General features: G+C 66.1%; 50 protein-coding genes and 1 pseudogene (1 of these 51 running past the window's edge). 23 read left to right on the forward strand and 28 right to left on the reverse strand.

All coding sequences use genetic code 11. The features are described from left to right. Positions 1–97, forward strand: a 97-nt coding sequence (locus tag C7402_RS36355) for a 4Fe-4S dicluster domain-containing protein (RefSeq protein WP_133254623.1), incomplete at its 5' end; no start/stop codon positions are given. A gap of 54 nt (positions 98–151) precedes the next feature. On the opposite strand, the gene bla is transcribed toward C7402_RS36355, so the two are convergent. Then, positions 152–1,039: a class A beta-lactamase gene (gene bla / locus C7402_RS36360; protein WP_116614018.1), complete on the reverse strand. Its 888-nt coding sequence runs from the start codon at positions 1,037–1,039 to the stop codon at positions 152–154. Between the two features lie 237 nt (positions 1,040–1,276). Between bla and C7402_RS36365 the strand changes: the two genes are divergently transcribed. Then, on the forward strand, positions 1,277–1,597 hold the full coding sequence (locus tag C7402_RS36365) for a hypothetical protein (RefSeq protein ID WP_112176005.1): 321 nt from the start codon (positions 1,277–1,279) through the stop codon (positions 1,595–1,597). A 140-nt stretch (positions 1,598–1,737) separates the two neighbouring features. Here the strand turns inward: C7402_RS36365 and C7402_RS36370 are convergent, their stop codons facing one another. From C7402_RS36370 to C7402_RS36385, 5 genes and pseudogenes are all read right to left on the reverse strand, one after another. Continuing rightward, positions 1,738–2,961, reverse strand: a complete 1,224-nt coding sequence (locus C7402_RS36370; RefSeq protein ID WP_116614019.1) for an MFS transporter — start codon at positions 2,959–2,961, stop codon at positions 1,738–1,740. A gap of 37 nt (positions 2,962–2,998) precedes the next feature. After that, positions 2,999–3,997, reverse strand: a complete 999-nt coding sequence (locus C7402_RS36375) for a SphA family protein (protein ID WP_116614020.1) — start codon at positions 3,995–3,997, stop codon at positions 2,999–3,001. Positions 3,998–4,402: 405 nt separating this feature from the next. After that, positions 4,403–5,230, reverse strand: coding sequence for a class I adenylate-forming enzyme family protein (locus C7402_RS48070; RefSeq protein WP_279635593.1), 828 nt, complete (start codon positions 5,228–5,230; stop codon positions 4,403–4,405). Positions 5,231–5,303: 73 nt separating this feature from the next. Next, positions 5,304–6,068: pseudogene (locus C7402_RS48075) on the reverse strand (AMP-binding protein); the annotation flags it as partial. 10 nt (positions 6,069–6,078) lie between these two features. After that, entirely contained in the window at positions 6,079–7,398 is a 1,320-nt protein-coding gene (locus C7402_RS36385; RefSeq protein ID WP_116614021.1) for an MFS transporter, read from the reverse strand. Between the two features lie 378 nt (positions 7,399–7,776). On the opposite strand from C7402_RS36385, the gene C7402_RS36390 reads away from it, so the two are divergent. Then, a complete protein-coding gene (locus tag C7402_RS36390; protein WP_116614022.1) occupies positions 7,777–8,352 on the forward strand; it encodes a DUF4142 domain-containing protein in 576 nt (191 codons plus the stop codon). A 54-nt stretch (positions 8,353–8,406) separates the two neighbouring features. Here the strand turns inward: C7402_RS36390 and C7402_RS36395 are convergent, their stop codons facing one another. Beyond that, positions 8,407–9,006, reverse strand: a complete 600-nt coding sequence (locus tag C7402_RS36395; RefSeq protein ID WP_116614023.1) for a TMEM175 family protein — start codon at positions 9,004–9,006, stop codon at positions 8,407–8,409. A 159-nt stretch (positions 9,007–9,165) separates the two neighbouring features. Between C7402_RS36395 and C7402_RS36400 the strand changes: the two genes are divergently transcribed. Beyond that, on the forward strand, positions 9,166–9,873 hold the full coding sequence (locus C7402_RS36400; RefSeq protein WP_116614024.1) for a cytochrome b/b6 domain-containing protein: 708 nt from the start codon (positions 9,166–9,168) through the stop codon (positions 9,871–9,873). A gap of 79 nt (positions 9,874–9,952) precedes the next feature. Beyond that, positions 9,953–10,237 carry an H-NS family nucleoid-associated regulatory protein gene (locus C7402_RS36405; RefSeq protein ID WP_116614025.1) on the forward strand — a complete coding sequence of 95 codons (285 nt, stop codon included), beginning with the start codon at positions 9,953–9,955 and terminating at the stop codon, positions 10,235–10,237. Positions 10,238–10,300: 63 nt separating this feature from the next. On the opposite strand, the gene kdgD is transcribed toward C7402_RS36405, so the two are convergent. The 5 genes from kdgD to C7402_RS36430 form a co-directional block, all read right to left on the reverse strand. Next, positions 10,301–11,218, reverse strand: a complete 918-nt coding sequence (gene kdgD / locus C7402_RS36410) for a 5-dehydro-4-deoxyglucarate dehydratase (protein WP_116614026.1) — start codon at positions 11,216–11,218, stop codon at positions 10,301–10,303. A gap of 51 nt (positions 11,219–11,269) precedes the next feature. After that, positions 11,270–12,619, reverse strand: a complete 1,350-nt coding sequence (gene gudD, locus C7402_RS36415; RefSeq protein ID WP_116614027.1) for a glucarate dehydratase — start codon at positions 12,617–12,619, stop codon at positions 11,270–11,272. Between the two features lie 103 nt (positions 12,620–12,722). Beyond that, entirely contained in the window at positions 12,723–13,811 is a 1,089-nt protein-coding gene (locus C7402_RS36420; RefSeq protein WP_116614028.1) for a lactonase family protein, read from the reverse strand. Between the two features lie 30 nt (positions 13,812–13,841). Next, positions 13,842–15,173: an MFS transporter gene (locus C7402_RS36425; protein ID WP_116614029.1), complete on the reverse strand. Its 1,332-nt coding sequence runs from the start codon at positions 15,171–15,173 to the stop codon at positions 13,842–13,844. A gap of 375 nt (positions 15,174–15,548) precedes the next feature. Further along, positions 15,549–16,289 (reverse strand): FadR/GntR family transcriptional regulator, encoded by a 741-nt coding sequence (locus C7402_RS36430; protein ID WP_112175972.1) that lies wholly within the window; start codon positions 16,287–16,289, stop codon positions 15,549–15,551. 410 nt (positions 16,290–16,699) lie between these two features. Between C7402_RS36430 and C7402_RS36435 the strand changes: the two genes are divergently transcribed. The 8 genes from C7402_RS36435 (at position 16,700) to C7402_RS36470 (ending at position 22,874) form a co-directional block, all read left to right on the forward strand. Then, positions 16,700–17,428 carry a c-type cytochrome gene (locus tag C7402_RS36435; protein WP_373864474.1) on the forward strand — a complete coding sequence of 243 codons (729 nt, stop codon included), beginning with the start codon at positions 16,700–16,702 and terminating at the stop codon, positions 17,426–17,428. 22 nt (positions 17,429–17,450) lie between these two features. After that, positions 17,451–18,809 carry a c-type cytochrome gene (locus C7402_RS36440; RefSeq protein ID WP_165842088.1) on the forward strand — a complete coding sequence of 453 codons (1,359 nt, stop codon included), beginning with the start codon at positions 17,451–17,453 and terminating at the stop codon, positions 18,807–18,809. 7 nt (positions 18,810–18,816) lie between these two features. Beyond that, a complete protein-coding gene (locus tag C7402_RS36445) occupies positions 18,817–18,999 on the forward strand; it encodes a hypothetical protein (protein WP_112175968.1) in 183 nt (60 codons plus the stop codon). Between the two features lie 28 nt (positions 19,000–19,027). Next, complete coding sequence (locus tag C7402_RS36450) at positions 19,028–19,603, forward strand: cupredoxin domain-containing protein (protein ID WP_112175966.1); 576 nt, start codon at positions 19,028–19,030, stop codon at positions 19,601–19,603. Further along, positions 19,593–21,218: a b(o/a)3-type cytochrome-c oxidase subunit 1 gene (locus C7402_RS36455; RefSeq protein WP_116614030.1), complete on the forward strand. Its 1,626-nt coding sequence runs from the start codon at positions 19,593–19,595 to the stop codon at positions 21,216–21,218. Before C7402_RS36450 ends, C7402_RS36455 begins: the two co-directional genes overlap by 11 nt. Further along, positions 21,215–22,012 carry a c-type cytochrome gene (locus C7402_RS36460; protein ID WP_112175963.1) on the forward strand — a complete coding sequence of 266 codons (798 nt, stop codon included), beginning with the start codon at positions 21,215–21,217 and terminating at the stop codon, positions 22,010–22,012. The genes C7402_RS36455 and C7402_RS36460 overlap by 4 nt, the downstream gene beginning before the upstream one ends. Positions 22,013–22,097: 85 nt before the next feature. Continuing rightward, a complete protein-coding gene (locus C7402_RS36465) occupies positions 22,098–22,526 on the forward strand; it encodes an OsmC family protein (protein WP_042260258.1) in 429 nt (142 codons plus the stop codon). Between the two features lie 9 nt (positions 22,527–22,535). Continuing rightward, positions 22,536–22,874: a cupin domain-containing protein gene (locus tag C7402_RS36470; RefSeq protein ID WP_112175961.1), complete on the forward strand. Its 339-nt coding sequence runs from the start codon at positions 22,536–22,538 to the stop codon at positions 22,872–22,874. A 62-nt stretch (positions 22,875–22,936) separates the two neighbouring features. Here C7402_RS36470 and C7402_RS36475 read toward each other — a convergent pair whose 3' ends face one another. Beyond that, entirely contained in the window at positions 22,937–24,376 is a 1,440-nt protein-coding gene (locus tag C7402_RS36475; protein ID WP_116614031.1) for a cytochrome-c peroxidase, read from the reverse strand. A gap of 195 nt (positions 24,377–24,571) precedes the next feature. Continuing rightward, a complete protein-coding gene (locus C7402_RS36480; RefSeq protein WP_116614081.1) occupies positions 24,572–26,266 on the reverse strand; it encodes a phospholipase C in 1,695 nt (564 codons plus the stop codon). Between the two features lie 568 nt (positions 26,267–26,834). On the opposite strand from C7402_RS36480, the gene C7402_RS36485 reads away from it, so the two are divergent. After that, positions 26,835–27,092 (forward strand): hypothetical protein, encoded by a 258-nt coding sequence (locus C7402_RS36485; RefSeq protein ID WP_116614032.1) that lies wholly within the window; start codon positions 26,835–26,837, stop codon positions 27,090–27,092. Between the two features lie 138 nt (positions 27,093–27,230). Here the strand turns inward: C7402_RS36485 and C7402_RS36490 are convergent, their stop codons facing one another. From C7402_RS36490 to C7402_RS36500, 3 genes are all read right to left on the reverse strand, one after another. After that, a complete protein-coding gene (locus tag C7402_RS36490; protein ID WP_116614033.1) occupies positions 27,231–28,514 on the reverse strand; it encodes a multidrug efflux MFS transporter in 1,284 nt (427 codons plus the stop codon). A gap of 158 nt (positions 28,515–28,672) precedes the next feature. Then, positions 28,673–29,077 carry a DUF302 domain-containing protein gene (locus C7402_RS36495; protein ID WP_112175954.1) on the reverse strand — a complete coding sequence of 135 codons (405 nt, stop codon included), beginning with the start codon at positions 29,075–29,077 and terminating at the stop codon, positions 28,673–28,675. Between the two features lie 132 nt (positions 29,078–29,209). Beyond that, complete coding sequence (locus C7402_RS36500; protein ID WP_116614034.1) at positions 29,210–30,607, reverse strand: MFS transporter; 1,398 nt, start codon at positions 30,605–30,607, stop codon at positions 29,210–29,212. Between the two features lie 138 nt (positions 30,608–30,745). Between C7402_RS36500 and C7402_RS36505 the strand changes: the two genes are divergently transcribed. Next, on the forward strand, positions 30,746–31,498 hold the full coding sequence (locus C7402_RS36505; RefSeq protein WP_341869267.1) for an ArsR/SmtB family transcription factor: 753 nt from the start codon (positions 30,746–30,748) through the stop codon (positions 31,496–31,498). Between the two features lie 14 nt (positions 31,499–31,512). Here C7402_RS36505 and C7402_RS36510 read toward each other — a convergent pair whose 3' ends face one another. Together C7402_RS36510 and C7402_RS36515 are read right to left on the reverse strand one after the other, a co-directional pair. After that, positions 31,513–32,724: a M20 aminoacylase family protein gene (locus tag C7402_RS36510; protein ID WP_116614035.1), complete on the reverse strand. Its 1,212-nt coding sequence runs from the start codon at positions 32,722–32,724 to the stop codon at positions 31,513–31,515. Between the two features lie 43 nt (positions 32,725–32,767). Then, entirely contained in the window at positions 32,768–34,069 is a 1,302-nt protein-coding gene (locus C7402_RS36515) for an MFS transporter (protein WP_116614036.1), read from the reverse strand. Between the two features lie 200 nt (positions 34,070–34,269). Here C7402_RS36515 and C7402_RS36520 point away from each other — a divergent pair, with 200 nt between their 5' ends. After that, positions 34,270–35,238, forward strand: coding sequence for a LysR family transcriptional regulator (locus C7402_RS36520; protein WP_116614037.1), 969 nt, complete (start codon positions 34,270–34,272; stop codon positions 35,236–35,238). A 47-nt stretch (positions 35,239–35,285) separates the two neighbouring features. Here C7402_RS36520 and C7402_RS36525 read toward each other — a convergent pair whose 3' ends face one another. After that, positions 35,286–36,395: a 4-hydroxyphenylpyruvate dioxygenase family protein gene (locus tag C7402_RS36525; RefSeq protein WP_112175946.1), complete on the reverse strand. Its 1,110-nt coding sequence runs from the start codon at positions 36,393–36,395 to the stop codon at positions 35,286–35,288. 300 nt (positions 36,396–36,695) lie between these two features. On the opposite strand from C7402_RS36525, the gene shiA reads away from it, so the two are divergent. Together shiA and C7402_RS36535 are read left to right on the forward strand one after the other, a co-directional pair. Then, on the forward strand, positions 36,696–38,012 hold the full coding sequence (shiA, locus tag C7402_RS36530) for a shikimate transporter (RefSeq protein WP_112175944.1): 1,317 nt from the start codon (positions 36,696–36,698) through the stop codon (positions 38,010–38,012). Between the two features lie 124 nt (positions 38,013–38,136). After that, the gene (locus tag C7402_RS36535; RefSeq protein ID WP_116614038.1) at positions 38,137–38,907 is read left to right on the forward strand and encodes an IclR family transcriptional regulator domain-containing protein; all 771 of its coding nucleotides are present in this window, start codon (positions 38,137–38,139) and stop codon (positions 38,905–38,907) included. A 43-nt stretch (positions 38,908–38,950) separates the two neighbouring features. Here the strand turns inward: C7402_RS36535 and C7402_RS36540 are convergent, their stop codons facing one another. The 4 genes from C7402_RS36540 to C7402_RS36555 form a co-directional block, all read right to left on the reverse strand. Continuing rightward, the gene (locus tag C7402_RS36540; protein WP_112175941.1) at positions 38,951–39,805 is read right to left on the reverse strand and encodes a mechanosensitive ion channel family protein; all 855 of its coding nucleotides are present in this window, start codon (positions 39,803–39,805) and stop codon (positions 38,951–38,953) included. 129 nt (positions 39,806–39,934) lie between these two features. Beyond that, positions 39,935–41,125 carry an arginine deiminase gene (locus C7402_RS36545; RefSeq protein WP_244315023.1) on the reverse strand — a complete coding sequence of 397 codons (1,191 nt, stop codon included), beginning with the start codon at positions 41,123–41,125 and terminating at the stop codon, positions 39,935–39,937. A 145-nt stretch (positions 41,126–41,270) separates the two neighbouring features. Then, positions 41,271–42,695, reverse strand: a complete 1,425-nt coding sequence (locus C7402_RS36550; RefSeq protein ID WP_112175938.1) for a basic amino acid/polyamine antiporter — start codon at positions 42,693–42,695, stop codon at positions 41,271–41,273. A 114-nt stretch (positions 42,696–42,809) separates the two neighbouring features. After that, a complete protein-coding gene (locus tag C7402_RS36555) occupies positions 42,810–43,271 on the reverse strand; it encodes an outer membrane lipoprotein (protein ID WP_112175936.1) in 462 nt (153 codons plus the stop codon). 272 nt (positions 43,272–43,543) lie between these two features. Between C7402_RS36555 and C7402_RS36560 the strand changes: the two genes are divergently transcribed. Further along, entirely contained in the window at positions 43,544–44,965 is a 1,422-nt protein-coding gene (locus C7402_RS36560) for a basic amino acid/polyamine antiporter (protein ID WP_116614039.1), read from the forward strand. Between the two features lie 75 nt (positions 44,966–45,040). After that, on the forward strand, positions 45,041–45,997 hold the full coding sequence (locus C7402_RS36565; protein ID WP_116614040.1) for a cation diffusion facilitator family transporter: 957 nt from the start codon (positions 45,041–45,043) through the stop codon (positions 45,995–45,997). A gap of 49 nt (positions 45,998–46,046) precedes the next feature. Here C7402_RS36565 and C7402_RS36570 read toward each other — a convergent pair whose 3' ends face one another. The 3 genes from C7402_RS36570 to C7402_RS36580 are packed head-to-tail and all read right to left on the reverse strand — an operon-like array spanning position 46,047 to position 51,731. After that, on the reverse strand, positions 46,047–47,558 hold the full coding sequence (locus C7402_RS36570) for an efflux transporter outer membrane subunit (RefSeq protein ID WP_165842085.1): 1,512 nt from the start codon (positions 47,556–47,558) through the stop codon (positions 46,047–46,049). Continuing rightward, positions 47,545–50,625 carry an efflux RND transporter permease subunit gene (locus C7402_RS36575; protein WP_116614042.1) on the reverse strand — a complete coding sequence of 1,027 codons (3,081 nt, stop codon included), beginning with the start codon at positions 50,623–50,625 and terminating at the stop codon, positions 47,545–47,547. Before C7402_RS36575 ends, C7402_RS36570 begins: the two co-directional genes overlap by 14 nt. Beyond that, positions 50,622–51,731, reverse strand: a complete 1,110-nt coding sequence (locus C7402_RS36580) for an efflux RND transporter periplasmic adaptor subunit (protein WP_116614043.1) — start codon at positions 51,729–51,731, stop codon at positions 50,622–50,624. The genes C7402_RS36575 and C7402_RS36580 overlap by 4 nt, the downstream gene beginning before the upstream one ends. A 287-nt stretch (positions 51,732–52,018) precedes the next feature. On the opposite strand from C7402_RS36580, the gene C7402_RS36585 reads away from it, so the two are divergent. Next, positions 52,019–52,636 (forward strand): LysE family translocator, encoded by a 618-nt coding sequence (locus tag C7402_RS36585; RefSeq protein ID WP_116614044.1) that lies wholly within the window; start codon positions 52,019–52,021, stop codon positions 52,634–52,636. A 120-nt stretch (positions 52,637–52,756) separates the two neighbouring features. Further along, entirely contained in the window at positions 52,757–55,135 is a 2,379-nt protein-coding gene (locus C7402_RS36590; protein WP_116614045.1) for a DNA polymerase II, read from the forward strand. Positions 55,136–55,156: 21 nt separating this feature from the next. Here the strand turns inward: C7402_RS36590 and C7402_RS36595 are convergent, their stop codons facing one another. Then, positions 55,157–56,560, reverse strand: a complete 1,404-nt coding sequence (locus C7402_RS36595) for an aminotransferase-like domain-containing protein (protein WP_112175922.1) — start codon at positions 56,558–56,560, stop codon at positions 55,157–55,159. A 168-nt stretch (positions 56,561–56,728) separates the two neighbouring features. On the opposite strand from C7402_RS36595, the gene aptA reads away from it, so the two are divergent. Further along, positions 56,729–57,671, forward strand: partial view of an omega-aminotransferase AptA gene (aptA, locus tag C7402_RS36600; protein WP_112175920.1) — the 5' portion only. 386 nt of this gene lie beyond the right edge of the window; the window shows 943 of its 1,329 coding nt (coding positions 1–943); its start codon is at positions 56,729–56,731; the stop codon falls past the right edge of the window.

Genomic DNA, 57,671 nt, shown 5'->3' on the forward strand with positions numbered 1-57,671 from the left:
CGTGCACTGCAAGACCTGCGACATCAAGGACCCGACGCAGAACATCGTGTGGGTCACGCCGGAAGGCGGCGGCGGTCCGAACTATCCGAACATGTGATGCCGGAAGCGCATACACATCGCCCGGCGCGGCGCACAGGCAAACACGGGCGGTTCACGCACGCGCCCTCGCCCACGTGACGAACGCCGCGCCCGCTTCGCGCAGGACGGCTTCGCGCCGCGCCATGTCGAGCCCCGGCGCATCGTAATACGTGGCGACGACCAGCGGCGCGCGGCCCGGCGGTCGCACGATCACGTAGTCGTTGGTTTCCCCTTCGACGCTCGTGCCGGGCCGGTCGCCCGCGCGCCAGTCCGGCGGCAGGGACGCGCGAATCCGGTTGCGTCCCGGCGTGGACGCGATCATCCAGTCTTCGAGTTGCTGGCGTGACTGCGCGCCCAGCACATCGCCCAGCAAGATCTTCCTAGCCGATCCGACGATCGCGCGCGGCGTCGTGGTATCGCGCTCGCCGTCGCGCTGGTTCGAAGCGGGCTCGTAGCGATCGGAACGCGTCACGTCGTCGCCGATGTCGCGCATGAAACGCGTGAGCGCCGCCGGGCCGCCTGCGCCGCGCATCAGCAGGATCGCCGCCGTGTTGTCGCTCACTTCGACCGCGGCCTTGCAAAGCGCGCCAACCGTCATCGCGCCTTGCGCGAGATTTGCCTTCGTCACTGGCGACGTGAAGATGAGGTCGCGCTCCGTATAGCGCACTTCGCGATCGAGCCGCTCATGCCCCGCATCGACGCGCGCAAGTATCTGCGCGGCCAGCATGCCCTTGAACGTGCTGCACATGAGAAAGCGCTCGTCGGCGCGCCAGGCGAGCGTGGCGCCCGAGCCGGTATCGACGGCAAACACGCCGAGCCGCCCGCCACTGCGGCGCTCGATCGCGGCGAATGGCGACTCGGCGGCGAACAGCGCGCGCGACGCGCCGCCCATGCCGAGAAGTAACGGAAATCCGATAGCCAGCTTGCGGCGTTTTCGCGAGATCGTCGCGGCGTTGCTCATCGTTCACCTCGAAATGGTTGTCGGGCGACCGCGTGCAGCGAGCGCGGCCGAGCCGAAACCTTACCAAAATCCCGTCACGGGAAGGGCTCGATTCGAGGTGCTCGAATCTCCACGAAGGAATCGCGCTAACTCGTTGTTACCAAACTCGCAGCACCGTTGCACCTGTGTCAGGACGCGCCGCCTAGACTCCGAACCGTGCACATCAACAACGCACGACCTGTGCGGAGGAGTGACGATATGAAGAAGATGATTCTCGGCGTGGTCCTGGGTGCCGCCACGTTGGCCGCGTCGGCCGCGGCAAGTGCGCATGTGGATGTCGCGTTGGGCATTGGCGTGCCGGTCGCGACGTATGCTCCGGTGCAACCGGTTTATGCCGCTCCGCCGCCTGTGCAATACGGCCCGGCTCCGGTCGCGGTGGACTGGCGCGGCGACGACGACTGGCGCGCGCGCCAATGGCGTGAACAGCAATGGCGCCGGCACGAATGGCGTGAGCACCAGTGGCGCGAGCGCGAGTGGCGTGAGCGGCAGTGGCGCGATCGTGACCGCGGCGGCTATTGAGTCGATGGCGGCGTATCACGCCGATACAAGGGGCTAGCCAGCTAGCCCAGGCGATGAACGGCCGCGTCGTTCGCGGCCGTCATCAACCCGCTGTGTGAAGGTATGCCCTCGTTACCTTCGTCACCTTCTTTACGTATGGCTCAACCGTGCGCCGCGACCACGTTCGCGTCGCCCTGCCCGGCTGCCCAGCGCGGGCGTGTGCCGCGCGCGAGAATCGGCAGTCGCACCGAGCAGGCAAGCACACCCGCCACGATGGTGATGACCATCGGCAACGGTGTCGGCGCGGCCTGCGCCGCGAAACACACCGGACCGCTCAACAGCACGCCCAGCAGCGTGATTTGCGTAACGAGGCCGCTGGTCGCGCCAATGCTCTCGGGCGAAGGCGCCACGCTCGGCGTATAAGCCCACATGCCCGTGAGCACGCCGCTTGCGAACAGCAGGAGCCACGAGAGCGCGATCGAAGCCGGCACGCCGAGCGGCAGCGCGTAGATCGCTACGGCGGGCACGCCCGTCACGAGAATCGCGAGGATACCGGTACGCACGGGCGGCGCGCCCCAGTCGAGCAGCTTGCCGAACAGCAGGCAGCCGAGCGCGTTCATGGCCATCGCGCCCACGTTCCACATGTTCACCGTCATCGGGTCCGTGCCGTAGTGCGCGTGCAGATACGGCGCGAGCGTCGCGATGATGCCTACGTGCAGGAACGCGTCGCCACCAATCGAAATGCCGAGCAGATACGGCCACGGCGAGCGCAGCACCGCGCCAATGCCGGCCGTGCGCGAAAGCTGACGCGAGCTCTTGTCGCGCGCGGGAATGCTGGCGATGAGCACGAGCGTGGCCAGCACCGTGATCGCGGCATGGCCGATGAAGGCCGTGCGCCAGTTGCCGGTGGCGAACACCAGGCCCGCGGTGAGGAACGGAATGATCATGCTCACGGGCACGAAGGTCGACCAGACCGCGATCGCCATGTTGCGTCGCTTCTCGTCCACCACGCGAATGAGCAGCGTGATGGCCGAAACCGCCATCAGCACATAGCCGAGGCCGCACACGCCGCGACCGATGAGCAGCGCCTGCATGGTGGGCGCGGCGACTACGATCGCGTCGCCCACGATCATGGCGACGCTGCCGGCCACGAGCACCTGCTTGTCGCCGAAGCGGTCGACGAAATAGCCGGCGCCGAGCGCGCCGAGCGCCACCATCACCGACGGCAGCGACATGACGAGGCCGATGAGCGAAGGGTCGCGCGGATGGAATTCGGCGGCGATGGCGTCGAGCACGGGTATCGCCCCGCCCACCGTCATGGCGGCGAGCACGCCGAGGCTGTAGATGACCGCGATCCGGAATGCGGACGAACGAGTGAAGCTCATGAGGGTCTCCTGGTGGGTCCTTTTTTGGGTCCTGGGCTCAGAACGCGTGAATCCAGCGCAGATTCAGATGGAAGCCTGAAAAGGTGTTGCGCTCCACGACCGGCAGATAGATGTTGGCGAACACGACGTTCTTCGGATTGATGGTCCACATCGCGCCCGGCCCCAGCGAAAGATTCGTGGTGCGCGAGCCTGCCATCGGCTGGCCGTTCACGTGGTCGTCGCTCAACTGGCGAAACCAGAAGCCGTTCAGACCCACCGCCACGCTCGGCAGCACCTTGTACGAGGCCGCGAAGTTGACCCAGACCGCCTGTCCCGCGCGAAACGAGTCGACCGGGCCGGGGAAGCCGTCCGAGTTGTTGACGCCGGGGTTGCCGTTCGTGAAGTTGTAGAGGTAATGCAGCCGCATCGAAACTTCGGTCTTCGGCGTGGGCAGGAAAGTCATCGACCAGTACGGGTTGATCGACCAGAAGTTGCTGCCCTGGTTGACGAGTTTCGTCGGGTCATAGGCGCCCGTGGGCGCGATCACGTCGAATTCGAAGCGCTGCACGAAGACCGGGCGGCCCCCGGCGATGACGGGCGCGAACTGCCAGAACGGGCCGAACGTGGTGTCGCCGGCATTCACGCCCGTGTTCGAGGTGAGCGGAACAAAGCTGTTCGCGTCGTCGTGCGCATTCAGATAAACGACCGGTTGCAGCACGGTGAAGCCGAGCGCGCCGCCGAGCAGCTTGAACGGCGAGGTGTAGATGATCTGCGGCAGCCACACGAGCGACTGCGACTGGCCGTTCTTGAAGAGGCCGTTGGGGTCGCCGGTGTTGGTATAGAACTTGTCGTTGTTCTCGTATTGCAGAAGCTGGATCGTGGCCCAGCCCGGGTCGGTGCTGCCAAATGCGTCGTAGAACGTCGTCGCGCCGAGATCGATGCCGGCAGGCTGATAAGTCGAAGCCTGAGCAGCGTGATACGGCAGCGTGCCGCACGCCAGCATGGCCGCGCAACGGATCGCGCGCAGGCAGCCCTTCGCGATGGATTTCGCCTTCATAATGTCTCCACGTGTATTTCTTCTGGTCAAAACTGGTCTCGCGCCGCATGCCCGTTCTGCATCACATGCTTAGGTATCCTTTGAAACTGTCCTGGCATCGCGCGTGAACAGCCTCGATTGCGCGACGCTCGCCTCGCGCGTTCATTCCGCGCGACGGAAAGACGGGTGAGTTCGATGCAAAAGGAATTTACGCCGCGCCGTGGAGAACCAAGGCGGGATTTCCGTCAAGTGAACACGCGATCCGCAATGGGGAGCGTGGCGCCCGCTTGCGAGCGCGAGGGGCTACGGGTTAGCCCTGATGCGGTGTGCGATGGACGCGAAGGCGCATGACGCGACCGGAATCCGGCAGCGTCATGGGGAGTGAAAACGGGAATACGGTTTGAAAGCGCGAATGCCGCGCCCTCGCTACCTCAACTCGCGCCGCAAAATCTTCCCCGTTGCCGTTTTCGGCAATTCGTCGCGAAACTCGACCACGCGCGGGTACTTGTACGCGGCCATGCGGGCCTTGCAGAACGCGATCAACTCCGCGGCGTCCGCCGTCGCGCCCGCGCGCAGACTCACGACGGCCTTCACGGTCTCGCCGCGCCTTGGATGGGGCACGCCCACCACGGCGGCTTCGCGCACGGCGGGATGGCTGTACAGCACGTCCTCGACTTCGCGCGGCCATACCTTGAAACCGGCCGCATTGATCATGTCCTTCTTGCGATCGACCAGATAGAACCAGCCCGCCTCGTCCATGAAGCCCACGTCGCCCGTGTGGAACCAGCCGTCGCGGAACGCGTTGGCCGTCTCCGCCGCGTTGTTCCAGTAGCCGGGCACGACCATCGGCCCACGGCAGACGATCTCGCCTGTCGCGCCCGGTGCGAGCATCTGGCCCGCCTCGTCCACGATCGCCGCCTGTGCGCCCGGAACCGGCACGCCTATGGCCAGCGCGCCGCTGTGCGGATCGACAGGCGCCCGCCTGAGCAACGGCACCATATGCGTGGGCGAGTTCGTTTCGGTGAGCCCATAAGCGCCGTGAATGTCGTGGCCGAACTTCGCGCGAAACGCTTCGACCACGCTGGGCGCAATGGGTGCGCCGCCCGAATAGATCTTCGTGAGCGTCGCCAGTTTTTCCGGTGCGGCATCGGCGTGATGCAGCAGCGCGATGAACACGGTGATCGCGCCGATCGTGAACTCCGCGCGATGTTCCGCTACGGCGTCGAGCGTCGCGCCGGGATCGAAGCGATGCATGAGGATGAGCGGCGCGCGCGATCAATGCCGCGCCGATATGGCCGACCAGTCCGGTAATGTGAAAGAGCGGCGCCACGCCGAGAATCGGGCCGCCCTCGCGCAGGCCGACGAAATCGCGGTACGTCTGCGCGTTGAACGCGAAATTGCCGTGCGTGCAGATCGCGCCTTTGGGGCGGCCGCTCGTTCCCGAGGTGTAGACGAGCATGGCGGGATCGTCGGCCGTGAAGGTGACAGGTGCGGGCTTGCGACCCTGCGCGGCCCGCGCCGCCCTCAGGAGATCGCGAGCGCCCTCGCCTGTTCCGGCTGCATCCCGTTGCGCGACGAACACGCGCGGGTCGTCGCGCGTTTGCATGGCGCGCGCGCCGGTGGTGAGCACGTGTGGCGCGGTCTTGCCGTCGGCCTCGATGCACTCGATCACTTCGCGCACCACTTCGCCTTCGAGCGCGTCGTCGCAGATCAGCACGCGCGTTTGCGAATCGTCGAGCAGCAGCCGCAATTCGCGCGCGCGGTTCATCGGGTTGATCGGCACCATCACCGCGCCCGCTTTCCAGATGCCGAGCAACGCGATCACAAACTGCGGCACGTTCTGCAAATAGAGCGCGACGCGATCGCCGCGTCGCACCTCGTGGTCGTGCAGCACGCAGGCTACGGCGTCGCTCCACGTATCGAGCGCTTGCCAGTCGAGCCTGCCGTCGAAGTAGAGCAGCGCGCTGGCGTGTGGCGCATGCGCGAGCGCCGCTGCGAAGATGTCGAGGCCGTTGCTGTATTCAGGCTTCGGGTTCGCGTCGATGCCGGGGTCATACAGCTTGCGCCATGGGTCGCTTTCGTAGGCGTTCACGTTCGTCTCCTCACGCCGCGCGCGCCGGTTGCGCGGGCTGCCCCACCGTGTCGCGCGCCATGAACCAGTAAAAGAGCGCGGCGCACCCGGCAATCACGCCGCCCATCACGAAGGCGAGCGAGTACGAACCCGTGCGGTCGACGATCAAACCGGCCACGACCGGCGAGAATGCGCCGCCGAAATAGCCGCCGAAGTTCTGGATCGAACTCACGGAGGCGACCATCGAAGACGGTGCGATGTCGGCCGCGAGCGCCCACGCATTGCCGATGGTGGCCGCGATGCACGCCAGCCCGAGCGTCATCAACGTGACCGTCGCGCCTATCGTGCTCACGAACGGCAGCGCCACCGCGCACACGGCCGCGCCAAGCGAGCCCGCCACGATCAGCATGCGCTTGGCGACCATCGGCGAGGCCACGTGGCGATCGACGAGCTTCTTCGCGACCCAGCCCGCCGCAATCTCGCCCGCCGCGCCGCCAAACCACGGAATGCTCGCATAGACGCCAAGTTGTGCGAACGAAATATGGAAGCGATCGAGCAGATAGAGCGGCAGGAACACGAGAAAGAGATTCCACAGCCAGATCGCGCAGAAATAGCCGAAGATCATGCCCCACACGCTGCGCGAGGCGAACAGCGCGCGCCAGCGAATGGGCGCGCTTTTGAGCGAGCGCTCGTGGCCGCCGCCGCCCGCTTCGATATAGGCGAACTCCTCGCGCGTGAGCCGCTTGCTTTGCGCGGGGTTGCGATAGAGAAGCAGAAACAGCACGGCAAAGACGATGCCGATGGCGCCCGTCACGTGAAACAGCGAGCGCCAGCCGAACGCGATCATCAGCGCGACCAGCACGGCGGGCGCGAGCGCGGGCCCCCACTTCGACGACGAATCCCAGATGCCGGTCGCGAAACCACGCTCCTTGGCCGGAAACCAGGCGGCCGTGATCTTCGCGGAAGTCGGCCAGCACGGCGCCTCGCCCACGGCGAGCAGCACGCGCATGACGATGAGCCCCGAGATCGAACCGACCACGCCCGTGAGCCAGGTCGCCACACTCCACCAGATCATGCCCACCGCATAGGCGCGCTTCGCGCCGAAGCGGTCGATGATCCAGCCCGCCGGCAGTTGCATGACCGCGTAAGTCCACGCGAACACGGTGCCGAGCAGCCCGATTTGCGTGCGCGTGAGGCCAAGGTCCTGAATCATGCCAGGCGCTGCAATCGCGAGATTCGCGCGATCGAGGTAATTGATGATGCCGCCGATCAGCAGCCAGATGAGCACACGCCAGCGGAAGTTCGTGAGCGTGGTCGTGGTGGATGCGCTTGCAACCAGTTTGTCGTCCATCCTGTCTCCTTCCTCGTTGGTCTGCTTTTTTGCACGCACGAGTGCGTGCCCAGATCGTGGGATGTTTCGCAGCGCGCCGCTTGCCGCGCCGAGGGACATTGTGCGCCGGTTGGCGCGAATGGAAAACGCCGTATCCGCATAAACGCATGACATGGCGGCGTGCTTGACAACGAACATGACAGTCGATCGTTCGCACCGGGCCTCTTACCAACCGTTACACAAGCGACGCGATCGTTTCACCTGTAGCGCGGCCGAGTTCCTAGAATTCCTCAGACCGTTGAGCAGCAAAGCGCTTCACGCAAGACGGTCCCGCGCAAAGCCGCACTGCCCACGGCGTTGCGCGTGCATTCGATACCAATCACGCAGAAAGGAGTTCACATGACCCGCCTCTCGCTTGCTTCTCTCATCACGGCTTCGGCCGCCAGCCTCTGCGCCGTCACGTTGAGCGCCCATGCGCAAACCCCCGCGCCCGCCGCGGCTTCCGCCACGACCGCGGCCACGGCCGGCGCGCACGAGTTGCACGCGGCCGACAAGGCCTTCGTCGCCGACGGCACGCAAACGGTCGCGACGCAGCGCGATGCCGCGCGCATTGCCGACTCGCGCTCGACTGACCGCGAAGTGAAGGCCTTCGCGGAGAAACTGGTCGCCGACTACACGAAGCTTTCGGATTCGATGCGCGCGGCGAGCCCGCGCGGCGTGGACGTGCCGCGCGACGATCCCGACACCGCCGTGCTGGCCGGTGTGAAGGACTTGCGCGGCGCGGACTTCGACAAGGCGTATATCGAGCAGGTTGCGCTGGCCGGTCAGCAGAAAACGCTTTCGGCGTTCCAGGCGGAGATCGCCTCGGGTCGCGACGCGGGCCTCAAGAAGGCCGCGACGGAAGGTCTGCCCGTGATCCAGGCCGACTACGCGAAGGCGCAGGAACTTGCCAAGCGCAAGCACCTGGCAGGCTGATGATGAAGTGATGTCGCAGGGGCCTGGCGTGCAAGCGCGGGCCCTTGCCCCGGGCTACTCGTCCTTCTGTTCGCTCGTCGTCATGGCGAGCCGCTCCATGCGCTTGTCGGGCACGAGCCAGAGCAGCGCGACGATGAAGTAGAAAATCGCGCCAATATGCGGGTAATCGAGCGCCGCGAGCGCGAAGCCCGCGAGATAGAGCACCGGCGAAATCTTGCCCTTTACATCGTTGCCCAACGCGATGGCGAGCGCGCTGTGCGTGCCGTGATAGCGCACGAGTGCGAATTGCAGCACCACATAGGCAACGGCGCACAGCAGCAGGTTGACGCCGTAAAGCGCGGTAGGCCAGCGGCCGAAGTGGTTCTCGCCCATCCAGCCCGTGGTGAACGGCAGGAGCGAAAGCCAGAACAGCAGATGCAGGTTGGCCCACAGCACCGCGCCGTTCACACGCCGCGCCGCGTGCAGCATGTGGTGATGGTTGTTCCAGTAGATCCCCACGTAGATGAAGCTCAGCACATAGCTCAGGTACACCGGCCAGAGCGGCACGAGCTCGGCGAGGTCGTCGCCGTGCGGCACCTTGAGTTCCAGCACCATGATGGTGATGATGATGGCGAGCACGCCGTCGCTGAAGGCTTCGAGTCGGTTTTTTTCCATCTGCCAGGTCGGCTTGCAAGGAGTGTAAGGTCAGCGGCAAGTATCGCCGAAGTCGTGGCGCGACGCCATGCATGCCGGGCGCCTGCGCGTTGCGCCCGGCCGAAGCGGGCGTTCCTGGCCTATGATGTCCAGGAGCGCCGCGCCCGCCCGCACCCGATCATGAGATCCCGCCCTCCTGCCACGACATCCGTCACGCCCGCAACCGACGACCGCCCTGCGCGCAGCGTGCGGGTGTGGGATCTGCCCAGGCGGCTTTTTCACTGGCTGACCGTCGTGCTGGTGGCGGCCGCGTACGTCACGCAACGCCTGAACTGGATGCAGACCCACGTGCGCCTGGGCGAGACGCTGCTCGCGCTCGTGCTGTTTCGCATCCTGTGGGGGTGTTTCGGCAGCGAGACCGCGCGCTTCTCGCGCTTCGTCGCCTCGCCGCACAAGGCGGTCGAGCACCTGCGGCATCTGTTGCGGCGCGAGCCCGACGTGCAGGTGGGCCACAACGCGGCGGGCGGCTGGATGGTCCTCTTGCTGCTGGCACTGCTGCTCGTCGTCACGCTCACCGGCCTCTACGACAACAACGACATCGCCGACGAAGGCCCGCTCAGCGAAATCGTGCCCGCGAAAATCGCCAATGCGATCGGCAGCCTGCACGCGCTGGGCTGGGACGTGCTCGCGGGCGCGGTCGTGCTGCACGTGTGCGCGATCGCCGTCTATGCGCTCGCGAAAGGCCACAATCTGGTCGGCCCGATGCTCACCGGCAAAAAGCGCCTGCCCGCCTCGGTGCGTGCGCCCGCACGCGGATCGTTGTGGCTCGCGGCCTTGCTGATGGGCGTATCGGGCGTCGTGGTCGCGCTGCTCGCCGCGTATCTTTGAAGCTTGAAGCGCAAATTCCGCGCAAACCTCGCGCAGCGCGTAAAATCAGCGGCTCGTTTTCACTCGACACGATTTACCCATGGCAACCTACCGCGAACTGCTCGCCCAGAAGCGCGAGCTCGACGAGCGCATCGAAGCGGCGCGCGCCGAAGCGGCGAACCAGGCCCTCGCCAGCGTGCGCGCGACGATCGCCGAATACGGCTTCACCCCTGACGAGGTGTTCGGCAAGCCGCGCCGCGAAAAAGCGGACAAGGCGGACAAGGCCGCAGACAACGAGGGCAAGGCCGGCAAAGGACGCAAAGGTAACAGCAAGCGCGAGCGCGCCAACCTGGACCTGTTCGGCGACACGGCCGAGAACGCCTGAGCCGTACGCGCGCCTTTATCGCGCCTTTAATCGGCAAACAGGGCCGCGAGGGCCCTGGCGGTGTTACTGCGCGCCGAGTTTCTTGATCAGCACGTCGAGCTGCGCCACTTCCTCTTCCGTGAGGTCGGTGAGCGGCGCGCGCACCGGGCCCGCGTCGCGGCCCACGAGCTTCGCGCCCGCCTTCACGATGCTCACGGCGTAGCCCGCGCGGCGATTGCGGATCGCGAGGTACGGCAGGAAGAACTCGTCGATGAGCTTGCCGACCGTCGCGTGGTCGTCGGCGGCAATCGCACGGTAGAACGCCATGGCCGTCTTCGGGATGAAGTTGAACACCGCCGACGAATACACGGGCACGCCCAGCGCCTTGTAAGCCGCCGCGTAGACTTCGGCCGTGGGCAGGCCGCCCAGGTACGAGAAGCGGTCGCCCAGACGGCGGCGAATCGTCACCATCGCCTCGATCTCGCCTACGCCGTCCTTGAAGCCGATCAGGTTCTCGCAGCGGTCCGCGAGCTGTTCGAGCATGTCGGCGTTGAGCTTGGAGTTGGCGCGGTTATAAACGATCACGCCCATTTTCGGCACGGCCTTGCAAACCTGCTCCACGTGCGCGGCAATGCCTTCCTGCGACGCTTCCGTGAGGTAGTGCGGCATCAGCAGAATGCCCTGCGCGCCATTGCGCTCGGCTTCCTGCGCGTATTCGATGGCCACGCGCGTCGCGCCGCCCGCGCCCGCGAGAATCGGCACCTTGCCCTTGCAGGTTTCAGTGGCCGTCTTGATGACCTGCGAGTATTCGCTTTTCGTGAGCGAGAAGAATTCGCCCGTGCCGCCCGCCGCGAACAGCGCGCTCGCGCCATACGGGGCCAGCCATTCCAGGCGCTCGGCATAGGTGTTCGCGCGGAAGTTGCCTTGCGCGTCGAAGTCGGTCACGGGAAACGAAAGCAGGCCTTCGGAGACGATTTGCTTGAGTTCTTGCGGCGTGGTCATGGTGTGGATCCTGTCGCTGAGTCGGTAAAAATGTTCGGTTGAAGACGGCGTTCAGCGCACGAGGCACGGACGCTTGTTGTCGAATTTCCAGTTGGGAATCAGGTATTGCATGGCGATGGCGTCGTCGCGCGCGCCGAGGCCGTGTTGCTGGTAGAGCGCGTGCGCCCTCTCCAGCTCGTCCATGTCGATCTCGATGCCGAGGCCCGGCTTTTGCGGCACCTGCACCTTGCCGCCCACGATTTGCAGCGGCTCGCGCGTGAGGCGCTGGCCGTCCTGCCAGATCCAGTGCGTGTCGATGGCCGTGATCTTGCCGGGCGCCGCCGCGGCGGCATGCGTGAACATCGCAAGCGAGATATCGAAGTGGTTGTTCGAATGCGAGCCCCACGTGAGGCCCCAGTCGTTGCACATCTGCGCCACGCGCACCGAGCCCTGCATGGTCCAGAAGTGCGGGTCGGCGAGCGGAATGTCCACGGATTGGAGCTGGATGGCGTGACCCATCTGCCGCCAGTCGGTCGCGATCATGTTGGTGGCCGTGGGCAGGCCCGTGGCGCGACGGAATTCGGCCATCACCTCGCGGCCCGAATAGCCGTTCTCCGCCCCGCACGGGTCTTCCGCGTAGGCGAGCACGTCGTGTTTGTCGCGGCACAGGCGCACGGCTTCGGCCAGCGACCACGCGCCGTTCGGGTCGAGCGTCACGCGCGCTTCGGGAAAGCGCTCGGCCAGCGCCGTGACCGCTTCCATTTCCGCATCGCCCGCCAGCACGCCGCCCTTGAGCTTGAAATCGTTGAAGCCGTAGCGCGCTTTGGCGGCTTCGGCCAGACGCACGACCGCTTCCGGCGTCATCGCCTCTTCGGTGCGCAGGCGCTCCCAGTCGTCGCGGCCGTCGGCCCCGCTCGCGTACGCGAGGTCGGTCTTGTTGCGATCGCCGATGTAGAACAGATAGCCGAGCATCTCCACTTCGCTGCGCTGCTGGCCTTCGCCCAGCAGCGCGGCAACGGGCACGTTCAGATGCTGGCCGAGCAGGTCGAGCAGCGCGGCTTCGAGGGCCGTGACCGCGTGGATCGTGGTGCGCAGGTCGAACGTTTGCAGGCCGCGGCCGCCCGAATCGCGGTCGGCGAACTGCTTGCGCACGGTGTTGAGCACGGCCTGCATGTTGCCGATGGACTGACCGACCACGAACGCGCGCGCATCGTCCAGCGTCTTGCGGATCGCCTCGCCGCCCGGCACTTCGCCGATGCCGGTGTTGCCCGCGCTGTCGCGCAGCAGCACGACGTTGCGGGTGAAGAACGGGCCGTGCGCGCCGGAGAGGTTCAGCAGCATGCTGTCGCGGCCCGCCACGGGCACGACGCGCAGCTCGGTCACGACGGGCGTGGCGTTCGGTTGGACGGTTTGTGTGGACATGAACGGATTACCTGTAAAAATGCGGCGCGCGGCGCCCTCAAAATCAAACGTTTCAATTGTCTAAATTCGTGCCGTTAAAGCACTTTAGAAGACGCTAAAGCCGTTACGAACTCGCGGCGACGATTTCCACCCAGTTCGCGCCGTTGCCGCCCTCGCAGCGCGAGACGGGCGTGAGCGCGCCGCTGACCGTATCGATCGCATAAACCGAGACGTGCTGCGACTTCTCTCCGCACGCCACCAGAAAGCGCCCGGTGGGATCGATGCGAAAGCCGCGCGGCTGCGTTTCGGTCGCGCTCGCGCCCACGTATTCGAGCGCGCCGTCCTGCGCCACGCGCAGCGTGAGGATCTGGCTCGTGGTGCGCTCCGACACGTAGACGAAGCGGCCATCGGGCGAAACGTGGATATCGGCGGCCCAAACGAGCTTCGCCAGTTCGGCCGGATCGGGCTGCACGGGGTCCGTGGGGCTGGGGCGCGCGAAGCCGTCATTCAGATGCGCAAGCGCGGCGGCGCGCGGCGAAACGTGCCGCGCCGTGAGCTTGCCCGTGGCGGCGTCGCGCGCGAACGCCGCCACCGTGGCGCGGAATTCGCTCAGCACGTACAGCACATCGCCGTCCGGCGAGAAGCGCAGATGCCGCGGGCCGAAACCCGCGCCAAGGTCGACCGTGCCGATCTCGACGAGCCGGCCGGCCTCCTCCAGCGCGAAGCAGAACACGCGATCGCTGCCCAGCGACGACGCGTAGGCGAAACGCCCATCGGCGGAAACGATCACGGCATGCGCATGCTCGATACCCTCGATCACCTGGAGCGGTTCGCCCTTGCCGCTTTCCACATCGGTCACGCGGTACAGGCAAAGGCGGTGCTCGCCATACGATGCGCCCAGCAGGAAGCGCCCGAGCGGCTCCGCGCACAGATAGGCGAAGCTCGAATCGATCGGTGTTTGCACACGCGGCGCGAGGCCGCCGGATTGCGCGTCGATGGCGTAGTCGTTGATGCGCTTGTCCGCACCGCGCGTGGCCGCGTACAGGCGCTTGCGCTCGGGCGTGAGCGCCATCGGCATCACGTTGTCCTGCGCGCGCACGCGGGCATGCGGCGCGAGCGTGCCGCGAGTGGCGTCGAGATGCAGTACGCTGATGTCGCCATCTTTCGAGTTCGCGACGTAGACGAAAAAGCGGTCGGGGTTGGGCGGATTCATGTCGAAGGTTCTCCGTGAAGGCGGCCGGGCTCAATGCGCGCCGCTATGCACCGAATCTTGCGCGAAGGCGCGGCGCGACGGCTTGTTGCGTGCCAGGAACGCGGCGGCGGCGGCGATCAGCGAGGTCACGCCGAGTCCGTAGAGGCCGCCCGTGATCGAGCCCGTGTGCTGTTGCAGGTAGCCGAACGTGGCCGGCGCGAAGAAGCCGCCCAGGTTGCCGAGCGAATTGATCAGCGCGATCACGGCGGCGGCCACGCGGGTGTCGAGATAGCCTTGCGGCATCGGCCAGAACAGCGACGAAGCCGCCTTGAAGCCGATGGCCGAGAAACAGATCGCCACGAACGAGAACACCGCGTTGGCCGAAGTCGAAGCGAACAGGCCGCATGCGGCGATCACGAGGGCGAGGGCGAGCCACGCCTGCTGAAAGCGGTACCTGGCCGAGAGCAGCGCGAAGCAGTACATCGCGACGATGGCGATCAACCAGGGAATGGCGTTGTAGAGGCCCACCTGGAAGTCGGTGAGGTCGCCCATCTTGCGGATGATGGTGGGCAGCCAGAACGTGGCCGCGTAAATAGTGAGCTGGATGGCGAAATACAGGAAGCAGAACAGCACGATCTGCGGGTCTTTCAAAAGACGCAGCACCGGCACGTGCGCGCCCGTGGCGGCTTCGCGTTCGGCCTGCTCACGCGCCAGATACGTTTCGAGCGCGCCCTGCTCGTCGCTCGTGAGCCAGTGGGCGTCGCGAATGCGCGACTTCAGGAGCAGCCAGCTCACGCCGCACAGCAGAATCGAAAAGCCGCCTTCGATCAGGAACATCCATTGCCAGCCCGCGAGGCCTAAGCCGCGCACCGAAAGCAGCGCGCCCGTGATGGGGCCGGAGAGCACGGAGGCGAACGCCGAGCCCGCGAGGAATACCGCCGCCGCCTTGCCGCGCTCCTTTTGCGGCAGCCACTGCGCGAAGTAATAGATCACGCCGGGAAAGAAGCCCGCTTCGGCAATGCCCAGCAGAAAGCGCAGCACGTAGAACGAGGTGTCGTTATGCACGAACGCCATCGCCGCGGCCACCACGCCCCACGTGCCCATGATGCGCGTGAGCCAGGCGCGCGCGCCGAACTTCTGCATGAGCATGTTCGACGGCACTTCGAAGAGCGCGTAGCCGATGAAGAACAGACCCGCGCCGAACCCATACGCCGCCGCCGAAAGGCCGATGTCGGCCTTCATGTGCGCACCGGCGAAACCGACGTTCACGCGGTCGATGTAGTTCGCGATGAACATGATGAGAAAGAGCGGCAGCACGTGCCGCATGACCTTGGCGCTGGCCGACTCCAGCAGGTCTTCATAGGCGTTGGCAGGGGCGGACATCCGGGTTGTCTCCTTCAGGCGCACCGGTGGTGCACGGATGAGATGCTTCGTGGTACGTTGTCTGATGACATTGTATTCGCGCAGGCCGGACCGGCCAATGTGGTGTTTACCCCTGCGCCCCGCTACTGCCTTGGCATTGGGCGTGTGCCGTATGTTCACATATCGCGGACGAGTTCGGGAAGGCTTCCCCGGTTCAATTATGTTGTACGATGACTTAGCGCATACCCGCGCCGACCCCACAAGACCGGCGAGCCTGTGCGCACCTGATCCCGCAGCACAAAAACAAACAGCGGCCACGCGGGCCGCTGTTTGTTTTTGCGTGCAGGTCATTGATCTGGTTTGAACTGCGCCTGTTTGAACTGCGCCGGCTTCGAACTACGCCTTTTCCCCCGCCTCCACCGCCGCACGGCGCAAGCGCTCGCGGCTGCTCGACAGATGCATGCGCATGGCCGCGCGCGCGCCTTCGGGATCGTGGCGGGCGATGGCGTCGAAAATGCTTTCGTGTTCGCGGTTCACGAGTTCGGCATAGGCCTGGGGATCGCGATGCGCGATGCCCGCCGAATCGACGCGACGGCGCGGGATCAATGCCGCGCCCATCTGCGTGAGGATGTCGACGAAATAGCGGTTGCCGGTGGCGCGCGCCACCGAGACGTGGAACTCCAGGTCCGCGCCCGAGCTGTCGCCGCCCGTGCGGATGACGACGTCGAGCGCGTCGAGCGCCGCGCGCATGCCGGCGAGGTCGCGCTCGCTCGCACGCTGGGCGGCAAGACCCGCGGCCTCCGTTTCGAGGCTGATGCGCAACTCCAGCACGCACAGCACGTCGCCCAGCGTGCTGGCCGGCACGACGTCGAGATCGAGCGGCTCGCGGCGCGGCTCCAGCACGAAGCTGCCGATGCCGTGACGCGTTTCGATCACCCCCATGGCCTGCAAGCGCGAGATGGCCTCGCGCACCACCGTGCGGCTCACGCCCAGTTGCGTCATGAGACTGCTTTCAGTGGACAGCTTGTCGCCGGGCTTGAGCGTGCGCGAAGCGATCTGCTCATTGATGTAGTGGACGACCTGCTCGGCGAGATTGCGGCTACGCGCGGCAATGGGCGTGGCAAGCGACTCCGCCATGTGGTTCTCCTTGGCTCGATAGGTACGTTTATCGTTCCATTATACGTTGTCGGACAACCACACAACAGGGCCGAAACGGTCGTGGCAGCGGGCGTAATGGCGCGATGCGCGGGACGGAGGACATCGGATGACCAGCCGTTCGCGCCGGCGCACACGCTATTTCTCCATTCGAAACGGCTCTCATTTTATTTCGCATTCCGATCTAATTTGCCTCGCGCGCAAAACCCGATGTCGTTGTGTTAGCAAACATTTATCGCGCGGCTGTCGGTCGCAGATTTTTTTGCACAGCCTCGTGGCACGAATTTGGTTTTTTCTCCCATAATCTGTTCCGGAAGGTGCGCCCCGGCCGTCATTGAAAACGAGAATCCCCACGGACGGCGCTTCCACTGATATCGAATCGCAACGCGTTTGTGCCGTCACAATCCGCCACGAGGGAATCATTGAGAAACCGCATCGTCTTCCTCATCCTTGCGCTCGCGTTGCCGCTGGCACCGCTCTACGCGGCGCCGCCCGCCGAGCCCGCGCCTGACACGATGCAGGCCCGCGTGATGGGTTGCGCGGCCTGTCACGGCGCGCACGGCGAAGGCACCGACAACGACTACTTCCCGCGTCTCGCGGGCAAGCCGGCGGGCTATCTGTACAACCAGCTCATCGCGTTTCGCGACGGCGGCCGCAGCTATCCGCCGATGAACTATCTGCTCGCGTATCTGCCCGACGCGTACCTCAAACAGATTGCGGAATTCTTCGCGCACGAGCGTCCGCCCTATCCGCCGCCCGTCACGCCCACCGTGGACGCCGCCACGCTCGCGCTCGGCAAGTCGCTCGTCATGAACGGCGACGCTGCCCGCAAGGTGCCCGCGTGCGCGAGCTGCCACGGCGCGGCGCTCACGGGCATGCAGCCGGCCATTCCGGGGCTCGTGGGCCTGCATGCGAACTACATCAGCGCGCAGCTCGGGGCGTTCCGCTACGGCACGCGCCGCGCCGCCGCCCCGGACTGCATGCACGACATCGCCACGCATCTCGCCGATCGCGACATCACCGCGATCGCGGCCTGGCTCTCGTCGCAACCCGCGCCCGCCGACACGACGCCAGCCGCGCCCTCGCCGCTGCCGCTCGCGTGCGGCAGCGTCCATAACTAGCCGGGGCCCCGACGTGCGCAGAATCCGATCCTTTCTCCGTTCATCGCTCAAGCCATCGTTCAAGCCTTGCCGCGCGGCGCTCGCCGCAGCCACGCTCTGCGTCGCCGCCAGCGCGCTCGCGCAGACGGGCGCGCCCAGCGCCAACTCCGCCGACGCGGCGCGCGCGGCCGCGGCGGCGGCCACGGCCAACGCCAAGCCGGTGGCGAGCAACGCCGAACTGATCGCGCGCGGCGAGTACCTCGCGCGCGCGGGCGACTGCATTGCGTGCCACACGGTGCCCTCCGAGCAGATGTTCGGCGGCGGCCGTCCGATGGAAACGCCGTTCGGCACGCTCTATACGCCCAACATTTCGTCGGACAAGATGTACGGCATCGGCTCGTGGACCGCCGACGAGTTCTACCGCATGCTGCACGAAGGCAAGTCGCGCGACGGCACGCTGCTCTACCCGGCCATGCCGTTCGCGTCGTACACCAAGGTCACACGCGCCGACTCCGACGCCATCTTCGCGTACCTCCTCTCCACGCAGGCCGTGCACAAGGAGAACCGCCCGCACGATCTGCGCTTCCCGTATAACCAGCGCGCGCTGCTGCTCGGCTGGCGCACGCTGTTCTTCCGCCAGGGCGAGTTCAAGCCCGACCCCAAGCAGTCCGCCGAATGGAATCGCGGCGCGTATCTCGTGGAAGGTCTCGGACACTGCACCATGTGCCACACGGCCATCAACGCGCTGGGCGGCAACTCGGCCTCGAAGGAATTCCAGGGCGGCCTGATTCCCGTGCAGAACTGGTACGCGCCCTCGCTCACCTCGAACAAGGAAGCGGGCCTTGGCGACTGGAGCATCGAGGACATCGTCGACCTGCTGCACGCGGGCGTGTCCAAACGCGGCGCCGTGTACGGGCCGATGGCCGAAGTGGTCTACGACAGCTTCCAGTACCTCACCGAAGACGACGTGCGCGCCGTGGCCGTCTACCTGAAGTCGCTGCCCGGCCACAACAGCGAAGTCGACAAGTCGCCCAAGAGCACTTTCGTGACGGAAGAAGCCGCCCGTCTCGTGCCGCTCGGCAAGAAGATTTACGACTCGCAATGCGCGGTGTGCCATGCGGCCGAAGGCCAGGGCAAGCCCCCGCACTTCCCGCCGCTCGCCGACAACCAGTCGATCCAGATGAACTCGGCCGTGAACCCCATCCGCATGGTGCTCAACGGCGGCTACGCGCCCGGCACGCGCAAGAATCCGATGCCCTATGGCATGCCGCCGTTCGCGCAGTCGCTCTCCGACGAGGAAGTGGCGGCCGTGGTCACGTATATCCGCACGGCGTGGGGCAACCACGGCACGCCGGTTTCCGAACATGAAGTGAACGCGCTGCGCTCCGCACCGCTTTTCTGAGGCTGCGATGATCGAGACTCCCGTACCCGAACAACCGGGCGAGCGCCCGCAGCACGAACAGGTCGACGAGATCGTGGCCAACGGCCCGGGCGGCGCGCTCGCGGTTGCGGGCATCGCCACCGCCATCGTGACCGCGCTGTGGTTCGCGTTCTACTTCATCGTGTTCCTGCCGCGCGGCGTCATCCAATAAACCAGACAGAGAAGAAAAGGCCGGCCTCATGTCGAACCCCATCGATAACCATGCCAGTGCCGAAGTCGCGGCGCGCGTCGAGCGCCGCTGGGCGATGCTCATGGTGGCGCTCGTCGCCGTGCTCGTGGCCATGGTGGTTTTCACGGGCCTGCACTGGGCCATGATGCCGCCCTCGCGCGTGGAACTGGTCGACCCGGAAACGCTGCACGTGTCCGGCGAATTCGTCGAATCGAATCTCGGCAGCGCGGTGGAGAGCGACGGCTCCGTCACGGTGCGCATCCTCGCACAGCAGTATTCATTCACGCCGCAATGCATCGTCGTGCCGGCGAATACGCCCATTACGTTCCGCGCCACGAGCGCCGATGTCGTGCACGGCTTTCTCGTGACCGGCACCAACCTGAACTCGATGGTCGAGCCCGGCTATATCTCGACGTTCCGCACGACCTTCGACAAGCCCGCTGACCACCTGATGCCTTGCCACGAATATTGCGGCACGGGGCACCAGGGCATGTGGGCGCACGTGAAGGTCATCGACAAGGATGCCTTCATGCAGATGGCGAATCAGGCAGGCAATTCCGCGCGGAGACTCAGCTGTGTTAAATAACAAGCGACTCGTACTCGCCCACTTCTGGCTCGCGTTCATCGTGTTCGGCGTGGCGCTGCTGCTTGGCGCATGGCAGATGCTGGTGCGCAGCCCGCTGCACCCCTGGCTCAAGGATCCCGAGCTTTATTACCGTTCGGTCACGGAGCACGGCACCGTGATGGGCTACGTGTTCCCCACGCTCATTGCCATGGGCTTTGGCTACGCGGTGAGCGAACTGGCGCTCAAGAAGCCGCTGGTGGGCGTGCGCTGGGCCTGGCTCGGCTTCATCCTGCTCGCGCTCGGCGCGGTCACGGCCTCGGTGCCCGTGGCGCTCGGCCTCGCCTCGGTGCTCTACACCTTCTACCCGCCGATGATCGGCAACGTGTTCTATTACCTCGGCGTCGTGCTCGTGGTGGTGGGCTCGTGGATCTGGGTCGCGCTGATGGGCGTGAACACCGCGAAATGGAAACGCGAAAATCCCGGCAAACCCGTGCCGCTCGCCATGTTCGCGACCACGGCCGGCGCCTACCTGTGGGGCTGGACCGCCGTGGGCGCGGCCATCGAGGTGCTGTTCCAGATCCTGCCGGTCGCGTTCGGCTGGCGCAATACCATCGACGCCGGCCTCGCGCGCGTGTTCTTCTCGTGGACGCTGCACGCCATCGTCTACTTCTGGCTCATGCCCGCCTATATCGCCTACTACACGATCATTCCGCGCGCGATCGGCGGCCGGCTCTACAGCGACTCGATGGCGCGCATCTCGTTCATCCTGTTCCTCGTGGTGGCCATGCCGATCGGCCTGCACCACCTCTTCACCGACCCGCAGGTGGGCTCGGGCTTCAAGTTCGTGCAGTCGGTGTTCACGGCGCTCGTTTCGGTGCCCACGCTCCTCACCGTGTTCACGATCTGCGCCTCGGTGGAAATCGCCGGGCGGCTGCGCGGCGGCAAAGGGGCGTTTGGCTGGATCGCGAAGCTGCCGTGGCACAACCCGCAAATGCTGGCCGTGGCGTTCTCGTTCGTCATGCTGGGCTTCGGCGGCGCGGGCGGGCTCATCAACATGAGCTACCAGCTCGACCAGCCCGTGCATAACACGCAGTGGATCACGGGGCACTTCCACCTGATCTATGGCGGCGCGATTGTCATCATGTACTTCGCCATCGCCTACGACCTGTGGCCGCAGATCACGGGCCGCGCGCTCACGAACTGGAAGCTCATGCGCTGGCAGCTGTGGCTGTGGTTCATCGGCATGATCGTGACGACCTTCCCGTGGCACCTGGTCGGCCTCATGGGCATGCCGCGGCGCATGGCCTATTACGACTACAGCGACCCGGCGCTGGCGGGCCAGGGCGCGCTCGTCGTGCTCTCCGCGATAGGCGGGCTGATCCTCGTGATCTCGGCCATCCTGTTCTTCGTGGTGCTGCTGCAAGGCCATCGCAACGAAGTGGTCACGCCCGAGGAATATCGCTTCAGCAAGCCGGTGCACGAATCGGCCACGCTGCCCGTGGCGCTCAACAGCTTCGCGCTGTGGGTCGTGCTGATGGTCGCGCTGACCATCACCAACTACGGCTACCCCATTGCGCAACTGCTCGCGACACCGCAGACCGCGGTGCCCGCGATCCCGATTGGAGCGCAGCGATGAGCGACGAACGCCTGTTCTCGTTACGCAATGTGTGGTTTCGCGCGGGCGTGGGCGCGACGATCGTGGTGTTCGTCGCCGCCGTGCTGATCGGCTTCGTCTGGCTGCCTTCCGCGAAATCCGACCCGCAGTTCCAGGGCATCTGGAATGCGATCTGTAGCGCGGCCGGCGTGCCGCGCCAGTGGCACCCGGTGGAGTCGGCGGTCGCGCCCGACTACAAGGTGAGCACGGTGGAACTCACGCCGCACATGCTCGACGGCGCGACGAGCCTGTCGATCGGCCGCGGCGCGACGCTTGCCCTGCGCTGCACGATGTGCCACGGCCCGCGCGGCATCAGCATGGCCAATTCGCCGAATCTGGCGGGCCAGTTCGCCATCGTGGTCTTCAAGGAATTGCACGACTTTCAAACGGGCGCGCGCCAGAACGCGGTGATGTCGCCCATGGCGCGCGACCTCTCCGACGAGGACATGCGCGACCTCGCGGCCTACTACGCCTCGTTGCAGCCGATCGCGCACCTGCATGGCGGCGCGCCCGGCATCGTCGCGCACGGCGCGCCGCTGCGCAACATCCCCGCTTGCGCGTCCTGCCACGGCGGCGTGGACAGCAAGATCGGCAGCCCGTGGCTCGACGGCCTGCCGGCCGCGTACACGAAGGCGCAGTTGCTCGCCTTTGCGAACGGCACGCGCCACAACGATATTTCCGAGCAGATGCGCAACATCGCGCGCAACATGACGCCCGAGGAAATCGACGCGGCCGCCGCGTGGTACGCGGGCGAAACGCCCGCACAGCAACCCTGAAATACCGCGTGCGGGGCACGCCGCTTGCGTGCCCCGCACGCTCCCCTTTCGTCATTTCGACGTTTCCATATCGCGGAGAAACATCATGCAAAAGACGGCATCGGCCAAGTGGCATGGCGGGATCAAGGACGGCCAGGGCACCATCTCGACGCAAACCGGCGTGCTCAAGGAAGCGCCCTACGGCTTCGCCTCGCGCTTCGAGGGCGGCCCCGGCACCAATCCCGAGGAACTGATCGGCGCGGCGCACGCGGGCTGCTTCACGATGGCGTTCTCGCTCTTTCTCACCCAGGCGGGCTTCACGGCCGAGAGCATCGAGACGAAATCGACCGTGACGCTCGACAAGGTGGGCGAAGGCTTCGCCATCACGAGCTGCCAGCTCGACATGACCGCGAAGATTCCCGGCATCGACCAGGCGAAGTTCGACGAGCTTTCGAAGGGCGCCAAGGAAAACTGTCCGGTGTCGAAACTCTTCGCCAACAACGCGAAGATCACGCTCAACGCGAAGCTCGTTTGAGGGACTGTCATGGCCATCCCCCACGCCGCGCCGGGTGAGGTCTTCGACGCCCGGCCGCTAGGCGGCGCGCTCAAGAACGCGCAATCCACCACGCTGATCCGCGCGCAGGAACTGGAGGTGATCCGGCTCGTGCTGCCTGCGGGCAAGCGGCTGCCCGAGCACAGCGTGGCGGGCGAGATCACCGTGCAATGCGTCGAGGGCGTGATCCGCTTTTTCGTGAACGGCGACCCGCGCACCATGCACGCCGGCGACATGCTGTTGCTCGCCGCCGGTGAAACGCATGCGCTGGAGGCGCTCGACGACGCCTCCGTGATCGTCACGATTCATCTTGCCCAGGGCGGCAAGTAAGACCGGGGGCCGCGCGTCCCGCGCACGCAATCGCCGAACGTCGGCGCGGCGGCCCGGCGGCCTTACTGCGGCTGTGACGGCAACGGCTCGTCGTTGAGCGTCTTGAGGAAGGCGATGATGTCCTCGATGTCGCCTTGCGTCATCGCGGGCTTGTCGCCGAACTTGCGGTCGAACGGCGCATCGGTCACATCCACGTTCTTCTGGAGCTGCGGCGGGATATCGTCGTACTTGTCGATCTTGCCGTCGGGGCCGCGCGGATAGAACTTGCCGGGGTCCGTGTTGCGATCGTTGTAGAACGCCATCACCTGGTCGAGCGTGTGATAGATGCCATTGTGGAAGAACACCGTGCGCGTGGCCGTGTTGCGCAGCGTCGGCGTGAGGAACATGCCGCAGTACTGCGTCTGGTCCTTGAAGTCCGAACGGAACGGGCCGCACACGCCGAGATCGAAGAAGTGCGGGTCCTGGTTCTGCGCGAGCTTGTGGTTGCGCGGCACGCCCAGCGCCTCGTACTGGTAGTCGGTGAACATGGGCGGCAGGCCGTCCTTGCCGGGCTTCGAGAGGTGGCAGCCCGCGCAGTTCGCCTTGTCCGGATCGTTGAACAGGCGCAGGCCGCGTAGTTCGGCTTGCGTGAGGCGCGCATGGCCTTCGAGCCAGCGGTCGTACTTGCTGTTATACGGATGGAACGACGGATCTTCCACCTGGTAACGCGAGATCGCGAACATCGCCTCCGCCACGGCCATCTTCGGGTCGCTGAAAATTCGGGCTCCGAACAATGCCGTGAACTGCTTCGCGTACGAGGCCTTTTCGAGCTTGCCCGCCACCTGCTCGATGCTCGTGTTCGCCATTTCAACCGGGTTGAGCAGCGGGCCATAGGCCTGCTGTTGAAGCGTGTCGGCGCGGCCGTCCCAGAACAGACCGCCCTGCGGCACCATCTCCACCGAGGTGGACGGGCCGCCCGCCGTCTTCTGCGACTTCACCACGCTCGCGGCGGCCGTGGCCTGCTGCGCGACGGTAGGCGCGTCGTCGTTTTCGCCCGCGTCCGGCCCGATGCTGAAGTTCGGCTGGCGGTACAGGTACATGAGCGAAGGCGGCGGACGGTAGCCCTGCTGGTTCATCGCGAGACCGCCCTGCTGCACGTCGAGCCCGTTGGGCGGCCCATAGGCGTGCGCGGGGCTGTGACAGGATGCACAGGACTGCTGACCGGAGCCCGAGAGCGCCGGATCGAAAAACAGTTGCTTGCCGAGCTGCGCCATCGCCGAAAGCGGCGCGCTCTGGGGGCGTTGCAGCACGACGGGATGCGGGTTCGCGCCGGTCAGGTTCTCGACGACCTCGCCCACGGCGGCCGGCACATCGGCCGGAAACGCTGCGGCATAGGCGCAAAAGCCGAGCGCGGCGACCACGGCAACGGCGGCGGCTCGCAGCAGGAGGCGCGCGGGCCTGGCCGCCTTGCGCGGCGTGGGGGAAGACGGGGTAGGTTTGGGCGAAGCGGAAAGCTCGGACATGATGCGATCTTTCTTCTGCGAAGTTCCACGAAAGGAAAAAGCCGAACGCCGCGAGCGAGCCCCAGGGGCGCGCCACGCGGCGTGAGCCACAAGACGTCACACGAGACGTCACGGCGGCGCGAGGCCCGCCGCCCTGCACGCGCGAAACCTGCGCGTGTGGGCGATCGAGCCTCGCGCCGGCCGTCGATCAGATCATCAGATCGACGGTGCCGAGCTGAGCTGCGTGCCCTGCGTGCCGTCGAGGTACAGCACCGGCAGGCCGCCCTTGCCGCTGAAGTCGAACATGCTGCGCATGTCGCCCGCCACGGAGTCGAACGAGCCGCCGCCCAGACGCGCGCCGCCAAGCCAGTTGTCCTCGATGAAGCGGACGACCGAAGCCTGATCGATGAACGTGTGGTCGACGTAGTTGGCCTTCGCCCACGGCGAGATCACGAGGAACGGAATGCGCGTGCCCGGACCGCAACGGCCGTTGGCCGGCGAGCCTGCCACACCCGTTTGCTGCGTGCCCGTGCCGCACACGGCGTTGCCGTTGAGCTGGTCAGCCGCGGCGTACGACGAGTGCACCGGCGCCATGTACTGGTGGTCGTACCAGCCGTCCGAATCGTCATACGTCACGATCACGGCCGTGTTCTGCCAGTCGGGTTGCTGCATCAGGAAGTTCACGACCTTCGTCACGAACTGCTGCTCGTCGAGCGGGTCCGAATAGCCTGCGTGCGCGTCCTGTGCGGCCGGAGCCTTCAGGAAGCTCACCGACGGGAAGTTGCCTGCCTTGACCGACGCGAAGAAGTCGTCCGTGTCGTACTGGTGGTTCGCCGGGTCGGCCGTCTTGCCGTCCGATTCGAGCGTGTAGCCGATGGCGGCCGTCGCGCTCGGGCGCAGATGCTGCGGGTTCGACGTCGACTTGAAGTACTGGAACCAGTTGTGGTGCGGGATGTAGTCGGCCGTTGCAGCGTTCACCGCCGTCGCGATCGAGCTGCGCTTGCAGCCCGTCGTGCCGTTCGAGTTCGTCGTCTGCAAGTTGAAGCCGCCCATGAAGCCGCCCCACGTGATCTTTTGGCCGTTGAGCAGGTCGCCGATGTTCAGCGCGTTGATCATGCCCGAATCGGTCGTGCTCGAGCACACGTCATAGCCCGGGTCGACGTCGTTGATCATCGTGAGACCGCCCGCGCCGTCCTGAATGTAGTACGACGACGTCGTCGCCGTGGCCGGCTGCTTCGAGGTGTTCACGAGTTCGAGGCCGTTGGTCTGGCCCGAGACGACTTCGAGCGCGCCGGGCGTGGACGGGCCGTACGTCGTGGTCCACGCGTTGTCGCTCATCGCGAACTTCTGCGCGTAGTTCCACAGCGCCGTGACGGTGTTGCCGTCGTAGTAGCCCATCACCTGGCCCTTCGTGCCGAATGCGCCCGCGCCGCCGCTCGTGCCGTTACCCGTGTACTTCGGGAACAGGTCGAGTGCGCCGTTGTTGCCCGCTTGCTGCTCGGCCGTGTACGCGTGGTTCTGGTCGGCCGTGGCGGCCTGCGTGCGGTCGAGGCGGAACGGATTGGCCGCGCCCGTGCCGTTGCCCGTGGTGTTCAGGAAGTTCGGGTTGGCCGTGAGCAGCGTGCCCGTGAGGCCGTTGACCGTCGGCGTGCCCGAAGCGCCCGCGAAGGCCGGCTCGCCGCTCGGGTTGGTGGCGTTCGGGTAGGTGGCGAAGTAGTGGTCGAACGAAACGTTCTCACCGTAGATCACGACGACGTGCTTGATCGGCGTGGCCGTCGTGAGCGCGTCCTGCGCCGACACTACGGGAGTCGTCGTGCTCGACGACGACGTATTCGAATTGCTGCTGCCGCATGCAAACAAGGCGGCGGCAAGGCCTGCACAAGGCAGGGCGAGTAGTGCTCGGCGATACAACATGTAGTTGGGCTCCATCGATTGTTTGAGTTGCTTTTGGGTCCTGGGACGCGACGCGCACATGTGCGCCCTGCCGTCACGTTCCAGGTGAGGCTCGTCTAGCGAACGAGCCCCAATGCGCCTTACATCAGAGCGAGCGCATTACAACATCGCAAGATGACTACACGGCGAACGTTTAATTTCCGAATCCTTTCGACTTGTTTCACGACCGAAAGAATCGTGCAGATATCGGCCGTGCGGCGCGGCCCGAAGCAACGGTTACCAGGGCCCCGTGCATGGCCCGATTGCACTCCCGGCGGCGCGAGCTATAACTGAAAGTGCAGTGCGGATGTTCTCTGCGCGCCCGCTCGCCCCTTCTCCTTGCGTCGCGCCGCCCTGTGCCGCCCCCGAATGCGTGGGCGCGCTTCCCACGTGGAGCAGTGAGCTAACACGTTCGGCAGCCGTGCGCTGCGCGCCGGTATTCCGACTTTCCAGATGAGTGTGCGAGCGAGGCCCTGCGCCCGGCTCGCGTGCGTTCGCGCCGCGAGCGCCGCAGGGTCAAGGCGCACACTCGAGAAAGGAGGTTCAAATGAACATGCGCTTGGCGTTGATCGCCGTATGCGTGACGGCCGTGGCGGCCGCCGCGCCGGGCACGGCGCGCGCGAAGGACGAGCCTGTCTCGCAGGATCGCGCGCATCAAACGATGACTGAAGACGCCGATGCTTCGGCTCAGGCCAGCACCGACATGTCGTATGGCGGCACGCCGGATACGCGTGGCGCCTCGGGCCATCGCACGGGCAAGATGTGCTGGCCGCGTCCCGAGTGCGACGTTTTCTTCGGCCATTGAGCCGCGCTTCGAATCAGGCCTGGAACCGCGCAGCGCGCCGCGCCAGCGAAGCGCGGCCGGCGCGCGCGAGGCAATGAACGAGCGATGAACGCAGGCGGCGCACGCCGCCACCCTCGCCTCGCCAGCCCCGCTGCCGCGTTATGCGCGCCGGGCGAAGCCCACCGCGCGCCACACGTAGAGCGCGCCCGCCAGCATCAGGCAGCTCGTGCCGAGAAACACGGCGCGCATGCCCAGATGGCCGCCCACGAAGCCGCCGATCAGCGGCCCGAGCACCTGCCCCGCGAACTGCGCTGAAACCGAATAGCCAAGCACGGTGCCCGCCGATTGGTCGGGCGCGCTATGGCGAATGACCGTCGCGATACACGGCAAGAGCGCCGCGAGCGACACGCCCATGAGAAAGCGCAGCGCAACGAGTTGCCAGCCCGCCGTGACGAACGCCTGCGGCACGAGCAGCAGCGCCGAGGCCGCCAGCGCGCCCACGATCACCTTCGCGTGGCCCACGCGGTCCGCGACGCGCCCGAGCCGCGAGGCCGAGACGATGCTGCCGAGCGCCGCCGCCGACATCGCGAGGCCCGCGACGAAAGTCACGCGCGCGGGGTTGGGCACGAGCGTCGCCACATACACGGTGATGATGGGCTCGATCGACATGTTGGCGAGCATCAGCAGCATGCCGGTCACGAGCATGGCGATGATCGGCCGCTTGTCGGGCAGCGCGGACCAGCCGCCGCCCGCTGCGTGCTTCGCGGCGCGCGCGGGGCGCGGCGCTTCCTTCACGAGCACGCAGGTCGCGACGAAAGCCGCGAAGATCGCCGCGCCCGCCACCCAGAACGTACCGCGCAGGCCGATGAGCGGCGGCAGCGAGCCGCCCAGCAGCGGCCCGATGAGATTGCCCGCCATGATGCCCGAGGAAAGGACGCCGAGCGCCCAGGCCGAGCGGTGACGCGGCGTTTGCGTGGCGACGAGAATGGTCGAGCCCGACGAATAGCCGCCCGCGAAACCCGCGACGAGACGCAGCGCGACGAGTTCCCAGATGTTGCGCGACATGCCGATGAGCGACATCGTGACCGCCATGCCGAGGCTCGCGCGCACGAGCATGGGCTTGCGGCCGTAGCGATCGCCGAGGCGCCCCCACAGCGGCGCGACGAGCGCGGCGGTGAAGAAGGTCGCGCTATACGCGATGCCCGACCACTGCACGATCGCCGCGTGCCCGTGCACGCCCAGTTCCTCGACGTAGAGCGGCAGGAACGGCAGCATCAGCGTCATCGCCACGAGCGTCGTGAACGAACCGACCACGCAGACCGCGAGATTGCGGCGCCAGTACTGCGCGGCGGGGGATTCAGACGTAACGGAGGCGGAAGTCGAGGCAGGCGCCCCGGTGCGATCGCGTGAAGGATCGGCGGGGGATTCGGGCGGGGCAGTCATCGGCGGATGGTGGGCTTGCGGCGGGGGGCGTGCTTTGCGCGGGAGCCGGGCAAAGTCACAAGCCGCTTACGTTAAGCGAAGCGCGCCGCGCCTGTCAATTTTTTAAGCGGGTGCCGAAGAGAGCCGCCCACCCACTGCCGGGGCCTGCCTCGGGACCGCTACTGCACGGCGGTCTGGAGCAGCGCCACCACGCGTTGCAGCGGCACGAGCACCTCGGCGTCGATGCCGTACAGCGGCCCCAGCGTTTGCGAGACATCGCGGTAATCGAGCCGCGTGTGCCCCTGGTCGTCCTCCCACACCACCATGCGCAGCGGCAGTTCCACCGCCGCATGCGGGTTCGCCGCCATCACCGGGGTGCCCGCCTTCGGGTTGCCGAACAGGATGAGCCGCGTGCGGCGCAGGTCGAGCCCGGCGGTTTGCGCCGCCTCGCGCTGGTCCACGTCGGCGAACACGGCCGCGCCCGCCGTCGCCAGCGCGGTCTTCAAGCGCGCGATCGTCGTGTCGAAATCGTGTGCGCTCTTGAGCGCCAGCACGGATGAGGGATGCTGCCCGTACTCGGCCATGACCAACCTCCTTCAACGGCGACAGCGCCCGCGCGAGATGCGCGACGCATGCATGCGCACTTTATCCTGGAATGCATGCACGATGAGCCAGGGTTGAGCACGAGGCGGCTTCGGGGGGTGGCCTGCACCGCCCTACTTCGCCGCAGTCGCCTTCTCCACGCTTTGCGGCAGCGACGCATGACGCGCCCACGCGCGCCACCACGTCCACGCCGCCACGACCGAAAGCACGGCGGCGACCAGCAGGTTCGCGCGCATGCCCGCGCCGATCGAAAGGCTTGCGCCGAGCCACGCGCCCGCCACCGCCACGCCGAGCGCCGCGCCCGTCTGCCGGGCCGCGTTGAGCACGCCCGCCGCCACGCCGGAGCGCGCCTGATCGACCGTCGCCATGAGCGCGGCCGTGGCGGCGGGCGTGATGAGGCTCGCGGCGAGGCCGATGGCCGGCAACGGCATGGCCAGCACCGCGTAACGCGCGCCCGGCACGCACGCCGCCGCGCCCAGGTAGCCCGCCCCCGCGAGCAGGCACGCGAGCGCGACGAGCGCGCGCGGCCCGAGCCATGCCACTGCGCGCCGCGAAAGCAGGCTGCCGGCCGGCACCACCACGGTGAGCGGCAGAAACGCGAGGCCTGCGCGCCATGGCGCATAGCCGCGCGTTTGCTGGAAATACAGGCTGAGGTCGAACAACAAGCCGTAGAACGTGAACGCCGAAATCATCGAAACCAGCACGGCGGCGCCGAACACGGGCTGGCGAAAGAAGCCGAGCGGCAGCATGGGCTGCGCGCGGTGTTTTTGCAGCGCGACGAACGCGAGCGCGGCGGCCACCGCCACGACGAGCCCGGCCACGACGAACGGCGAGAGCCAGCCGCGCGAAGGCGCCTCGATGATGGCGGCATTGAGCAGCGCAAGCGCGGCGATGGCCGCCGCCTGGCCCGCGAGATCGAGCCGGCGCGACGCGCGTGCGCCCGTCGGCGGCGCCACGCGTGCGGCCATGACAATGCCCGCCAGGCACACGGGCACGTTGAGCAAAAAGAGGCTGCGCCAGCCGGCGAGGCCGATGATCACCCCGCCCAGCAACGGCCCGGCCGCCATGGCCACGCCGCCGAGCCCGGCCCACACGCCGAACGCGGCGGCGCGCTCGCGCGCGCTGGCGCACGCGCCGTGGATGAGCGCCATGGAAGCGGGCACGAGCAGTGCGGCGCCGATGCCTTGCAGCACGCGCCCGGCCGTGAGCAGCGCGAGGCTCGGCGCCGCGCCGCACCATGCGGACGCCACGGTGAAGGTCGCGAGCCCGGCCATGTACACGTTGCGCGCGCCGAGCCGGTCGCCGAGCGTGCCGCCCGTGAGCAGCAGGCTCGCGAACGTGAGGGTGTAGGCGTTCACCACCCATTGGAGACCGGCCACGCCGCCCGCGAGGCTCGCGCCGATGCGTTCGAGCGCGACGTTGACGATCGAGGTGTCGAGGATCACCACGACATAGCTGATGCTGGTTGCCAGGAGCACCCGGCGTTGCTGTTCGCGACTGTGTGTCTGCATGGGCTCTCCGCTGTGCCGGGACGAAAAGACCGGCCACGAGCCCAGTATCCGGCGCACGACAGACGCGATGCTTCGACGCGTGTCGAAGCATGCGACCCGCCTCGCGCGTTACGCTAGCGGCACATACCGGAGAAGCCCATGAATGGCATGAACGAGCAGCCGCGGGTGTCCGCCACCGCCTTCCTGATCGCCGACCCCGCCCGCGCCGCCATGCTGATGGCGCTCGCGGACGGCCGCGCGCTGCCCGCGGGCGAATTGGCCTATGCAGCCGGCGTGACCGCGCAAACCGCGAGCAGCCATCTGGCGAAGCTGCTGGACGGCGGCTTGCTCGCGGTCGAAAAGGAAGGCCGGCACCGCTATTACCGGCTCGCGGACGCACAAGTGGCCGCCCTGCTCGAAAGCCTGGCCACGGTCGGCGCGCGCGCGCCGGTGCGCCGCAAGCCATTGGGCCGCGAGGCGCAGCAGCTACGCTTTGCGCGCTGCTGTTACGACCATCTGGCGGGCAAGGTGGGCGTGGCGATCACGGGCTGCCTCACCCACGCGGGCTTGATCACGGCCGAAGCCGACAAGCGCTTTGCGGTGACGCCCGCTGGCATCGAATGGTTCGGCGAACTGGGCCTCGACGTCGCCGCATTGAAGCCCGGCCGCCACGGCATTGCCCGCCAGTGCCTCGACTGGACCGAGCGTGAGCATCATCTGGCCGGGCCGCTTGGCGTGGCTTTTCTCGAACTGCTGTGCGAGCGCGGCTGGATGCGCCGCGCGCCCGCATCGCGCGCGGTGCAGGTCACGCCGCGCGGGTGGCTCGACCTGCGCAAGCGCTTGGGGCTCACGCCCGAATCGCTCGCGCCCGGCGCAACGGCCGGGACATCGGTCAATGCTTCGAATGACTAATCAACTGCACTTCATCACGCCGCGAGAAAGCGCTGCGCAAGCCGCACCCAGCACGCCGCGCCGAGCGGCAGCACCTGGTCGTTGAAGTCATAGCCGGGGTTGTGCACCATGCAGCCGCCGAACTCGCCTTCGCCGTTGCCGAGCAGCAGGTAGCAGCCCGGCACCGCGTTGAGCATCCACGCGAAGTCCTCGCTCCCGTTCAAGCCCTTGGGCGCCTGCACGACTACGTTCTGCTCGCCCACCAGCTCCGTGCACACCGCTTGCGCGAGTGCGGTTTCATCGGGCGTATTGACCATGGGCGGCGTCAGTTGTCGATAGTCGATTTGTGCCTCCACGCCGTGCGCCTGCGCCGTGAGCGTGACGATCTCGCGCACGCGCGCCTCCACGAGCGCACGCGTCTCGGCGCGCGCCGCGCGAATATTCAGGCCGAGCGTGACCGACTCGGGAATCACGTTGTGGGTCGCGCCGCCGCGAATGTAGCCCACCGACACCACCGCCGGTTCATCGGGCGCCACGTTGCGCGCCACGATCGTTTGCAGCGCCGTGACGAGCGCCGCCGAGGCCACGATGGGGTCCTTCACGCGATGCGGCATTGCGCCGTGGCCGCCCACGCCCTTGAGCGTGACGTCGGCCACGTCCGAGGACAGGCTCACCGACCCCGGCAGCGCGCGGAACGTGCCCGCCGGGACGCCCGGCATGTTGTGCAGCGCGTAGACCGCGTCGCAGGGAAAGCGCTCGAAGAGACCGTCTTCGATCATCGCCTTCGCACCGCACAGGTTCTCCTCGTCGGGCTGGAAAATCAGGTTGAGCGTGCCGTTAAAGTCGCGCCGCTCGGCCAGCGTTTTTGCGGCGGCAAGCAGGATCGCCGTATGGCCGTCGTGGCCGCATGCGTGCATCTTGCCGGGCGCCTGGCTGGCGTAAGGCAGCCCCGTATTCTCGACGATCGGCAAGGCGTCCATGTCGGCGCGTATGCCGAGCCGGCGCGTGCCGTCGCCCACTTTCAACTGCCCCACCACCCCGCTCTTCCCTATGCCCGTATGCACCTCGTAGCCCCATTTTTCCAGCAGCATGGCGACGAGCTTCGCGGTTGCGCCCACTTCGAAGCCTAGTTCGGGCTGCGAATGAATCTGCCGGCGAATGCCGATGAAGGTCTCGGCGTCGATCTCGATCTCGGGCAACAAGGTGGGCAGCAACTGGAACGGAGTGAGCGTGGATTCGCGTTTCATGAGGATTCCGTAGTTCGAGTGAAGGATCGAAAGGCGCGCGCTCTCAGCTCACGCGCCGTTCGCGAATCGCGCTCACGGCGCACAGCGTGACAACGCCGCACGCAACGAGGTAGAGCGCGGGAGCAAGCGGATTGCCCGTTTTCGCGATGAGCCAGGTGACGATGAACTGCGAGCTGCCGCCGAACACCGTCACGCCCACGCTGTAGATGACCGACAGGCCGCTGGCGCGCACGCTGGCGGGCAGCAATTCCATGAGCATCAGCAGCATGGGCGTCGAGCCGAGATTGGCCGCCGCGGTCAGCATGACCGAAAGCGCGAGCACGAGCGGCACGCTCGGCATGCGCGTCATGAGCCAGAATGCGGGCACGACGGCCACCACGTTGAAAAGCAACGCGCCGATCACGAGCGGCTTGCGGCGCGCGAGACGGTCGGCCAGACGCCCGGACACGAGCGAGGCGACCAGCATCGTGAGACCCGTGGCGCAGCCCGAGAGCAGCGAGAGCGAAGGCGGCATCTTGAGCACGCGGATCATGTAGGTCGGCATGAAGAACACCACGAGATACATGCCCACCGTGCCCGCCGTGACCGAGAGAATGCCAAGGCCCACTTTCGCGCCGTGCTCGCGCATGAGCGTGCCGAGCGGGCTCGGCGCATCGGGCTCGGCTTCGTGCGTTTCGTCGAGCTTCGAGCGGATATAGAGGCCCACCGGCGCGATCAGAAGACCGCCGAGAAACGGCAGGCGCCAGCCCCAGCTCTCGAGCGCCTGCGGCGACAGCGTGGCGTACAGCACCGCGCCCGTGAGCGCGCCGATGAGCGCCGAGATGCCCTGGCTGCCAAGTTGCCAGCTCACGCGAAAGCCGCGCTGCCCCACTTCGCCCGCCTCCATCAGCATGGCCGTGGACGCGCCGATCTCGCCGCCCAGCGAAAAGCCCTGCAAAAGACGCCCGGAGAGAATCACGAGCGAGCCCATCACGCCGGCCTGCGCGTAGGTGGGCGCGAACGCGATGCACAGCGTGCCCGCCACCATCAACGCAATGGTCAGCGTCATCGCGGCCTTGCGCCCGCGCCGGTCTGCGTAGCTGCCGATCACGAGGCCGCCGAGCGGGCGCATGACGAAACCGATGCCGAAGGTCGCCACGGCGAGCAGCAGCGAGCCATAGGGGCTATCGGAGGGGAAAAAGAGCCGGCCGATCAGAAGCGCGAAGAAGCTGTAGACCGTGAAGTCATACATTTCGAGCGCATTGCCGATCGAACAGGCGGCGATCAGGCGGAACTGGCTCTGACGAGCGGCCGCGGGCGGCGCAATGAGCTTCGAGGCGTCGGCGCTGAGCGTTGCGTCATTCATGGCGGATCTCCGCGAGCGGTGAGGACAGCGGTGGAAAGATGAAAGGATGCGAATGCGACGTGGCCGGACGATATTCAGGCCGGTCTCACTTTTGAAAGAAGTCACAAATTTTCATCTCGATAACCAGATAGAATCACCGCCATAACCATTGGGCGCGGGCCATTGTCGTTTTCCATGAGCGCGGCGCGGGAGAATCCGGAATGAAACTGCACCAGTTGCGTGTCCTGCTCGCCCTTGCGCAGCACGGCAGCATGCATGAGGCGTCGCGCAGCCTGCATATATCGCAGCCGGCGCTGTCCAAGGCGATCGCGGAACTGGAGCGGGAACTGGGCGTGACGCTCATGTCGCGCTCGGTGCGCGGCGTGAGCCTCACGAACTACGGGCGGGCGCTGGCGAAGCGCGCAAGCGTGGTCGAACAGGAGTTGCGCCATGCGCAGGAAGACATCGAAGCGATGCGGGGGCACGCCGAGGCGCAGTTGAATATCGGCTTTTCGGCCGTGGCGTCGAGCGGGCCGCTGCCCGCCTCCATCGCGGCGTTTCGCGCGCGCTTTCCGGGCGTGGCGCTGCACGCGTACGAAATGCGGCCGCAGCAGATTCTCGAAGGGTTGCGTGAGGGCCGCCTGGACCTCGCGCTCATCTCGACCAACAGCGGCCCCGGCACGGGCGCGTTCCAGTGGGAGCCGCTCTTTTCCGTGGGCATGCTGCTCGCCGCACGGCCGGGGCATCCGCTCGCGCGCGCCACGCGCCTGCGCGATCTGCTCGACGCCGACTGGCTCACGCTCGACCCGCTCGACGACCCCGGCAGCCCGCTCGCGAGCCTCATGCGCCTGCACCGCCTGGACATGCCGAGGCGCGTCGTGCAGAGCGCATCGAACCTGCTCGGCCTGCAACTCGCGACCTGCACGGACCTCATCAGCATGTGGTCGGATTTCGTGTTCTACGGCACGGACGGCCCGCTCGTGCTCAATCGCGACGCGTTGCACACGCTGCCCATCCGCGACGAGCTACCCGACTTCCATGTGTTCATGGTGTACCGCTCGACCGACCTGATGACCCAGGCGTGCACCGAGTTCAGCAAGGAGATTCGCCATCGCAGCCGCACGATGGTCTCGCCGCGCGCGGCCGCAACCGGGCCGTCGCGCTCGCGCAGGGCGGCGGGCGCGAAGTAACGTTTAAAGCGCTAACGTTGCAAAGCGTGATAAGCGTGCTCAGCGTGCTATTTGCCGGCGGCACCGCGCGCGCGAGCGAGCACGTCGAGGTTGCCCTCGCCGAAGCCGTGATGGCCGCTGCGCTGCACGATTTCGAAAAAGATCTCGCCGGGATGGCGTTTCACGAAGGTCTGGAAAAAGAGGCGCGGCACGCCGTCCGCGCCGATTTCGCCGTCGATCAGGACCTGACGCGCGCGCAGCGCCCCGACGTCCACGCCGTGGCCGGGCAGGCGCGCATCCACGCTGTCGTAGTAAGCGGGCGGCGGCTCGACGAATTCCACGCCATTGGCCTTGAGCGCATCGACGCTCGCCAGAATGTCGTTGGTCGCCAGCGCGATGTGCTGCACGCCCTCGCCGGGATGCTCGGGCAGATAGTCGTGCAGCAGTTGCGTGCGCCGCGTGCCTTCCTCGTACACGGGAATACGCAGTTCGCCATCGGGCGAGACCATCACGCGCGATTCCTCCGACACATGCCAGTTCGCGTTGATTTCATGGATCTCGCGGAAATGCAGCAGGTTGCGATAGAAGTCGAGCCATTCCGCAATGCGGCCCGCCCCCACCGTTTGCGTGAGGTGATCGATGCGCGTGAGGCCGGTGCCGCCGTGATCGAGGTCGGTATGCGCGGTGGCGACGTCGATCGGCCGGAAGTCGATATCGAAGATCGAAATGTCGCCCACGCCGCCGCGCTGGCCGCCACGGCCGCGCCAGCGGTCGACGAAATAGAGGTGCGAGTCGCCAATGCCCTGAATGGCCGGAATGCTCAGCTCGGACGGGCCCACGCGCTCGCCTTCGAACGCCCACGCGCCAAGCGAGATGGCGTGCTCGAACGCGCGCTGCGCGTTTTCCACGCGCACGCCGATGGCGCAGATACCCATGCCGTACTCCTGCGCGTAGCGCGCGGCGAACGAGTCGGGCTCGGCATTCACGAGGAAGTTCATCTGGCCCTGGCGATAGAGCGTGACGGCCTTGCTCACATGGCGCGCGATCGCCTTGAAACCGAGTTGTTCGAAGCGGCGGCCCAGGTCGGCCGGATTGGGCGCGGCGAACTCGACGAACTCGAGTCCGGCCATGCCGAACGGATTGTCCGCCTGCGGCGGAAGGCTGGAGGGGCTGGACATGCAATGGGCTCCTGACGCAAGCGCGGAAACAGACACGAAGCAAGCTTCGCCGCGGTTCGCGCGAAGCACGCCGATTTTAACCAGTTCGTACACATTTCACGAAGGCCTGCGCCGGGCCAGCGGGCGCGCCATCTCGGTGCAAACCCGCAAAACGTTCGATTATCGCACGCACATGCGCGATAATCGCGCAAAACGACGCCCCCACGCATTGCCGGACAGCGCGCCCCGCCCTATGCTCCGTTTCACCGTAGGCGCACGCGCTCAAGCATGGCACAGGCGCACATAGATTGGAGACACCTCATGACCCCATCCTTCGACACCGCCGGCACGCCCGACGCCGCCAATCGTTCGAAGCCGCGCAGCCAGGCCCGCAAGGCGGCGCTCGGCAGCTTCGTGGGCGCCGTCGTCGACTGGTACGACTTCCTGCTGTACGGCATCGTGGCCGCGCTGGTGTTCAATTCGGCCTTCTTCCCGCAAGTGGGCAAGACGATGGGCACGCTCGCCGCCTTCGCGACCTTCGGCGTGGGCTTCCTGTTCCGTCCGCTCGGCGGCATCGTGTTCGGTCACTTCGGCGACCGGCTCGGGCGCAAGCGCATGCTCGTGCTCACCGTCATGATGATGGGTCTGTCCACCGTGGCGATCGGCCTGTTGCCGACCTTCGCGACGATCGGCTGGTGGGCGCCCGTGCTGCTCGTCACGCTGCGCGCGCTACAAGGCTTCGCCGTGGGCGGCGAATGGGGCGGCGCGGCGCTCATGGCCGTGGAAAGCGCGCCGAGCGGCAAGAAGGCCTTCTATAGCAGCGGCGTGCAGGTAGGCTACGGCGTGGGCCTCGTGCTCGCCACGGGCATCGTCTCGCTCCTGAGCCACACGCTCGGCGAGGCGGGCTTTCGCGCGTGGGGCTGGCGCCTGCCGTTCCTCTTCAGCGTGGTGCTCGTGCTGGTGGGGCTGTGGGTGCGCTCCAGCATGGACGAGTCGCGCGAGTTCGTCGAGAAGGTGGAGCACGGCGATCGCAAGCTGAAGATGCCGGTGCTCGAAGCGCTCACGCGCCACCCCAAGGCGTTCCTTTACATCATCGCGCTGCGCCTGGCCGAACTCTTCACGATGTACATCGTCACCGCGTTCGCGCTGAGCTATTCGACCACCAACCTCGGCATGTCGCGCGATCTGTTCCTCGGCATCGGCCTCTTCGTGGGCGCGCTGAGCTGCGTGACGATCCCCTGCTTCGCCTGGCTCGCCGACCGCCTCGGGCTGCGCCGCGTCTACCTGGTCGGCGCGTTCATCGGTCTCGTGAGCGCCGTGCCGTTCTTCCTCGCGCTCGAAGCGCGGGCCACGGTGTGGATCGTGTTCTTCTCGGTGATGCTCGCCAACATCGCCCACGACATGGTCGTGAGCGTGCAGCAGCCGCTCTTCACCGAACTGTTCGGCGCGCAATACCGCTACAGCGGCGCGGGCGTCGGCTATCAGTTCGCGAGCGTCGTGGGCGGCGGCTTCACGCCGTTCATCGCCGTGGCGCTGGTGGGTTTCGGGGGCGGCTCGTGGCACCTCGTCGCCACGTATCTCGCGATCGGCTGCCTGATCTCGCTGATCGTCGCGGCGCGCATGAAACCGGCGCAGTGATCGCGCGCCCCATTCTCCTTCGCAAGCCGCAGACGTTGGCCGTCTGCGGCTTTTTCCGCTTTTTCCATTGCCGCTTGCGCGTGATGGTGATGGCGCGGAATGCGGCACGAAGCCTCGCCCGCCGATGAAGAATCCGCCCCTGGATCGGCGCGACTGGATCGCCGGACTCGAAAAAGGCCTCGCGATTCTCGAAGCCTTCGACAGCGCGCACGCGCGCATGACGCCCACCCAGGCCGCCGAGCGCACGGGACTCTCGCGCACCGCGGCGCGCCGCTATCTGCTCACGCTCGAATCGCTCGGCTATGTCCAGTCCGACGGCCGCCTTTACGGCCTCACGCCGCGCGTGCTGCGCGTGGGCTGGTCCTATTTCGATTCGGCGCGCCTGCCGCGCACCGTGCAGCCCTATTTGCAGCAGCTCAGCGCGACGCTCAACGAATCGGCCTATGTGAGCGTGCTGGACGGCTGGGATCTCGTGGTGATCGCGCGCAACGGCGTGTCGCGCGTGATGACGACGGGCTTCGTGCTGGGTGCGCGCGTGCCCGCGCCGCTCATCTCCCCTGGCGTGGTGCTGCTCGCGCACGAGGCGGATCAGGCGGCGGTGTCGGCATGGCTCGATACGGTCGAGCTTTCGCCGTTCACGCCGCATACGATCACGAGCGCCGCGCGCCTGCGCGAAAAGATCGTGCGCGCGCGTGTGGAAGGCTACGCGCTCATCGAGCAGCAGTTGCAGGTGGGCGTGCGCGGCGTGGCGGTGCCGCTCAGGAATCGCAACGGCGAAGTGGTCGCCGCGCTCAGCACCAACATGCTGATCGGCGATGAAAGCCCCGAGGCCGCCATCAAGCGCGTGCTGCCGCATCTCCAGGAAAGCGCGCTCGCGATGCTCAACGTGCTGTAGCGCGGCGCGCCAGAATAGTGTCCGTGGTGTCCGGCGCGCGGACTCACGAACGCGTCAGCGCCGCGTTGCCCGCCATGCGCGCCGGAGCGGCACCCGCCACCGCGAGTCCCGCCGTGGCGAGCGCATCGCGCGCGTGGCCGCGCAAGTCGTCGACCGCATACGGCGCATCCGGGTCGCGCACCCACGCGCTCAGACGCAGCCGCACGCCGCCGCTCGACGGATAGCTCTCCACCGCAACGGTCGGCGCGAGCGTCGTACCCGTTTGCACGCGCGGCTCGGCGGCCACCATCTCCTTGAGCTTGCCGATGGCCGCGTCCACCTGGTCGCGCCGCGCGAGATCGATCGTCACGTCAACACGCTGCGTGCCGCCGCTGCTGTAGTTGATGACCGGATTGCTCCAGATCTGACTGTTCGGCACGTACACGACGTTGCCGTCGCCACGTTCGATGCGCGTGGTGAAGAGTCCCACTTCACGCACGATGCCCGCGGCCGCGCCGCTGCCTTCGATCACGTCGCCGGCGCGAAACGGCCGCAGCATCAACAACATGATGCCGGCCGCGATATTTTGCAGCGTGCCTTGCAGCGCGAGACCGATGGCGAGACCGGCGGCGCCGAGCGCTGCAAGCACGCTTGCGGTGGCGATGCCGACTTCACTGAGCGCGGCGACGATGGCGATCACGCGCACGGCCCACGCGGCCATGCCGGCAAGCATGGGCGCGAGCGTCGGGTCCGCGTGCGAGCGCATCAGCATGCTCGCGAACAACTGCGCAATGCGGTTTGAAATCCACCAGCCGATCACGAGAATCAGCACGGCGACGATCAGATGCATGACATCCTGCGTGACCGTCGCGAACAGCGACGGTTGCAGATGAAAGAGGCGATTGAGGAATGCGTCCATAGTCGAGGTTCGGGCGGTTGCAATGGAGCGTGAGGCGCGAGCGCGCGCCAGACACTCCACGGCAGCAGCCTCCATGCCCGAAAGCTTTGAAAGCGTTCGGGCATGGCCCCGAGTGCGTGCGAACCCGAGCTAGAACTCGACCGCGTCGCGAACGATGGGGCACGTCATGCAGTGGCCGCCGCCCCGCCCGCGTCCCAACTCCGCGCCCACGATGGTCACGACCTCGATGCCCGCCTTGCGCAGCAGTGTGTTGGTATAGGTATTGCGGTCGTAGGCGAACACGACGCCCGGCGACGTGCAGACCAGGTTCGCGCCGCTGTCCCACTGCGTGCGTTCGCGCTGGTAATCGTTGCCGCCCGCCTCCACGACGCGCATCTTCTTGATGCCTAGCGCCGCGCTCACCACGTCGACGAAGGACTTCTTCTCCTGATGCAGTTCCACGCCCGCCGGATGATCGCTCGGCCGGTACGAGAACGTGCGCGTGCGCGCAAGGAAGTCCGGCGCGATCAGCACGCAGTCGCGGTCGGCGAACGTAAACACGGTGTCGAGGTGCATGGCCGCGCGGATCTTCGGCATGGCCGCCACGATCACGCGCTCGGCGGCGCCACGCCGGAACAGCGTGGCCGCGAGCTGGCTGATCGCCTGGCGCGAGGTGCGCTCGCTCATGCCGATGAGCACCGTCTTGTTGCCGATCGGCATGACGTCGCCGCCTTCGAGCGTGGCAAGCCCGTGATCCTGCGTGGGGTCGCCCCACCACTCGTTGACCTTGCCCGCGAAGTCAGGATGAAACCGGTAGATCGCCGTGGTGAGGATCGTTTCCTCGTGCCGCGCGGGCCAGTAAAGCGCATTGAGCGTCACGCCGCCGTATATCCAGCAGGTGGTGTCGCGCGTGTACAGCGTGTTCGGCAGCGGCGGCAGCAGATATTCGGTGGCCCCGGCCGCTTCGCGTACGACCTTGAGCGCCGCGCCGCCGTGCGCCTCCGGAAAATCGTAGATCGACAGGCCACCTAACAATGTTTCGGCGAGCTTGCGATTGTCGAGCCCTTCCAGATAGCTTCTCAACTCGTCGATGAACCCTAGCCCGACCTGGTTCGGCACGATCTGGTTGTCGAGTATCCACTTCTTGCCTTCGGGCACGCCCACCGTTTCGGTGAGCAGGTTGTGCATTTCGAGCACTTCCACGCCACGATCGCGCATTTTCGTCACGAAGTCGAAATGGTCGCGCTTCGCGTTGTCCACCCAGAGCACGTCGTCGAACAGCAACTCGTCGCAATTGCTCGGCGTGAGACGCGAATGCGCCATGCCCGGTGCGCACACCATCACCTTGCGCAATTGCCCGACTTCCGAATACACGCCAAACGCGCTCTCGTCCTTCGTCTCGCTCTTTTCCCCACCCTTCTTACCGCCTTTCGCCTTGGACATATCGATCTCCGCTCATTGCGTGCAATGCCCGCACACCTGCTGATTAGACCGCCATGACACCCGTGGCCAGCGAAACGACGCCCACGATGGCCGCTACGGCCGCTACGATGAAAATCGCCCAGTCGCTCATGCCTTCGAAAACCTTCAGCTTGCGCTCGCGTCGCGCGATGACATAGAGCACCGTGCCCGGCGCGTAAAGAATCGCCGAAAGCAGAATGAACTTGAGGCCGCCCGCGAGAATCATGAACACGGTATAAATCACGGCCACGGAAGCGATCACGAGATCGCGCCTGCGCTCCTCGGGCCGGATCTCGTAGCTCTCGCCGCGATTCGAGACCATCCAGCCATAGGCCGCGACGAACAGATAAGGAATGAGCGACATCGAACTCGTGAGATTGAGCATCAACGCAAATGCGTCGCTCGAAAAATAGGTGCTCGCAACGAGTATCTGCACGACGATATTGGTGATCCACAGCGCATTGGCCGGCACGTTGTTGGCGTTCTCGCGGGCGAACACGGCGGGCATGTCCTTGTTGCGCGCCGCGGCGAACATCACTTCCGCGCAGATCAGCGACCACGCGAGATACGCGCCGAGCACCGACACGATCAGCCCGATACTCACGAAGATTCCGCCCCACGGGCCCACCACGCTTTCGAGCACGGCCGCCATGGAAGGCTGCCGCATGCCCGCCACGTCGCCGCGCGGCAGCACGGCGAAAGGCAGCATCGAAACGAGCACCATGAGCGCCGTCACGCCGACAAAGCCCATGATCGTTGCGCGGCCCACGTCCGTGCGCTCCTTCGCGTAGCGCGAATACACGCTGGCGCCTTCAATGCCGATGAAAACGAACACGGTGACGAACATCGTCGCGCGTATCTGCTGGATCAGGCCGCCCTCCTGCGCCGCCGACTCGATATTCAGGTGGAACGTGCCGTATCTGAAGACGAAAAGCAGGATGACGATGAACACAATGATCGGAATGACCTTTGCAAACGTCACGACGGTATTGATGAAGGCCGCCTGCTTCACGCCGCGCAGAATGAGGAAGTGAAACAGCCAGATGCCGACAGAGGCCACGACAATCGCCACGACGGTATTGCCGTCGCCGAACACCGGAAAAAACGCGCCCAGCGTGGACTTGATCAGCACCCAGTAGGAAACGTTGCCAATGCAACTGCCGATCCAGTACCCGAAGGCCGAGAGGAAGCCGGGGTAATCGCCGAAGCCTTCCTTGGCGTAGACGAACACACCGGCGTCGAGGTTCGGCTTGCGCTCGGCGAGCGCCTGGAACACGCGCGCGAGCGTGTACATGCCGATGCCCGCGACGAGCCAGGCAATCGCCGCGCCGACCGGCCCCGTGGCATTGGCGAAGGTGCGGGGCAGCGAGAAGATCCCGGCCCCCACCATGCCCCCGACTACCATCGCCGTCAGTTGCAAGCGACTCATCTTCTGCTCGGTATCGGCCATCGGTTTCCTCGCTTTGTCTGGAACTTCGCGTGATCGACAGGCGCAACCCGCATTGCACTTCGCGTGCGGACGTCCTGAAGCGTGTCTCCTGCGCTACGGCGCTCACGCCCGCTTTTAGCGGGTCACGCGCACCGAGTTGTTGCCGAGCAGCACGCGCACGCGGTCGCCCGGAACAAACTGCTGATCCGCGTCCTGGACCACCGACATCAGTTGGCCGGAATCCAGACGCACACCGATTTCAAGCCCTGCCCGCTGCGTGGCGCGTTGCTCCACGGCATTGCCCGCCACGCCGCCCAGCACCGCACCGCCTATGCCCGCGGCAACGGAGCCCGAGCCGCGCCCGATCGTACTGCCGGCCGCGATACCGCCCAGCGCGCCTCCCGCAACCGCGCCCACGCCTGTCGGGCCGGGTTGAATCGTGACGGGCCGCACCGTCTCGACCACGCCGACCTCCACCACGAACACTTGCTGCGCCTGGGCCGGTGTGAAAGTCGAACCCGAAGTCGGCGCCTCGCAACCGGAGAGCGCAATTGAGGCAATGAGCGAGCCAAGCAGTGTTCCAGCGAGATATCGCATGACAATCCCCCTTAAACGATCATTGCGCGCACAGGCAGTTTGCTAACGACCTGCACGTTCGCTCATTAGCGAACATCGGGCAGGCAAGGCCGGCGGTACGCCACGCCGATCCATCATCGGGACACCTGACGAACATTATGGAATACGATTGACGCATGATGCGTTCAACCTGCCCTCTATTCCGGAATATTTCAGCGATTCAATGTGGCGCGCATTTTTAATCCGCGATTTCTCGCGCCTGTATTGCGATATGGCGAATGTGAGAACAATGGATGAATACGAAATCGACGGATGAACAAAAATTGTCGCTCCCGGTTCTCACGGCCATGGTCGTGGGGTCGATGGTCGGTGCGGGCATCTATTCGCTGCCGCGCAACTTCGCCCTCGAAGCCGGCCCCAAGGCCGCCGTCATTTCATGGTGCATTGCGGGAGGCGGCATGTACATGCTGGCCCGCATCTTCCAGTTGCTCGCGCAAATCCGGCCCGACCTCGACTCCGGAATTTTTGCCTACGCGCGCGACGGCTTCGGCGGCTACGCCGGTTTTCTCTCCGCGTTCGGCTACTGGATGGCCGGTTGCTTCGGCAATGTCTCCTATTGGGTGCTGATCAAATCCACACTCGGCGCATTTATCCCGGCATTTGGAAACGGCAATACGCCAATCGCCATTGCCATATCGTCAGTGGGAATATGGTCATTTCACTGGATGCTCCTGCGCGGCATCAAACAGGCCACGCTCATCAATGCGATTCTCACGGTCGTCAAGATTCTGCCCATATTCGTTTTTATCGGTATTTTGAGTGTCCTGGCGAGCGCCGAGCCTTTCCGGATGAATCTGGCGGAAAGCGCCGGTGCGCTGGCGCCGCAAGTCAAAGGCACCATGCTCGTCACGGTTTTCGTGTTTCTCGGCATCGAAGGGGCGAGTGTGTATTCGCGCTATGCGAAAAAGCGCTCGGACGTGGGCGCGGCGACAATACTCGGCTTCGCCTTCGTGCTCTTGCTGCTCGTGCTGGTGACGCTGCTGCCCTATGCGCTGCTCATGCGAGCCGACATCGCCGCGATGCGGCAGCCGTCGATGGCCACCGTGCTCGGCGCGGCCGTTGGCTCGACCGGCACCGTGTTCATCGGCGGCGCGCTGATCGTCTCCGTGCTGGGCGCGTACCTCGCGTGGTCGCTGATCTGCGCGGAAGTGCTCTTTGCGAGCGCGCGCGAGAACGCCATGCCGGCCGTCTTCGCACGCCGCAACGCGCGCCAGCTTCCCACCGCCGCCATCTGGCTCACGAGCGGCGTGGTCCAGGCGTTCGTGATCAGCACGTATTGGTCCACCGACGCGTTCACGCTCATGTTGCGCCTCACGAGCGCCATGGCGCTCATCCCCTACTTCTTCGTCGCGACCTTCGGTCTCAAGGCCATTCGTGCATTGCCGCCATCGGCCATCAGCACACGCAAACGCTTCCAGCACTACGCCACGGCGGCCATTGCCACGATCTATACCGTGTTCCTGCTCTATGCTTGCGGGGTGGAGTTGCTCGTCATGTCCGCATTGCTGTATGGCCCCGGCAGCCTGTTGTACATATGGGCCCAGCGCGAGCGCGGCAAGCCGCTTTTTTCCCGGCCCGAGTGGTGCGCATTTGTCGTGGTGATGGGCGGTGCCCTCGTGGCGATTTACGAGCTGAGCACCGCCGCCTGGCGTTAGCCGTACGTGACGGGCGCCTCACCTCGATCGCGATCATCGGGGCGCCGTCAATCGAACCTTCAAACGCCTGGGATCATGCCAATCACCTCCGCGCTTCGCAAGGCGCAGCTCGCCGCCGTCGAGCAGCGCGCGATGAAGATTTCGATCTACGTCGTGTGCCTCGGCTTCGCGGCCAATGTCGGTTATGGCTTTTTCGTTCAGTCCGATACGCTGCTGCTCACGGCGATCTTCTATCTGCTCAATCTCATCAGCTCGGCGCTGGGCCTGCTCGCCGCCACCGCGATCAACCGCCCGGCGACCAACCGGTTCGAGTATGGCTACTGGTTCCTGGAGCCGCTCGTCAACGGCATTAACGGCCTCATGATGCTCGTGGTGTGCGTGTATGGCTTCGTGAACGGCCTCGAAGGGTTGCGCTCGGGCGGCCACCTGGTCAACGCGCACGGCGTCATCGCAATCAGTGCCGCGAGTTGCGTGGTCTGCTTTGCCATGGTGGTGTACAAGAAGCGCGCGGCCGCGCAAATCCGCTCCAAGCTGCTGAAAACCGACGGCTGGAAATGGATCATGAAATTCTCGTTCAGCGCGGCCACGCTGCTCGGTTTTTTCGTGTATTCGATCCTGCCGGAGAGCGTGCGCGACCAGTGGGCCCACTATATCGACAGCGCCATGACGGCCGGACTTTCGCTGGTTTTTCTCTCCGTGCCCGCAAAAATCGTGCGCAACAGTTTTGCCGAATTGCTCCATATGAGCCCGGAAAGCAACAACCCCTCGGAGCAGATCCAGACGGAACTCGCGAAGTTCGAACGCGAACTTGGCATCGTGCGGCACCACACGCACGTCATTCAGGCGGGGCGGCGCAATTTCGTCGAGGTCAACGTGCTTGCCGATGCAGCTTCCTCGTTGCGCGATATCGGCTCGCAGGACCGCTTGCGCGAACGCATCTGGCGTTTGCTGGAGACGAACCCGATCGAAAGCCGCCTCACCGTGCAGATCACCGCCGACCCGCGCTGGGAAGACGGACGCCAGCCGGAATGACCGGTGATCGACTGCACGGCGCAACCGTCACCACACGGTCACCCCACTGTTACCAGAGCGCGCTCAACGAAGGCGACAACGACAGCGGCGTACCCGTCTTTTCCCAGCCGCCGCCCATCGCCCTGAAGAGCGCGATCTGCGCGCTCAATTCCCCCACGCGCTCGCGCACGAGCGCAGCCTCGCTGTCCGCGAGCGCGAGTTGCGCGCGGTCCACGTCCATGCGCCCCACCTCCCCCACGCGCAACTGCGTTTGCGCCTTGCCGAGCAGCGTGCGGCGCTGGGCCACTTCGTCGTTGCGCGCGGCCTGGAGTTGCGCCTGGCGCGAAAGCCGCGCGAGCGCCTGCTCGACATCGAAAAGCGCGCCGCTTGCGGCCTTTTCATAGGCGAGTTCCGCCGCGCGCGCCTGCGCGTCGGTGGCCTGCACGCGCGATTCGCGCGCGCCGAAGTCGATGAGCGGCAACATGGCCGCCGCACCGAAAAGCCAAAGCGTGCTCGGCCCGAGCGACTGGCCCGCGATCTCCCAGCCATTGCGCGCGAGCACGGCGCTCAATGAAAACGTCGGCCAGTAGTTCAGGCGCGCGACATCGGCCTGACGAATGCTGGCAAAGAGGCGGTCGCGCGCGGCGATCAGATCGGGGCGGCGTTCGAGCAGATCGACGGGCTGGCCGGGTGCGATGGCGGGCAGCGCGCGCGGCAGTCCCGTGGTTTCGTCGAGCACGCTCGCCAGTTCACCGGGCTTCGCCGCGCAGAGTTGCTCGATGGACAGGCGCGCCGCCACGATCGCGCTATTGACCTCCTGCTCGCGCGCCTGCACCTGAGCGAGCGCCGCGCGCGCCGCATCGATATCGGTGCTCAGCACCACGCCGGCCACGAAGCTGTGCTGCGCGATCACCACGAAGTCCGCTGCAATCTGGCGGCTTTGCACGATCAGGCGGCGCTGCTCGATCAGTCCGCGATACGTCACATAGGCGTCGGCCACGGTCGCGACCACGGCGAGCCGCGCAGCCTGCGCGTCGCCCGCTGCGGCAAGCGTCATCGCGCGCGCGGCGGCAAGCCTCGCACGCCCGCGCCCGAACACGTCGATCTCCCATTGCGTCTGCAAGCCGACGCGCCAGAACTGCGCATCGAGATCGGTGATGCCCAGAAACTGTGCGAATTCCAGTTGCGTTTCGCCGCCGTGATATTTCGCGGCTTCCACGCCCACGCCCACCGTCGGCAGCAGCGCGGAGCGCGCCGCCAGGATGTTCGAGCGGGCGTCGTCCACGCGCGTGGCCGCGAGCGCGAGATCGTAGTTGTGCTCCAGCGCGCGCTGAATCAGCGTGGTGAGCGCCGGGTCGTCGTACTGGAGCCACCAGTTGGCCAGCACGGTTTCGTCGGGCGCCTGCGCGGGCGCGGCGGTGTCGGGCTCGCGTTGCTCGTACTGCGCCGGCATGTCCGGGGGACGGTCCAGCTTCAACGGCCCGCTGCATCCGGCGAGCACGGAAAGGAGCGCGGGCGCTGCGAGCCTGCGCGCCAACGGCCACGCGCGCGCATCCGTGTGGCAGGCATCACGACGCTTCATGCGGCCCTCCGTCCGGGCGGCGCGGCTCGCGCGGCTGCGTCTCGTCGCTGCGAATCGAAAAGAACTGGACATACAGCGCGGGCACCGCCGCCATCGTCAGCACCGTTGCGAACGCCAGGCCCGCCATCATTGTGATCGCCATGTCCTTGAAAAACGGGTCCCACAGCAACGGCACCATGCCGAGTATGGTCGTGCCAGCCGCCAGCGCGACCGGTCGCAGGCGGCTTTTCGAACCGTCGATCACCGCGCGCATGCGCGGCACGCCGGAGGCAATCTGAAGATCGATTTCATCGACGAGCACCACGCCGTTCTTGATGAGCATGCCGATGAGGCTGAGCAGCCCGAGCAGCGACATGAAGCCGAACGCCCCGCGAAAGATCAGGAGTCCGAGCGTGACCCCGCAGATCGACATCGGCACGACGAGCAGCACGATCAACGCGGGCTTGAGCCGCCCGAACATGAACAGCACGAGCAGGAGCATGGCGGCAAAGCCGATCGGCAACTGGCGGAACAGGCTTTCCTTCGCCTTGTTCGACGACTCGTACTCGCCACCCCATTCGAGCCGGTAGCCCGGCGGCAAGCGGATTGCCTCGATGGGCGCGCGAATGCGCTCGAAAGCGGCCACGCTGTTTTCACCATAACGCGTGCCCGCTGATACGGTCAGCGTGCGGATGCGGTCGCGCCGCGAGATCAGGCCGTCTTCGGTGCCGTACGTGATGCCCGTGAGCACGTCCGAGACCGGCACATAGCGGCGCTGGCCGAGGCTGAACACCTGAAGGCCCGCGAAGCGCTCCACGCCGCTCTTGCCCGCAGGTTCGTCGAGCACGACCGGCAACAGCAGATCGTTGTCGCGGAAGATGCCGATGCGAAGACCTTCGGTCGCATACGCAAAGGTGTCGTTGAGCTGGCGTCGCGTGACGCCCTGTGCGCGGGCGCGCGTGTCGTCGAACACCGGGCGCACCACGTTGACGGGGTTTTCCCAGTCGTCGCGTATCGATTGCAGACCGGCGTCCTTGTGCAGCACGGCTTCAGCCTGCACGCCCAGGCTGCGCAGCACGGCCGGATCGGGACCGAGAAAGCGCGCCTGGATCGGCAGCCCGCTGGAGGGGCCGAAGTTCGGCCGCGTGACCGACCAGCTAACGTCGGGAAAGCGCTTGCGCAACTCGGCATCGAGCGACGGGATCATGCTGTCGATGCGCGAGGCGTCGTCCACCGTCACGATGAATTGCGCGTACGAGGGGTCCTGCGTCTCGGGGTCGTAGACCAGAATGAAACGCGTCGCGCCACCGCCGATGTAGGTGCCGACGTTCACCACGCCTGTTTGCGAGAGCAACAGCTTTTCCGGTCCTTTCGAGCGCTCCATTACCGTGCGGATATCCGCGCCGCGCGGCAGGCGCATGTCCACGTAGAAAATCGGATTGGTCGACGCCGGAAAAAAGCTCTGCTCGACGAACTGAAAGCCCCAGACGCAACCGGCCAGCAGCACCACCATGAAACCGATCACCCACAGGCGCCTGCGCTCGACCCAGCCGAGCAGCCGCCCGTAGCGGCGATACAGCGGCGCGTCGAACGGGTCCGCCTGCTCGCCCTCCTTGCGGCGAAAAAAATAATGCCCCAGCAAAGGCGTGAGCGCGATCGCGATGACCCAGCTCAGGAGCAGCGAGATGGCCGCGACCGCGAACAGCGACGCGCAAAATTCCCCGACCGCGTCGGGCGACATGCCGATGCCCGAAAACGCGAGAATGCCGACCACCGTGGAGGCGAGCAGCAACCACTTCCCCTGCTTGAGCACCTGCGCGGCGGCCTCGACATGCGAGAGCCCTTTCTCCACGCGCACGAGCATGCCTTCGCAAACGACGATGGAATTGTCGGTGAGCATCCCCATCACGATGATGAGCGCGCCGAGAGAGATGCGCTGTAACTCAATGCCTGCCGCATACATCACGAACAGCGTGCCGAGAATCGAGAGAAACAGTTCGATGCCGAGCACGACGCCCGCACGCCACCCAAGACCGATGCCGAGCGCCACGGTCACGATGCCGACCGAGAGCATGACGTCGAGCACGAAGCCGCGCACGGCCGCATCGACGGCGTCGGGCTGGTCGTAGAGCACGTGCAGCTCGATGCCGAGCGGCCGGGCGCGTTCGAGTTCTTGCAACCGCTCTTTCACTTCCTGGCCGACCTTGACGACATTCACGCCGGAGCGCGCGCTAATGCCGATCGTCAAGGCATCCTGACCGTTGTAGCGAATCGCTTGCGTTGGTACGGCGGCATAGCCGGAATGCACGCGGGCCACGTCTCCAAGCAGCAGCTCGCCGGGTGTCGTGCCCACCGGCAACGCGCGAACGGCCGCGAGCGTGTCGAGCGTGCCGGTTGGCGCGAGGCGGATCAACTGATCGCCCACACGCTCGCGGCCCGCGGTGCGTATTTCGTTTTGCACGCCGAGCGCCTGGGCAATGTCGTCCGGCGAAAGATTGTTCGCCGCCAGCAAGGCCTGATCAGCCGTGATCGTGACCTGCTCCTGCTGATTGCCCGCGATGACGATATCCGCCACGTCCGGAATGGTGAGCAGTTCCTTGCGCAACTCGCGCGCGTAATCGAAAAGCTGCGCCTGCGAATAGCCCTTGCCTGTAATGGCGTAGAACATGCCATACACGTCGCCGAAACGGTCGAACACAATGGGCGGCCCCGCGCCCGGCGGCAGACGTGGCGTCACGTCGCTCACCTGGCGGCGCAACTGCTCCCAGATCTGCTGCAATTGCTTCGACGCGTACTGGTCGCGAATCTGCACGCGCACTTCCGAATAACCCGCCATCGAACGCGAACGAATGAAGTCCACCTGCTCCAGTTGCTGCACGGCGCTTTCGATGCGGTCGGTCACCTCGCTTTCCACCTGCCGTGCGCTGGCGCCGGGATAGAGCGTGACCACCACCGCCGTCTTGATCGTGAACTTCGGATCTTCGAGGCGGCCAATGTCGATATAGGCAACGATGCCGCCGATCAGCGACACCAATGCAATGGTCCATGCAATCAGCGGTTTTTCGATGAGCGCTCGCGCGAGATTCATGGGTTCGCTTCCAGTGGGCGAACGGCTTCGCCCTCGCTCACGAACTGCGCCCCGGCCGCCACCACCTGGTCGCCCGCTTGCAGCGCGCCGCTCACGACAGCATCGTTCTGGCGGATCTCGCGCAACGCGACGGCGGTGCGGTGAACGCGATGCGTCGCGGCGGCGTATTTCCACACCGCGCGGCTGCCGTCCGCGGCGACCGTCAACGCATTGACCGGCACGATCAACGCGCTCTGGGCGGCGGGCGAGCCCGGCACGTCGATGCTCACGCGCAGCGCCATGCCAGGCAGCAGCGTCAACTGTTCGGGCCGCGCCAGCGAGAACAGCAGGCGATACACGCTGCCGGCGGGCGTGGCCAGCGTGGAGTGCTCACGATAGACGAGCGGAAACACCGTCGAGGGCCGATCGGGCGGCCAGGCGCGCGCCTGTAGCGTGCGGTCGAACGGCAGCGACTCGGCCACGTTCTGCGGCAGCGCCACGCCCACCTCCAGGCGCGAAGTCGCTTCGAGCGTGAAAACGGGCGCGCCGGCCTGCACCATTTGCTGCGTTTCGATCGTGCGGCGCGCGATGCGGCCGTCAAACGGCGCCACGAGCCGGGTATTGCGCAGATCGCGGCGTGCGAGGTCGCGTTGCGCGCGCGCGATATCGGCAGCGGCCTTGAGCTGGTCATACCCTGCGCCGGAGAGGATGTTTTCGTCGCGCAGCACGGCCTTGCGCTTGAGGTCCTCGGCGAGCTGGTTGTATTGCGCCTCGGCGCGCTGCACCTGGAGCCGGTACGGCTCGTCGTCGATGCGGGCGAGCAACTGGCCTTCGCGCACGCGCGCGCCGTCGAGCACGGCGATCTGCACGACGCGTCCCGGCACCTCGAAGGCGAGCGCGGAGATATTGGTCGTTTCGACCTGGCCTGCGAACACGCGCAATTCGCTCGCGCCGCTGGTGCCGACGGCGATCAGTTCGACCGGGCGCGGCTCGCGCACCTGCTCGGTTGGCGCAGGCTTGCCACAGGCCGCCAGCACGGTGACGAGCGCGAGCGCGATCACAAGCGCCGGCCGCGACGTGCCGGGCTTCAAGGCTGGAAGGGTTGAAAAGGCATCCTGACCGCTCATTCGCGTCCTCGCAATCAGTCGACTGATCATCGGTCGAACGCTTGTCGCCACGCGTTCGCTAACGTTCGACCGTGAATGACCGGTGCCGATGCCAATCCTTATGACCAGAGCCGAGCATAGCGGATTCTCGCGCGGCGAAATTCGAACGCGGCCAGCCGGACAGTTCCCGACAATCCCCCGCCAATCCGTACCGCCCACCGTTCTCGCAACTGTACCGGTACTGTACCGCGCACTCCCGATACACTGGCTTCGGTCGATTCTGCATTTTTCCCGGAGCCTCCCGCCCTATGCCGCCCGAACTGTACAGCGCGTTGCCCGCCGGCATGCTCTTCGTTGTGGTCACGACCATCACGCCCGGCCCCAATAACACCATGCTGCTCGCCTCCGGCGTCAACTTCGGTTTTCGCCGCACGGTGCCGCACATACTCGGCATCAGCGCGGGCGTCGTGGTGCTCATGCTCTCGGTGGGCTTCGGGCTTGGCGAAATGTTCCGGCACATTCCGGCGCTCTACGTCGTGCTGGAAACGGCGAGCATTGCCTATCTGCTTTATCTCGCGTGGAAAATCGGCACCTCGGGCGACCTCAAGGTGAAAAGCGGCGAACACCGGCCCATGCGCTTTCATGAAGCCATTGCGTTCCAGTGGGTCAACCCCAAGGCGTGGATGATGGTGCTCACGGCCGCCACCACGATCCGCCTTTCTACGGACTTCGGCCTCAACACGATGGTGATGGCGGGCCTGTTCTATGTGATCGGGCTGCCCTGCATCTGCGTGTGGGCCGCGTTCGGCACCGGCATGCGGCGCTTTCTCTCGAACCCGCGGCGGCTGCGCGCCTTCAACGTCGCCATGGCGCTCTCGCTGCTCGTTTCGCTGTATCCGATGTTCGCGCATCTGCTCGGGCATTAAGCCTGCCCCGACGTCGCTTCGTACGTCGTTCCGCAGGTTGTTTTCCGCGTATTTTCGCGGTTAAGGCGCCGCTCAACCGCTACAATCGCAAGCGGGAAACATGGGCGGCGGAGTCACACTTTGTCTGAGTTTGAAGCGGGTTTTATTCTCACCCGCCATTGGCGCGATACGGGCGAACACACCGAGGTCGAGTTCTGGCTCGCGACCGAAGCGGGACCACGCCGTTTGCGCCTGCGTCCGCAGCCTTCGGTCGCCTTCGTCCCCGCCGCGCAAGAGGCGGCCGCCCGCGTTGCGTTGAAGAGCGACGCGCGCGCCGAGTTTCGCACGCTTGCGCTGCGCGACTTCCAGCACCGCCCGGTGCTTGGCCTCTATTGCCCGCAGTATCGCGCGCTCGCCGCCCACGCGAAGCGCCTCGCGAAAGCGGGCGTGGATGTCTACGAAGCCGATATTCAACCGCACGAGCGCTACATGATGGAGCGCTTCATCACTGCGCCCGTGCTGTTTCGCGGTGAAGCGGCGGTGATCGCCGAAAGCGGCGGCGTGCTGATCGACGGCGAGATGAAGCCCGCGAACGGTTATCGCCCGCGCCTGAAGCTCGTGTCGCTCGATATCGAAACGAGCGCGCAAGGCGAGCTTTACTCCATCGCACTGGAAGGCTGCGGGCAGCGGCAGGTCTACATGCTCGGGCCCGCGAACGGCAACGCGGATACGCTCGACTTCGACTTCGAATACTGCGAGAGCCGCGCGCGCATGCTCGAGCGCCTCAACGCGTGGATGGGTCAGCACGATCCCGACGCGATCATCGGCTGGAATCTCGTGCAGTTCGATTTGCGCGTGCTGCACGCCCACGCGCAGCAAACCGGCGTGCCGTTGCGGCTCGGGCGCGGCGGCGAGGTCATGGAGTGGCGCGAGCACGGCATGCGCGAGAACCACTTTTTCGCGGGCGCCGCGGGCCGCCTCATCATCGACGGCATCGAGGCGCTGCGCTCGGCCACATGGAGCTTCCCTTCGTTCAGCCTCGAATATGTCTCGCAGGTGTTGCTGGGCGAAGGCAAGTCGATCGACAACCCATATCAGCGCATGGACGAGATCCAGCGCCGCTTCGACGAAGACAAGCCCGCGCTCGCGCGCTACAACCTCAAGGACTGCGAACTGGTCACGCGCGTCTTCGAAAAGACCGAGCTGATTGCGTTCCTGCTCGAACGCGCGTCCGTGACCGGTCTGCCCGCCGATCGCAGCGGCGGCTCGGTCGCCGCGTTCACGCACCTGTATCTGCCCAAGATGCACCGGCTGGGCTTCGTGGCGCCGAATCTCGGTGACGTCGTAGGCGAAAACAGTCCCGGCGGCTTCGTCATGGACTCGCGCCCCGGCATCTACGACTCGGTGCTCGTGCTCGACTACAAGAGCCTGTACCCGTCGATCATCCGTACGTTTCTGATCGACCCGGTCGGGCTGATCGAAGGCCTGCGCGACCCTGGCGACGAGGCCTCGGTGGCGGGCTTTCTCGGCGCGCGCTTCTCCCGCGAGCAGCACTGCCTGCCGGAGATCGTGCGCCAGGTCTGGGAAGAACGCGAGAACGCGAAACGCCAGCACAACGCCCCGCTTTCGCAGGCGCTCAAGATCATCATGAACGCGTTCTACGGCGTGCTGGGTTCGACGGGCTGCCGCTTCTTCGATCCGCGTCTCGCTTCATCGATCACGATGCGCGGGCACGAGATCATGCGCAGAACGCGCGCGCTCATCGAAGCACAGGGCTACGACGTGATTTACGGCGACACCGATTCGACCTTCGTGTGGCTGCGGCACGCGCACAGCGAGGCCGACGCCGCACAAACCGGCAAGCGGCTCGTCGAGCACGTCAACGCGTGGTGGAAGCACGAACTGCGCGAGCGCTACGGCCTGGAAAGCGCGCTGGAACTGCAATTCGAGCGCCACTACTCGCGCTTTCTCATGCCTACGGTGCGCGGCGCCGAGGAAGGCAGCAAGAAACGCTACGCAGGCCTGACGATTTCGAAGAGCGGCGCCGAGGAAGTCGTGTTCAAAGGCCTCGAAACCGTGCGCACCGACTGGACGCCGCTCGCGCAGGAGTTTCAGCGCGAGCTTTATCGCCGTATTTTCCAGCGCGAACCGCACGTGGAGTACATCCGCGACTATGTGCGGCGCACGCTCAATGGCGAACTGGACGCGCAACTCGTCTACCGCAAGCGCCTGCGCAGGCCGCTCGTCGAATACCAGCGCAACGTGCCGCCGCACGTGCGGGCGGCGCGCGTCGCTGACGAGTTCAATCGGGCCAAAGGCCGTCCGCTCCAGTATCAGAATGGCGGCTGGATCAGCTACGTGATGACGACGGCGGGGCCCGAGCCGCTCGAAACGCTCAGCTCTCCGCTCGATTACACGTTCTACGTGAGCCGCCAGCTACAGCCCGTGGCCGACGCGATTCTGCCCTTCCTGCGCGAGGATTTCGACACGCTGATGTCGGGCCAGCAGAGTTTGTTCTAATCACGCGCCCTGCTCCGCACCCTAACGCACCCGCTCGATGAACCGCCAGAGCGCGTCGTCCATCGAATACGGCGCGTTGAAGCGAAACCACGCGCTCGGCGCGTCGTCGGGCCGGAAATAGGAGCCAGGCGCAAGCCAGATGCCGTCGCGCAGCGCCGCCGTGGCGATCTCGCCCGCGCGCCCGGGCTCGACGCCAAGCCGCGCCCACACGAAAAGCCCCGCGCGCGGCCGGTGGAACACTTCCAGCCCGAGCGCGTCGAGCCGCTCCTCCACGCACGCGTGCGCGGCCTTGAGCCGCTCGTTCACGAGTTCGACGTGGCGCGCGTGGCGCCCTTCGAGCAGCACCTTGTCGACAACCCGCTCGATCGTCCCCGACGACGTAAGCCCCACTGCCATCTTCGCGCGCGCCAGTTCGCGCAGCACGTCGCGCTCCGCGACCACGTAGCCGCAGCGCAGCGAGGGCGTGACCGTCTTCGAAAAGCCGCCCACGTAAAGCACGCGCTGCAAGCCCTCCATCGCGGCGAGAAGCGGCGCGCCCGGCGGCGCAAGCTCGCGGCTCACGTCGTCCTCCACGACCCACATGCGCTGTCGCTCGGTGATCTGCAAGAGGCGGAAGGCATTGGCCATCGTGAAGGTCGCGCCCGTGGGGTTCTGGAGCGTCGTGTTCACGAAAATGGCTTTCGGCTGGTGCGCGGCCACCTGGCGCTCCAGCGCGTCGATGTCGAGCCCCGCCGGCGTGCGCGGCACGCCGTGCACCACGAGCCCGGCGAGTTTGAGGATCTGTAGCAGGTTGCAATAACCGGGGTCTTCCACCAGCACCGCGTCGCCGGGGCGCAACAGCGTGCGCACGATCAGGTCGAGCCCCTGCGTCGCGCCCTGGGTCAGCAGGACGTTCGACACCTCGACGGGCAGCCCCTGGCGGTCCAGTTGCGCCGCGATGCGCTCGCGCAGCGGCGCATAGCCGTAGGGGTGCCCATAGTCGCCCAGGCGCACGGCGGGCACGCGGCCCATCGCGCGCAGGGCGTGGTGCAGGCCGCTTTCGTTGATCCATTCGCCGGGCACCCAGCCGCAACCCGCCTTGATCGGCACCGAGTGATCGGCGTAGACATCGGAGAGCAGCCACGTGGCCGTGAGCGTGGGCGGCTGCCAGCCCGCGACGCTCGCGGGCACCGCCTCGCTGCGCGGCGCCACGCGGTAGCCCGAGCCGCGCCGCGCGACCACGAAACCCATCGAGACGAGCCGGTTGTACGCCTCCGTCACGGTATAGGTGGAGAGCGCATGCGTTTGCGCGAGCTGCCGTACCGAGGGCAGCAGCGCGCCCGCGCGCAGCGTTTGCGCCTCGATGGCGCGCGTGAAAGCCAGCACGAGTTGCTCGACGAGCGTGGTCGAAGCGCCGCGTCCGCGCTCCAGTGCGAGTTCGATCATGGAAAAACAGGGCGATGGTGCGAGGGAAAACCCGGGCGATCCGGGCGCCGACCAATACAGTTGGCGCGAATTGTCCAGCACGGTTTTTGGATCAGTATAGGGACTGTGTATGCCGTGCTTCAAGCCCGGACGCTACAGTTGCACGAATCAACCCGAGGAGGATTACCCATGACTTCGCGCCCCGTCATCGACGACCTGTCGTCGTTCTGGATGCCGTTTACGGCCAACCGCCAGTTCAAGGCCGCGCCGCGCCTGCTCGAATCGGCCAAGGGCATGTACTACCGCACGACCGACGGCCGCGAAGTGCTCGACGGCAGCGCGGGGCTTTGGTGTGTGAACGCGGGCCATGGGCGCGAGGAAATCGTCGCGGCGATCGCCCAGCAGGCCGGTACGCTCGACTTCGCCCCCACCTTCCAGATGGGTCACCCGCTCGCTTTCGAGGCCGCCAAAAAGGTCGCCGAAATCATGCCGGCCGGGCTCGATCGCATCTTCTTCACCAATTCCGGCTCGGAGTCCGTCGACACCGCGCTGAAAATCGCACTCGCCTACCATCGCGCGCGCGGCGAAGGCCAGCGCACCAAGCTCATCGGCCGCGAGCGCGGTTATCACGGCGTGGGCTTCGGCGGCATCTCGGTGGGCGGCATCGGGCCCAATCGCAAGGCGTTTTCGGGCCAGTTGCTGCCCGCCATCGATCATCTGCCGCATACGCACGATCTCCAGCACAACGCCTTTTCGAAAGGCCAGCCGGCCTGGGGCGCGCATCTGGCCGAGGACCTGGAGCGCATCGTCGCGCTGCACGACGCCTCGACCATCGCGGCCGTGATCGTCGAGCCGGTGGCGGGCTCCACGGGCGTGCTGATTCCGCCGCAAGGCTATCTGCAACGCCTGCGCGAGATCTGCACGAAGCACGGCATCCTGCTGATTTTCGACGAGGTCATCACGGGCTTCGGCCGCCTCGGCAAGGCCACCGCCAGCGAGTATTTCGGCGTGACGCCCGACATCATCACGATGGCCAAGGCGATCAACAACGCCGCCGTGCCGATGGGCGGCGTGGCCGCGAGCCGCACGGTTCACGACACGGTCGTGAACAGCGGCGCGCCCGGCGCAATCG

It is taken from the genome of Paraburkholderia unamae (genome assembly GCF_003096875.1).
Taxonomy (GTDB): Bacteria; Pseudomonadota; Gammaproteobacteria; order Burkholderiales; family Burkholderiaceae; genus Paraburkholderia; species Paraburkholderia unamae.

Coding starts and splice junctions, on each gene's coding strand:
- bla (WP_116614018.1), bottom strand. CDS start 1,039: ATGAGCAACGCCGCGACGATCTCGCGAAAACGCCGCAAGCTGGCTATC.
- C7402_RS36485 (WP_116614032.1), top strand. CDS start 26,835: ATGAACATGCGCTTGGCGTTGATCGCCGTATGCGTGACGGCCGTGGCG.
- C7402_RS36390 (WP_116614022.1), top strand. CDS start 7,777: ATGACCCGCCTCTCGCTTGCTTCTCTCATCACGGCTTCGGCCGCCAGC.
- C7402_RS36500 (WP_116614034.1), bottom strand. CDS start 30,607: ATGCAGACACACAGTCGCGAACAGCAACGCCGGGTGCTCCTGGCAACC.
- C7402_RS36370 (WP_116614019.1), bottom strand. CDS start 2,961: ATGAGCTTCACTCGTTCGTCCGCATTCCGGATCGCGGTCATCTACAGC.
- C7402_RS36565 (WP_116614040.1), top strand. CDS start 45,041: ATGCCAATCACCTCCGCGCTTCGCAAGGCGCAGCTCGCCGCCGTCGAG.
- C7402_RS36405 (WP_116614025.1), top strand. CDS start 9,953: ATGGCAACCTACCGCGAACTGCTCGCCCAGAAGCGCGAGCTCGACGAG.
- C7402_RS36400 (WP_116614024.1), top strand. CDS start 9,166: ATGAGATCCCGCCCTCCTGCCACGACATCCGTCACGCCCGCAACCGAC.
- C7402_RS36570 (WP_165842085.1), bottom strand. CDS start 47,558: ATGAAGCGTCGTGATGCCTGCCACACGGATGCGCGCGCGTGGCCGTTG.
- C7402_RS36510 (WP_116614035.1), bottom strand. CDS start 32,724: ATGAAACGCGAATCCACGCTCACTCCGTTCCAGTTGCTGCCCACCTTG.
- kdgD (WP_116614026.1), bottom strand. CDS start 11,218: ATGACCACGCCGCAAGAACTCAAGCAAATCGTCTCCGAAGGCCTGCTT.
- C7402_RS36395 (WP_116614023.1), bottom strand. CDS start 9,006: ATGGAAAAAAACCGACTCGAAGCCTTCAGCGACGGCGTGCTCGCCATC.
- C7402_RS36490 (WP_116614033.1), bottom strand. CDS start 28,514: ATGACTGCCCCGCCCGAATCCCCCGCCGATCCTTCACGCGATCGCACC.
- C7402_RS36525 (WP_112175946.1), bottom strand. CDS start 36,395: ATGTCCAGCCCCTCCAGCCTTCCGCCGCAGGCGGACAATCCGTTCGGC.
- C7402_RS36575 (WP_116614042.1), bottom strand. CDS start 50,625: ATGAATCTCGCGCGAGCGCTCATCGAAAAACCGCTGATTGCATGGACC.
- gudD (WP_116614027.1), bottom strand. CDS start 12,619: ATGTCCACACAAACCGTCCAACCGAACGCCACGCCCGTCGTGACCGAG.
- C7402_RS36365 (WP_112176005.1), top strand. CDS start 1,277: ATGAAGAAGATGATTCTCGGCGTGGTCCTGGGTGCCGCCACGTTGGCC.
- C7402_RS36550 (WP_112175938.1), bottom strand. CDS start 42,695: ATGGCCGATACCGAGCAGAAGATGAGTCGCTTGCAACTGACGGCGATG.
- C7402_RS36585 (WP_116614044.1), top strand. CDS start 52,019: ATGCCGCCCGAACTGTACAGCGCGTTGCCCGCCGGCATGCTCTTCGTT.
- C7402_RS36520 (WP_116614037.1), top strand. CDS start 34,270: ATGAAACTGCACCAGTTGCGTGTCCTGCTCGCCCTTGCGCAGCACGGC.
- C7402_RS36430 (WP_112175972.1), bottom strand. CDS start 16,289: ATGGCGGAGTCGCTTGCCACGCCCATTGCCGCGCGTAGCCGCAATCTC.
- C7402_RS36385 (WP_116614021.1), bottom strand. CDS start 7,398: ATGGACGACAAACTGGTTGCAAGCGCATCCACCACGACCACGCTCACG.
- C7402_RS36460 (WP_112175963.1), top strand. CDS start 21,215: ATGAGCGACGAACGCCTGTTCTCGTTACGCAATGTGTGGTTTCGCGCG.
- C7402_RS48070 (WP_279635593.1), bottom strand. CDS start 5,230: ATGCATCGCTTCGATCCCGGCGCGACGCTCGACGCCGTAGCGGAACAT.
- C7402_RS36445 (WP_112175968.1), top strand. CDS start 18,817: ATGATCGAGACTCCCGTACCCGAACAACCGGGCGAGCGCCCGCAGCAC.
- C7402_RS36515 (WP_116614036.1), bottom strand. CDS start 34,069: ATGAATGACGCAACGCTCAGCGCCGACGCCTCGAAGCTCATTGCGCCG.
- C7402_RS36475 (WP_116614031.1), bottom strand. CDS start 24,376: ATGTCCGAGCTTTCCGCTTCGCCCAAACCTACCCCGTCTTCCCCCACG.
- C7402_RS36375 (WP_116614020.1), bottom strand. CDS start 3,997: ATGAAGGCGAAATCCATCGCGAAGGGCTGCCTGCGCGCGATCCGTTGC.
- C7402_RS36425 (WP_116614029.1), bottom strand. CDS start 15,173: ATGTCCGCCCCTGCCAACGCCTATGAAGACCTGCTGGAGTCGGCCAGC.
- C7402_RS36595 (WP_112175922.1), bottom strand. CDS start 56,560: ATGATCGAACTCGCACTGGAGCGCGGACGCGGCGCTTCGACCACGCTC.
- C7402_RS36420 (WP_116614028.1), bottom strand. CDS start 13,811: ATGAATCCGCCCAACCCCGACCGCTTTTTCGTCTACGTCGCGAACTCG.
- C7402_RS36495 (WP_112175954.1), bottom strand. CDS start 29,077: ATGGCCGAGTACGGGCAGCATCCCTCATCCGTGCTGGCGCTCAAGAGC.
- C7402_RS36560 (WP_116614039.1), top strand. CDS start 43,544: ATGAATACGAAATCGACGGATGAACAAAAATTGTCGCTCCCGGTTCTC.
- C7402_RS36580 (WP_116614043.1), bottom strand. CDS start 51,731: ATGAGCGGTCAGGATGCCTTTTCAACCCTTCCAGCCTTGAAGCCCGGC.
- C7402_RS36450 (WP_112175966.1), top strand. CDS start 19,028: ATGTCGAACCCCATCGATAACCATGCCAGTGCCGAAGTCGCGGCGCGC.
- C7402_RS36465 (WP_042260258.1), top strand. CDS start 22,098: ATGCAAAAGACGGCATCGGCCAAGTGGCATGGCGGGATCAAGGACGGC.
- C7402_RS36535 (WP_116614038.1), top strand. CDS start 38,137: ATGAAGAATCCGCCCCTGGATCGGCGCGACTGGATCGCCGGACTCGAA.
- shiA (WP_112175944.1), top strand. CDS start 36,696: ATGACCCCATCCTTCGACACCGCCGGCACGCCCGACGCCGCCAATCGT.
- C7402_RS36540 (WP_112175941.1), bottom strand. CDS start 39,805: ATGGACGCATTCCTCAATCGCCTCTTTCATCTGCAACCGTCGCTGTTC.
- C7402_RS36545 (WP_244315023.1), bottom strand. CDS start 41,125: ATGGTGTGCGCACCGGGCATGGCGCATTCGCGTCTCACGCCGAGCAAT.
- C7402_RS36505 (WP_341869267.1), top strand. CDS start 30,746: ATGAATGGCATGAACGAGCAGCCGCGGGTGTCCGCCACCGCCTTCCTG.
- C7402_RS36470 (WP_112175961.1), top strand. CDS start 22,536: ATGGCCATCCCCCACGCCGCGCCGGGTGAGGTCTTCGACGCCCGGCCG.
- C7402_RS36555 (WP_112175936.1), bottom strand. CDS start 43,271: ATGCGATATCTCGCTGGAACACTGCTTGGCTCGCTCATTGCCTCAATT.